This window comes from Thermocatellispora tengchongensis, from assembly GCF_014202315.1.
In the GTDB taxonomy this organism is placed as follows: Bacteria; Actinomycetota; Actinomycetes; order Streptosporangiales; family Streptosporangiaceae; genus Thermocatellispora; species Thermocatellispora tengchongensis.
Genome location: NZ_JACHGN010000008.1, coordinates 274,927 through 330,089, shown reverse-complemented (window position 1 = coordinate 330,089; position 55,163 = coordinate 274,927). Strand labels below are relative to the sequence as shown.

At 72.0% G+C, this 55,163-nt stretch carries 53 protein-coding genes, 2 tRNA genes and 1 pseudogene (2 of these 56 only partly in view); 26 read left to right on the top strand and 30 right to left on the bottom strand.

Translation table 11 applies throughout. The features are described 5' to 3' along the window. From HNP84_RS20850 to arfA (HNP84_RS20830), 6 genes are all read right to left on the bottom strand, one after another. A protein-coding gene (locus HNP84_RS20850; protein ID WP_312925352.1) for a TIGR04013 family B12-binding domain/radical SAM domain-containing protein crosses the window boundary here: on the bottom strand, window positions 1–826 show its 5' portion. It extends 458 nt beyond the left edge of the window; only the first 826 of its 1,284 coding nucleotides appear in the window; its start codon is at window positions 824–826; the stop codon falls past the left edge of the window. A gap of 63 nt (window positions 827–889) precedes the next feature. After that, window positions 890–2,107: a family 1 glycosylhydrolase gene (locus HNP84_RS20845; RefSeq protein ID WP_185051426.1), complete on the bottom strand. Its 1,218-nt coding sequence runs from the start codon at window positions 2,105–2,107 to the stop codon at window positions 890–892. Beyond that, window positions 2,108–2,944 (bottom strand): carbohydrate ABC transporter permease, encoded by an 837-nt coding sequence (locus HNP84_RS20840; RefSeq protein ID WP_185051425.1) that lies wholly within the window; start codon window positions 2,942–2,944, stop codon window positions 2,108–2,110. Then, window positions 2,944–3,870 (bottom strand): carbohydrate ABC transporter permease, encoded by a 927-nt coding sequence (locus tag HNP84_RS53215; RefSeq protein WP_221336509.1) that lies wholly within the window; start codon window positions 3,868–3,870, stop codon window positions 2,944–2,946. The genes HNP84_RS20840 and HNP84_RS53215 overlap by 1 nt, the downstream gene beginning before the upstream one ends. Before the next feature lie 16 nt (window positions 3,871–3,886). Continuing rightward, window positions 3,887–5,185, bottom strand: coding sequence for an ABC transporter substrate-binding protein (locus HNP84_RS51175; RefSeq protein WP_221336508.1), 1,299 nt, complete (start codon window positions 5,183–5,185; stop codon window positions 3,887–3,889). A 53-nt stretch (window positions 5,186–5,238) separates the two neighbouring features. Next, window positions 5,239–6,750: an arabinosylfuranosidase ArfA gene (gene arfA / locus HNP84_RS20830; RefSeq protein ID WP_312925350.1), complete on the bottom strand. Its 1,512-nt coding sequence runs from the start codon at window positions 6,748–6,750 to the stop codon at window positions 5,239–5,241. A gap of 112 nt (window positions 6,751–6,862) precedes the next feature. Here arfA (HNP84_RS20830) and HNP84_RS20825 point away from each other — a divergent pair, with 112 nt between their 5' ends. Next, window positions 6,863–7,933 carry a LacI family DNA-binding transcriptional regulator gene (locus tag HNP84_RS20825; RefSeq protein ID WP_185051423.1) on the top strand — a complete coding sequence of 357 codons (1,071 nt, stop codon included), beginning with the start codon at window positions 6,863–6,865 and terminating at the stop codon, window positions 7,931–7,933. 81 nt (window positions 7,934–8,014) lie between these two features. On the opposite strand, the gene HNP84_RS20820 is transcribed toward HNP84_RS20825, so the two are convergent. Further along, window positions 8,015–8,332, bottom strand: a complete 318-nt coding sequence (locus HNP84_RS20820; protein WP_185051422.1) for a hypothetical protein — start codon at window positions 8,330–8,332, stop codon at window positions 8,015–8,017. Window positions 8,333–8,545: 213 nt separating this feature from the next. Here HNP84_RS20820 and HNP84_RS20815 point away from each other — a divergent pair, with 213 nt between their 5' ends. Next, window positions 8,546–10,042: a peptide MFS transporter gene (locus tag HNP84_RS20815; RefSeq protein ID WP_185051421.1), complete on the top strand. Its 1,497-nt coding sequence runs from the start codon at window positions 8,546–8,548 to the stop codon at window positions 10,040–10,042. Between the two features lies 1 nt (window position 10,043). Here HNP84_RS20815 and HNP84_RS51170 read toward each other — a convergent pair whose 3' ends face one another. Beyond that, complete coding sequence (locus HNP84_RS51170) at window positions 10,044–10,931, bottom strand: GNAT family N-acetyltransferase (protein WP_221336507.1); 888 nt, start codon at window positions 10,929–10,931, stop codon at window positions 10,044–10,046. 109 nt (window positions 10,932–11,040) lie between these two features. Between HNP84_RS51170 and HNP84_RS20800 the strand changes: the two genes are divergently transcribed. Both HNP84_RS20800 and HNP84_RS20795 read left to right on the top strand, forming a co-directional pair. Further along, a complete protein-coding gene (locus HNP84_RS20800; RefSeq protein ID WP_185051420.1) occupies window positions 11,041–11,637 on the top strand; it encodes a hypothetical protein in 597 nt (198 codons plus the stop codon). Between the two features lie 178 nt (window positions 11,638–11,815). Then, window positions 11,816–13,954 (top strand): SpoIIE family protein phosphatase, encoded by a 2,139-nt coding sequence (locus HNP84_RS20795; protein ID WP_312925346.1) that lies wholly within the window; start codon window positions 11,816–11,818, stop codon window positions 13,952–13,954. Here the strand turns inward: HNP84_RS20795 and HNP84_RS20790 are convergent. Further along, a complete protein-coding gene (locus HNP84_RS20790) occupies window positions 13,932–15,851 on the bottom strand; it encodes a DUF2264 domain-containing protein (RefSeq protein ID WP_185051418.1) in 1,920 nt (639 codons plus the stop codon). The two genes, HNP84_RS20795 and HNP84_RS20790, sit on opposite strands and share 23 nt — an antisense overlap. A 110-nt stretch (window positions 15,852–15,961) precedes the next feature. Next, window positions 15,962–16,207: a substrate-binding domain-containing protein gene (locus HNP84_RS51165; RefSeq protein WP_221336506.1), complete on the bottom strand. Its 246-nt coding sequence runs from the start codon at window positions 16,205–16,207 to the stop codon at window positions 15,962–15,964. A gap of 438 nt (window positions 16,208–16,645) precedes the next feature. On the opposite strand from HNP84_RS51165, the gene HNP84_RS20780 reads away from it, so the two are divergent. Continuing rightward, window positions 16,646–16,963: a DUF2218 domain-containing protein gene (locus tag HNP84_RS20780; protein ID WP_185051416.1), complete on the top strand. Its 318-nt coding sequence runs from the start codon at window positions 16,646–16,648 to the stop codon at window positions 16,961–16,963. Window positions 16,964–16,979: 16 nt separating this feature from the next. On the opposite strand, the gene HNP84_RS20775 is transcribed toward HNP84_RS20780, so the two are convergent. Beyond that, window positions 16,980–17,159, bottom strand: a complete 180-nt coding sequence (locus tag HNP84_RS20775) for a hypothetical protein (protein ID WP_185051415.1) — start codon at window positions 17,157–17,159, stop codon at window positions 16,980–16,982. Window positions 17,160–17,276: 117 nt separating this feature from the next. On the opposite strand from HNP84_RS20775, the gene HNP84_RS20770 reads away from it, so the two are divergent. Then, on the top strand, window positions 17,277–17,750 hold the full coding sequence (locus tag HNP84_RS20770; protein ID WP_185051414.1) for a MarR family winged helix-turn-helix transcriptional regulator: 474 nt from the start codon (window positions 17,277–17,279) through the stop codon (window positions 17,748–17,750). A 44-nt stretch (window positions 17,751–17,794) separates the two neighbouring features. On the opposite strand, the gene HNP84_RS56125 is transcribed toward HNP84_RS20770, so the two are convergent. From HNP84_RS56125 to HNP84_RS20755, 3 genes are all read right to left on the bottom strand, one after another. Further along, entirely contained in the window at window positions 17,795–18,274 is a 480-nt protein-coding gene (locus tag HNP84_RS56125; RefSeq protein ID WP_185051413.1) for an STAS domain-containing protein, read from the bottom strand. A gap of 207 nt (window positions 18,275–18,481) precedes the next feature. Continuing rightward, window positions 18,482–19,243 (bottom strand): class I SAM-dependent methyltransferase, encoded by a 762-nt coding sequence (locus tag HNP84_RS20760; protein ID WP_185051412.1) that lies wholly within the window; start codon window positions 19,241–19,243, stop codon window positions 18,482–18,484. Between the two features lie 200 nt (window positions 19,244–19,443). Next, window positions 19,444–20,004 carry a CGNR zinc finger domain-containing protein gene (locus HNP84_RS20755; RefSeq protein WP_312925342.1) on the bottom strand — a complete coding sequence of 187 codons (561 nt, stop codon included), beginning with the start codon at window positions 20,002–20,004 and terminating at the stop codon, window positions 19,444–19,446. An 88-nt stretch (window positions 20,005–20,092) separates the two neighbouring features. Here HNP84_RS20755 and HNP84_RS20750 point away from each other — a divergent pair, with 88 nt between their 5' ends. The 7 genes from HNP84_RS20750 (at window position 20,093) to HNP84_RS20720 (ending at window position 26,714) form a co-directional block, all read left to right on the top strand. After that, entirely contained in the window at window positions 20,093–20,572 is a 480-nt protein-coding gene (locus HNP84_RS20750; RefSeq protein ID WP_185051411.1) for a mycothiol transferase, read from the top strand. Next, window positions 20,569–21,747 (top strand): MalY/PatB family protein, encoded by a 1,179-nt coding sequence (locus HNP84_RS20745; RefSeq protein ID WP_312925340.1) that lies wholly within the window; start codon window positions 20,569–20,571, stop codon window positions 21,745–21,747. Before HNP84_RS20750 ends, HNP84_RS20745 begins: the two co-directional genes overlap by 4 nt. 144 nt (window positions 21,748–21,891) lie before the next feature. Beyond that, the gene (locus HNP84_RS20740) at window positions 21,892–23,301 is read left to right on the top strand and encodes an MFS transporter (RefSeq protein ID WP_185051410.1); all 1,410 of its coding nucleotides are present in this window, start codon (window positions 21,892–21,894) and stop codon (window positions 23,299–23,301) included. A 107-nt stretch (window positions 23,302–23,408) separates the two neighbouring features. Then, window positions 23,409–24,458 carry a class I SAM-dependent methyltransferase gene (locus HNP84_RS20735; RefSeq protein ID WP_185051409.1) on the top strand — a complete coding sequence of 350 codons (1,050 nt, stop codon included), beginning with the start codon at window positions 23,409–23,411 and terminating at the stop codon, window positions 24,456–24,458. A 139-nt stretch (window positions 24,459–24,597) separates the two neighbouring features. Next, entirely contained in the window at window positions 24,598–26,238 is a 1,641-nt protein-coding gene (locus tag HNP84_RS20730; RefSeq protein WP_185051408.1) for an FAD-binding oxidoreductase, read from the top strand. A 310-nt stretch (window positions 26,239–26,548) separates the two neighbouring features. Beyond that, window positions 26,549–26,620: transfer RNA gene (locus HNP84_RS20725), tRNA-Ala, on the top strand. A gap of 23 nt (window positions 26,621–26,643) precedes the next feature. After that, window positions 26,644–26,714: transfer RNA gene (locus HNP84_RS20720), tRNA-Arg, on the top strand. A 33-nt stretch (window positions 26,715–26,747) separates the two neighbouring features. On the opposite strand, the gene HNP84_RS20715 is transcribed toward HNP84_RS20720, so the two are convergent. Further along, window positions 26,748–27,926: an acetamidase/formamidase family protein gene (locus HNP84_RS20715; protein ID WP_185051407.1), complete on the bottom strand. Its 1,179-nt coding sequence runs from the start codon at window positions 27,924–27,926 to the stop codon at window positions 26,748–26,750. A gap of 24 nt (window positions 27,927–27,950) precedes the next feature. Then, window positions 27,951–28,118 carry a hypothetical protein gene (locus HNP84_RS20710; RefSeq protein ID WP_185051406.1) on the bottom strand — a complete coding sequence of 56 codons (168 nt, stop codon included), beginning with the start codon at window positions 28,116–28,118 and terminating at the stop codon, window positions 27,951–27,953. A gap of 131 nt (window positions 28,119–28,249) precedes the next feature. Here HNP84_RS20710 and HNP84_RS20705 point away from each other — a divergent pair, with 131 nt between their 5' ends. After that, complete coding sequence (locus HNP84_RS20705) at window positions 28,250–29,467, top strand: PucR family transcriptional regulator (RefSeq protein ID WP_185051405.1); 1,218 nt, start codon at window positions 28,250–28,252, stop codon at window positions 29,465–29,467. 476 nt (window positions 29,468–29,943) lie between these two features. On the opposite strand, the gene HNP84_RS20700 is transcribed toward HNP84_RS20705, so the two are convergent. The 4 genes from HNP84_RS20700 to HNP84_RS56120 form a co-directional block, all read right to left on the bottom strand. After that, window positions 29,944–30,825, bottom strand: a complete 882-nt coding sequence (locus HNP84_RS20700; protein WP_185051404.1) for an NmrA family NAD(P)-binding protein — start codon at window positions 30,823–30,825, stop codon at window positions 29,944–29,946. A gap of 68 nt (window positions 30,826–30,893) precedes the next feature. Then, a complete protein-coding gene (locus tag HNP84_RS20695; protein WP_185051403.1) occupies window positions 30,894–31,751 on the bottom strand; it encodes a helix-turn-helix domain-containing protein in 858 nt (285 codons plus the stop codon). A gap of 139 nt (window positions 31,752–31,890) precedes the next feature. After that, window positions 31,891–32,835, bottom strand: coding sequence for an MBL fold metallo-hydrolase (locus HNP84_RS20690; protein ID WP_185051402.1), 945 nt, complete (start codon window positions 32,833–32,835; stop codon window positions 31,891–31,893). Between the two features lie 302 nt (window positions 32,836–33,137). After that, window positions 33,138–34,082, bottom strand: coding sequence for a CPBP family intramembrane glutamic endopeptidase (locus HNP84_RS56120; RefSeq protein WP_185051401.1), 945 nt, complete (start codon window positions 34,080–34,082; stop codon window positions 33,138–33,140). Window positions 34,083–34,342: 260 nt separating this feature from the next. Here HNP84_RS56120 and HNP84_RS56720 point away from each other — a divergent pair. The 4 genes and pseudogenes from HNP84_RS56720 to HNP84_RS20670 form a co-directional block, all read left to right on the top strand. Then, window positions 34,343–34,801 (top strand): annotated as a pseudogene (locus tag HNP84_RS56720) (sensor domain-containing protein); the annotation flags it as partial. A 55-nt stretch (window positions 34,802–34,856) separates the two neighbouring features. Beyond that, on the top strand, window positions 34,857–35,588 hold the full coding sequence (locus tag HNP84_RS20680; RefSeq protein WP_185051400.1) for a sensor histidine kinase: 732 nt from the start codon (window positions 34,857–34,859) through the stop codon (window positions 35,586–35,588). Beyond that, window positions 35,576–36,292, top strand: coding sequence for a LuxR C-terminal-related transcriptional regulator (locus HNP84_RS20675; protein ID WP_185051399.1), 717 nt, complete (start codon window positions 35,576–35,578; stop codon window positions 36,290–36,292). The genes HNP84_RS20680 and HNP84_RS20675 overlap by 13 nt, the downstream gene beginning before the upstream one ends. Before the next feature lie 67 nt (window positions 36,293–36,359). After that, a complete protein-coding gene (locus tag HNP84_RS20670; RefSeq protein WP_185051398.1) occupies window positions 36,360–37,277 on the top strand; it encodes an LLM class flavin-dependent oxidoreductase in 918 nt (305 codons plus the stop codon). 149 nt (window positions 37,278–37,426) lie between these two features. Here HNP84_RS20670 and HNP84_RS20665 read toward each other — a convergent pair whose 3' ends face one another. Beyond that, window positions 37,427–38,290 (bottom strand): LysR family transcriptional regulator, encoded by an 864-nt coding sequence (locus tag HNP84_RS20665; RefSeq protein WP_185051397.1) that lies wholly within the window; start codon window positions 38,288–38,290, stop codon window positions 37,427–37,429. Window positions 38,291–38,437: 147 nt separating this feature from the next. Between HNP84_RS20665 and HNP84_RS20660 the strand changes: the two genes are divergently transcribed. Beyond that, complete coding sequence (locus HNP84_RS20660) at window positions 38,438–39,235, top strand: SDR family NAD(P)-dependent oxidoreductase (RefSeq protein WP_185051396.1); 798 nt, start codon at window positions 38,438–38,440, stop codon at window positions 39,233–39,235. Between the two features lie 81 nt (window positions 39,236–39,316). Further along, on the top strand, window positions 39,317–40,060 hold the full coding sequence (locus HNP84_RS51160; RefSeq protein ID WP_221336505.1) for an ester cyclase: 744 nt from the start codon (window positions 39,317–39,319) through the stop codon (window positions 40,058–40,060). Between the two features lie 52 nt (window positions 40,061–40,112). Here the strand turns inward: HNP84_RS51160 and HNP84_RS20645 are convergent, their stop codons facing one another. Together HNP84_RS20645 and HNP84_RS20640 are read right to left on the bottom strand one after the other, a co-directional pair. Beyond that, window positions 40,113–40,799: a response regulator transcription factor gene (locus HNP84_RS20645; protein WP_185051395.1), complete on the bottom strand. Its 687-nt coding sequence runs from the start codon at window positions 40,797–40,799 to the stop codon at window positions 40,113–40,115. Further along, entirely contained in the window at window positions 40,796–41,959 is a 1,164-nt protein-coding gene (locus tag HNP84_RS20640) for a sensor histidine kinase (RefSeq protein WP_185051394.1), read from the bottom strand. Before HNP84_RS20640 ends, HNP84_RS20645 begins: the two co-directional genes overlap by 4 nt. A 111-nt stretch (window positions 41,960–42,070) precedes the next feature. Between HNP84_RS20640 and HNP84_RS20635 the strand changes: the two genes are divergently transcribed. Continuing rightward, entirely contained in the window at window positions 42,071–42,676 is a 606-nt protein-coding gene (locus HNP84_RS20635; protein ID WP_185051393.1) for a DUF4386 domain-containing protein, read from the top strand. Here the strand turns inward: HNP84_RS20635 and HNP84_RS20630 are convergent. Together HNP84_RS20630 and HNP84_RS20625 are read right to left on the bottom strand one after the other, a co-directional pair. Continuing rightward, on the bottom strand, window positions 42,673–43,299 hold the full coding sequence (locus HNP84_RS20630; protein ID WP_185051392.1) for a TetR/AcrR family transcriptional regulator: 627 nt from the start codon (window positions 43,297–43,299) through the stop codon (window positions 42,673–42,675). The genes HNP84_RS20635 and HNP84_RS20630 overlap by 4 nt on opposite strands. Next, window positions 43,286–44,716 carry an FAD-dependent monooxygenase gene (locus HNP84_RS20625; protein ID WP_185051391.1) on the bottom strand — a complete coding sequence of 477 codons (1,431 nt, stop codon included), beginning with the start codon at window positions 44,714–44,716 and terminating at the stop codon, window positions 43,286–43,288. Before HNP84_RS20625 ends, HNP84_RS20630 begins: the two co-directional genes overlap by 14 nt. Window positions 44,717–45,608: 892 nt before the next feature. Between HNP84_RS20625 and HNP84_RS20620 the strand changes: the two genes are divergently transcribed. Next, window positions 45,609–46,382 (top strand): TIGR03084 family metal-binding protein, encoded by a 774-nt coding sequence (locus HNP84_RS20620; protein WP_185051390.1) that lies wholly within the window; start codon window positions 45,609–45,611, stop codon window positions 46,380–46,382. 270 nt (window positions 46,383–46,652) lie between these two features. Here HNP84_RS20620 and HNP84_RS20615 read toward each other — a convergent pair whose 3' ends face one another. Further along, the gene (locus HNP84_RS20615) at window positions 46,653–47,225 is read right to left on the bottom strand and encodes an RICIN domain-containing protein (protein ID WP_185051389.1); all 573 of its coding nucleotides are present in this window, start codon (window positions 47,223–47,225) and stop codon (window positions 46,653–46,655) included. Between the two features lie 334 nt (window positions 47,226–47,559). Here HNP84_RS20615 and HNP84_RS20610 point away from each other — a divergent pair, with 334 nt between their 5' ends. The 3 genes from HNP84_RS20610 to HNP84_RS20600 are packed head-to-tail and all read left to right on the top strand — an operon-like array spanning window position 47,560 to window position 49,344. Beyond that, on the top strand, window positions 47,560–48,909 hold the full coding sequence (locus HNP84_RS20610; protein ID WP_185051388.1) for a S8 family serine peptidase: 1,350 nt from the start codon (window positions 47,560–47,562) through the stop codon (window positions 48,907–48,909). A 28-nt stretch (window positions 48,910–48,937) separates the two neighbouring features. Beyond that, window positions 48,938–49,198: a hypothetical protein gene (locus HNP84_RS20605; protein ID WP_185051387.1), complete on the top strand. Its 261-nt coding sequence runs from the start codon at window positions 48,938–48,940 to the stop codon at window positions 49,196–49,198. Between the two features lie 5 nt (window positions 49,199–49,203). Next, on the top strand, window positions 49,204–49,344 hold the full coding sequence (locus HNP84_RS20600) for a hypothetical protein (protein WP_185051386.1): 141 nt from the start codon (window positions 49,204–49,206) through the stop codon (window positions 49,342–49,344). A gap of 46 nt (window positions 49,345–49,390) precedes the next feature. On the opposite strand, the gene arfA (HNP84_RS20595) is transcribed toward HNP84_RS20600, so the two are convergent. After that, a complete protein-coding gene (arfA, locus tag HNP84_RS20595; RefSeq protein ID WP_185051385.1) occupies window positions 49,391–50,884 on the bottom strand; it encodes an arabinosylfuranosidase ArfA in 1,494 nt (497 codons plus the stop codon). A gap of 247 nt (window positions 50,885–51,131) precedes the next feature. Between arfA (HNP84_RS20595) and HNP84_RS20590 the strand changes: the two genes are divergently transcribed. After that, window positions 51,132–52,160 (top strand): LacI family DNA-binding transcriptional regulator, encoded by a 1,029-nt coding sequence (locus tag HNP84_RS20590; protein WP_185051384.1) that lies wholly within the window; start codon window positions 51,132–51,134, stop codon window positions 52,158–52,160. A gap of 21 nt (window positions 52,161–52,181) precedes the next feature. Here the strand turns inward: HNP84_RS20590 and HNP84_RS20585 are convergent, their stop codons facing one another. The 3 genes in view from HNP84_RS20585 to HNP84_RS20575 are tightly spaced (at most 13 nt apart) and all read right to left on the bottom strand, a layout consistent with a single transcriptional unit that may run on beyond the window. Further along, on the bottom strand, window positions 52,182–53,654 hold the full coding sequence (locus HNP84_RS20585) for an alpha-N-arabinofuranosidase (RefSeq protein WP_246518402.1): 1,473 nt from the start codon (window positions 53,652–53,654) through the stop codon (window positions 52,182–52,184). Window positions 53,655–53,667: 13 nt separating this feature from the next. Further along, on the bottom strand, window positions 53,668–54,501 hold the full coding sequence (locus HNP84_RS20580; protein ID WP_221336504.1) for a carbohydrate ABC transporter permease: 834 nt from the start codon (window positions 54,499–54,501) through the stop codon (window positions 53,668–53,670). Further along, window positions 54,498–55,163, bottom strand: partial view of a carbohydrate ABC transporter permease gene (locus HNP84_RS20575; protein ID WP_221336503.1) — the 3' portion only. Its footprint extends 261 nt past the window's final position; the window shows 666 of its 927 coding nt (coding positions 262–927); its start codon lies off the right edge, out of view; its stop codon occupies window positions 54,498–54,500. Before HNP84_RS20575 ends, HNP84_RS20580 begins: the two co-directional genes overlap by 4 nt.

Sequence of the window (55,163 nt, the reverse complement as noted above, 5' to 3'; positions counted from 1 at the left end):
GCCGCATGGCCTCGGGGGTGACGTGCTCCGGGCGCACCTCGGAGGGGAAGCTGCCGAAGAAGATCCGGCCGTTCGGCGGCAGCTCCTCCTTCACGCCCGCCAGCAGCTCCTCCACCGCGCCGAGATCGGGGTCGGGCCCCGGCGAGCCGTACGACAGCGAGGTGGGCGTGATGAACCGGACGTCGCGCAGGCCCCGGCCGGCCATGGCGCGCACGTGCTCGCGCACGCTGGCCACCGAGCGGTGGCGGAACTGGCCGCCGAACATGAACGGCGTCTGGCAGAAGCGGCACGTGTAGCGGCAGCCGCGGGTGATCTCGATCGGCCCGTTCCGGCCGGTGAAGGAGGGGAACGCGTCGAGGGGGAGCTGCGGCGCGGGCCCGGTGCGCAGCGCGACCCCGTCGGCGTCGCGGATCGCGAGGCCGGGGACCGAGGTGAGCGGCTCGTCGCGCTGGAGCGCCCGGACCAGGGAGATGATCGTGGACTCGCCCTCGCCGATCCCGGCGAGGTCCCAGCCGGCGTCGATGACCTGCTGCGGCTCGGCGGTGGCGTGCACGCCGCCCGCGATGTGCAGCCCCCGGCCGCCGCTGAGCGACCTGACCGTGGCCAGCTCGGCCGCCATGGCCTCGGCGTCGGGCGAGTAGAACGACCACAGCACCAGCACCCGGCCGGCGCCGGTGGCCAGGATGTGCTCCGCGGTCTCCTCCGGGGTGGTGCCGAGCCGCAGCTCGTGCTCCACCCCCGCGGTCTCCAGGGCGGCGAGCAGCGCGTGCACGCCGTACGTCACCGCCTTGCGGTACCGGACCACCACACATACTGCCTGCGCCACGTCCGGCAGCGTAGCCGAGGCGGCGGCATGCCGCATTCGGGCGCCGGGACGCCGGCCGTGCCCTCAGCCGCCGTCCGGGGCGCGCATGAGACGCCTGCACTCCTCGACGGCGGCGGTGGGGACGCGCCGCAGGACCCCGGCGCCGTCGGGTTCGAGGTCGTACAGGCCCATGGGCACCAGCCAGCGCCCGACCGGGTCGGTGCTCTCCCGGTACAGCCAGTCCACCAGGGCGAACAGCGGCCACCAGGTGTATCCGACGACCGGCACGCCCTCCCGGCGCAGGCGGTGGACCAGGGCGATGCCGTCGCGCAGCCACTCGGCGCGCTGCTCGGGGGTCCCGGCCCTGCTGGTCTCGGTGAGGAAGACCGGGCGGCCGTAGCGTGCGGCGAAGTCGCGCAGGACCTCCTCCAGGCCCGCGGTCCCCGCCTCCACCGGCACCGGCCTCGCCGAGCCCGGCTCGAAGCGCGCGGTGGTGAACGCCGGGTAGTAGTTCACCCCGACCACGTCGGGCGTCACGGCGTCCTCGCGCAGCGCGGCGAGCTGGGCGTCGTCCACGCCGTGCTCGCGCAGATAGCCGTGCAGCGGGTGCTCCTCGTCCACCCGCCCGGTGACCAGGTCCATGATCAGGTATCGGCGCTCCCGCATCAGGGCGAGGTCGAAGGGGAACCACTCGCCCTCGTACCGGAAGCTCGCCTCCACGTGCACGAAGGACGCCTCCGGCTGGACCTCGGCGATGCCGCGCTGGGTCGCCACGATGCCGCGGGCTATCGCCATGGCGAGCTTGACGAACCCGTCATGGCCGGTCAGGCCGGGCGGCCAGGTGCCGTTCTCGCCGCAGTAGACCGCGTTGATCGTCGGCTCGTTGAGCGGGGTCCACACGTGCAGCCGGCCCCGGTAGCGCTCGGCGACCCGGGTGGCGTACTCGGCCACGCGGTCCGGGTAGCCCGCGTTGAGGAACTGGTTGTCCAGCCAGGTCGGTGTGCCGTAGTGCATCAGATCGACGACGCAGGTCAGGCCCAGCTCCGCCAGGCGGTCCACCACGCGGTCCAGCCAGTCCCACCGGAAGCGGCCGGGCTCGGGTTCGAGGAGGTGCCAGGGGATGCCCCAGCGGATCATCTCCGCGCCGGTGGCGGCGGCCAGGCCGAGGTCCTCGTGCCACAGGTGGTAGTGCTGGGTCAGCTCGTACTCGTCCAGCCTGCGCCGGCCGGGGTACTCCTGCGGGATGAAGGTGTCCTCGATCCCGACGGCGAAGCGGAGCCGCCCGTCCTCGAACCATCGCATCTATCTGATCCCCGTCGTCGCGACGCCGGCCACGAACCGGCGCTGGATGATGATGAAGAAGACGACCACCGGCAGGAGTGTCAGGACCGACGCGGCCATCAGCGGGCCGTACTCCACCACGTGCTGTCCCATGAACAGCGCGAGGCCGGCGGGCAGGGTCTGCCGTGAGGTGTCCTGGCTGATGATCAGCGGCCACAGCAGGTCGTTCCAGTTGTACATGAAGTGGAACAGGCCCAGGGTGAGCAGGGCGGGCACGGCGAGCGGCATCACGATCCGCCAGTAGATGCGCCACTCCGAGGCGCCGTCCACCCGGGCCGCGTCCTCCAGGTCCCGCGGGATCGACAGCAGGAACTGGCGCAGGAAGAAGATGCCGAAGGCGTTGGTCAGCCTCGGCACGATGAGGCCCTGGAAGGTGTTGATCCACCCGAGGCCGGCCAGCAGGTCGTACAGCGGGATGAGCGTGACCTGGAAGGGCACCATGAGCAGCACCAGGACCAGGACGAAGACTGCCCCCTTGCCGCGGAAGCGCAGCCTGGCCAGCGCGTAGGCGGTCATGGAGTCGAGCAGCAGCGAGCACACGGTGACCGCGCCCGCGAAGACGACCGTGTTGAGGAACAGGCGGGTGAAGGGCAGGCGCTCCCACACGCCGATGTAGTTGTCCAGGGTGAAGGTCTCGGGCAGCAGCCGGGGCGGGAAGGAGACGATCTCCGGCTCGGGCTTGAAGGAGGTCGCCACCATCCACACCAGGGGGAACAGCATGGCCAGGGCTATCGCCAGTCCGGTGGCGGCGGTCAGCAGCCGCCAGGTCAGGCGCAGCGCGCGGTTGTCCTGCGGCATCAGTACGTCACCGACCGCTTCCTGAAGTAGGCGACCTGGAGCATGCTCAGCACGAAGATCAGCAGGACCAGCGCCCAGGAGATCGCGGCCGCGTAGCCGAACTGGAACTCCTTGAAGCCGATCCGGTAGGTCATCATCACCAGCGTCTCGGTCCTGAAGAACGGGCCGCCGTGGGTCATGACGAAGATCTGGTCGAATGCCTGCAGCGTGGCGATGGCGGCCAGGATCACGATGAGCATCGTCTGGTTGGCCAGCAGCGGCCAGGTGATGCGGCGGAACCGCGGCCAGGGGCCCGCGCCGTCGACGCGGGCCGCCTCGTACAGGGCCGTGGGGATCGACTGGAGGCCGGCGAGGTACATCACCATGTAGAAGCCGACGTTCTTCCAGATGCCCACGATCATCACCGCCGGCATGGCCAGCGACGGGTCGCGGAGCCAGCCCTGCTCGGACACGATGCCGATCTGCGACAGCCAGTGGCTGAGCAGCCCGATGTTGGGATCGAGCAGGAAGCTCCAGGCGATGGCCACGACGGCGAGGGAGATGACGACCGGGACGAACACCGCCGTCCGCACGAAGCCGCGCAGCGGCATCCGCCGGTTGAGCAGGAGCGCCAGCCCGAGGGCCAGCGCCACCGAGACCGGCGTGGTCACCGCCGCGTAGTAGAGCGTGTTGACCAGGGCGTTGCCGAAGGCGGGATCGGACAGCAGCGCGCGGTAGTTCTCCAGCCCGATCCACCGGGCCGGGGTGAACACCTCGTAGTCGGTGAACGACAGGTACAGCGCCTGGAGCATCGGCCAGACCACGAACACGCCCAGCACGGCCATCGTCGGCAGCATGAACAGCCACGCGGCCCTGGCCTGCCGCCGTCCGGCCGAGCCGGGCCGGCGGCGCGGCGCCCCGCCGGCCGCGGGTACGGAGGTCGTCACGGTTGCCCTCCCGGTGTCACTGGGCGTTGTCGAGCACGGCCTGGATCTCCTTGTCGGCCTGGCCGAAGACCTGCTCGATGTCGCCCTTGCCGTTGAGCACGCGCTGCAGGGCGGGCTCGAAGAGCGTTTCGTTGACCTTCTGGAACTCCTGCACGCCCGCCAGGTAGAACCGGGACTTGTCGGCGTCCTGGCCGAAGAGCGCCGAGTAGGGGTTGCCCTTGAGCTCATCGGCCGTCAGGTCGGTGCGGTTCGGCGGGAAGCCGGAGTTGGCCGACCAGTACGCCTGCGACTCCTTGCTGTTCCAGTAGGCGAAGAAGTCGCGCGCGGCCTGCTTCTTCTGGCCGGTGGCCCGGGAGCTGAGCGTGAAGGCCACGCTGGTGCCCAACGTCACCCGGGCCTTGGGGCCCGCGGGCGGCATGGCGATGCCGAAGTCGATGCCGGCCTGCTCGAAGCCGGTGGTCATCCACGGCCCGACGATCTCCATCGCCGCCTTCTTGCTCTGGAAGAGCTTGTCGGCGTCGGCGCCGCTCAGCCCCACCGGGGCGATCTTGTCCTTGGTGATCAGGCCGGCCCAGTGCCGGGCGGCCTCGATGGTGGCCGGGTCGTCCAGCATCGCCGTGCGCCCGTCCTCGGAGACCACGCCGCCGCCGTTCTGCCAGAACAGGATCGGCCACATCGCGATCGTGGCGTGGTCGGCGATGGCCAGGCCGTACTGCTCCGGCTTGCCGTCGCCGTCGGTGTCCTTGGTCAGCTTCCTGGCGTAGTCGCCGAACTCGTCCCAGTCGGCCGGGGGCTTGTCCGGGTCCAGGCCCGCCTCGCGGAACATGTCCTTGTTCCAGTAGAGCTTCAGCGTGGTGAAGTTCATCGGGACGCCGTACCTCTTGCCCTTGAAGACGGTGGCGTCCACGGCGGAGCGCACCAGCACGTTCTCGTCGATCCCCTGTGGGCCGTAGAGGTCGTCCAGCGGCTGGAAGACGTTGCGGGCGGCGTACTGCGGGATCTGCGCGGTGTCCATCGCCGCGATGTCGGGGCCGGTGCCGGAGCCCAGGCTGGGCAGCAGCTTGTCGAAGAACACGTCCCAGGGCATGATCTCCATCTCGATCTTCACCTTGTCCTGTGACGAGTTGAACTTCGACACGATGCCCTCGACCGCCGCCCGGTCGGGGCCGGTGAAGCCGTTCCAGAACTTCAGGGTGACCGGGCCGCCGGAGCCTCCGGCGTCGCCGCCGCCCTGGCCCTGGCCGGCGCATGCGGTCGACATCAGGGCGATGGCGGCGGTCATCGTGACGAGCCAGGTCCGGCTGCGCAACCTCATGACAATCTCCTCTCCCCCCCGACCTTTTCACCGGCCTCGTGGCCGGCCGTCTTTCACAGACCCCTGCTCGGCGCCAGCCGTACGACGTTGAACGAGACGGGCGGCAGGACCGCGGAGAGCCGGTCGCCGCGGACCGCGGCGCCCTCCAGCGTCCGCGGGACGACCCGGTTCGGGGCCTCCAGGCTGTTGCGCGCGCCCGCGTCGTCGTCGGCCACGGTCACGTGGCGGGCCACGGCGAGACCCGGCAGGCCGCGCAGATCGACGTCCAGCGGGAGTGGCCGCTCGCCGCGGTTGACCGCGAACACCGTCAGCTCCCCGGCGTCGTCGTGGGTCGCCGCGGCGACCAGCGCCGGCACCTCCCCGAACCGCTCGGTCGGGAACACCGGCGAGGCGGCCTCCACCCGCAGGACGCGCCCGCGCGCGTGCGCGGCGGTGAGCGCGAACGGGTGGAAGATCGTCTGGCGCCAGGACGGGCCGCCGGGTTCGGTGCGGATCGGCGCGATGACGTTGGCGAGCTGGGCCTGGCAGGCGATGCCGACCCGGTCGGCGTGGTTCAGCAGGGTGATCAGCAGGCTGCCCACCACCGCCGCCGCCGTGACGTCGTAGTCCTCCTCGATGATCCGCGGCGCCTCGGCCCACTCCAGGCCGGCCTCCCCGCCGAACAGGCTCTGCGACCACACGTTCCACTCGTCGAAGGAGAGCTTGAGCCGCCTGCGGCTGCCCAGCTTGGCGGCCACGTGGTCGGCGGTGGCCACCACCGCCTTGATGTGGGCGTCCATCTCCTCCGCCGCGGCCAGGTAGCTCGCCCGGTCGCCGGCGGCGGGGTCGTAGTAGGCGTGCAGGGAGATGTAGTCCACCTGCTCGTGGCAGTGCTCCAGCACCGTCGCCTCCCAGGAGGCGAACGTGGGCATGCGGCTGTTGGAGCTGCCGCAGGCCACCAGCTCCACGCGCGGGTCCACCCGCCTCATCGCCTTGGCGGTCTCGGCCGCGAGCCGGCCGTACTCCTCGGCGGTCTTGCCGCCGATCTGCCACGGGCCGTCCATCTCGTTGCCCAGGCACCACAGCCGCACGTCGTACGGATCGCGGCGGCCGTGCTTGATGCGCAGGTCGGACCAGCGGGTGCCCTGCGGGTGGTTGGCGTATTCGAGCAGGTCGCACGCCTCGCGTACGCCCCGGGTGCCGAGGTTGACCGCCAGCATCGGCTCGGCGGGCAGCTCGGCGGCCCAGGTCATGAACTCGTTCAGGCCGAACGCGTTGGTCTCGATCTGCCGCCAGGCGAGGTCGAGCCGGGTGGGCCGCTCGTCGGCGGGGCCGACGCCGTCCTCCCAGTCGTAGTTGGAGACGAAGTTCCCGCCGGGGTAGCGGACCACCGTCACGCCCATCTCGCGGGCCAGGTCGAGCACGTCGCGGCGCAGCCCGTACTCGTCGGCCCGCGGGTGGCCCGGCTCGTACACGCCGGTGTAGACCGACCGGCCCATGTGCTCGACAAAGGATCCGAACAGGCGCCGCTCGACCGGTGCGATCTCGAAGGCGGGGTCGAGGGTGAGCTTGGCGCGGTGATCCACGGGCCGTCCTCCCGGATTGTTTCGCGGTGGTTACGAGATATACATCGTTGTATATAACGTTGTAAAGAGGTCCTAGACTGATCTCCGTCCGCAGCGGAGGGAAAGGTCAGGCATGGGGGAACCCACAGCAGCCACGCCGCCGGAGCCGAGCCCCGACGACCGGCGCCGTGTCGGGCTGAAGGACGTGGCGCGGCTGGCCGGCGTGTCGGTGAAGACGGTCTCGAACGTGGTCAACGGCTACGTGCACGTCACGCCCAAGACCCGCGCCCGGGTCGAGCGGGCCATCAAGGAGCTCAACTACCGGCCGAACCTCTCCGCGCGCAACCTGCGCCGGGGCCGCTCCGGCATCATCGCCCTGGCCGTGCCCGAACTGGACATCCCCTACTTCGCCGAGCTGGCCCGGCTGATCGTCGCCGCCGCCGAGGAACACGGGCTGACCGTGCTCATCGACCAGACCGGCGGCAGCAGGCACCGCGAGCAGCAGGTCGCCGAGGGGATACGCGACCAGCTCATCGACGGCCTGATCTTCAGCCCCCTCGCGCTGACCGCCGACGACCTGAGCGCGCGCACCGACGACACCCCGATGGTCCTGCTGGGCGAGCGCATCCACAACGGCCCCGCCGACCACGTCGTCGTGCACAACGTCGCCGCCGCGAAGGAGGCGACCCTGCACCTGATCGCCCTGGGCCGCCGCCGCGTCGCCGCCATCGGCGCCCAGGACGACGCCGCCGGCGAGACGGCGCGGCTGCGCCTGGCCGGCTACCGCGCAGCCCTGGCCGAGGCCGGCCTCCCCTTCGACGAGGGCCTTGTCGCCCCCGTCGCCGCCTACCACCGCGCCGACGGCGCCGCCGCGATGGCCCGTCTGCTGGACCTCGCCGAGCCCCCCGACGCGGTCTTCTGCTTCAACGACCTGCTCGCCCTCGGCGCGCTCCGCACACTCCTGGAGCGCGGCCACGAGGTTCCGGCCGAGGTCGCCCTCGCCGGCTTCGACGACATCGAGGACGGCCGCTACGGTACCCCCACCCTGACCACCGTCTCCCCGGACAAGCGGGAGATCGCCCGCCAGGCCGTCGCCCTCCTCGTGGAGCGGATGTCGGGCACCGCGCGGCGCGGCACCCGGGAGATCTACGTGGACCACCGCCTGGTGATCCGCGAGAGCACCACCGGCCGGAAGATCCCTTAGCCGCGTCTTATCCGCGTCCTCGTATGGTGACCCCGAAGTGCGTTTCGGGAGCGGCCATGTCGTTTCGGGAGCGGTCATGTCTCAGCGAAAGGTGAAGCGCAGGCGCGCCGCACTGCGGCGCGAGGAGGCCAGGCGGCGGGAGCGCCGCAGACGCCTGGTGCGCAGGGTCGTGCTCACCACGGCCGCGGTCGTGGCGGTGGTCGCGGCCGTGACGGGGGTGCTGCTGTACACCTCGCTCGGCGGCACGTCCCAGCAGGCCGTGCCCACACCGTCGCCGCCCGCGACCACCTCGCCCACGCCATCGGCGGCCACGAGCGGGCCGGCCACGCCGTCGGCCACACCGTCGATCACGCCGTCGGCCGCGGCCTCGGTGTCGGCGAGCGCGTCACCTACCGGCACACGCTGAGAGCCGCCGCGCTCCGTCCCTGCGACGGACAGACCGGCGGCCTCCGCGGACAGTGCCGGCCGAAAACCGTAGTTGGCCGCATGCGCCAGTTCGGCATCACCTTTCACACTATTAGTCCTTTTTCTCCCCTTTGTACCCGAATGGGCAAAACGCAGCTAGCGCCGGGGTAACGTGCTACTGCACTGCGTAATTCGGGGGGAGAACGCATGACACACCCGCCCGCCCGGGAGAAATCCTTCTTCGGGCACCCACGTGGCCTGGCCACCCTGTTCGGCACCGAGATGTGGGAGCGCTTCAGCTACTACGGCATGCGCTCGATCCTGGTGCTCTTCCTGTCGGCCCCGGCCGTCCGGGGCGGGATGGGGCTGTCGGAGACCACCGCGGTGGGCGTGTACGGCGTCTACATCGGCTCGGTCTACCTGCTCGCGCTCGCCGGCGGCTGGATGGCCGACCGGCTGTTCGGGCCGCGCAAAACCGTCCTGTACGGCGCGATCGTGATCATGTGCGGGCACCTGAGCCTGTCGGCCCCCGCCGCGGGGGCGTTCGTGTGGCTGGGCCTCGTCCTGGTCGCCCTCGGCAGCGGCATGCTGAAGCCGAACATCGCGGCGATGGTCGGCGACCTGTACCCGCCGCGCGACGACGCCCGCCGCGACTCCGGGTACACCATCTTCTTCCTGGGCATCAACATCGGCGCGTTCGCCGGGATCATGGCCGTCCCGTGGCTGCAGGAGGGCGACCGCTGGCATCTCGCGTTCGGCGCCGCGGCGGCCGGCATGGCGATCGGCCTGGGCCAGTACGTCCTGCGTGGCCGGCATCTGGCCGGGATCGGCGAGGAGCCCGAGCACCGGCTGACGCCGCGCGAGCGCGCCCGTTTCCGGCTCACGCTCGGGATCGCGGTGCCCGGGGTGGCGCTGGCCCTGACCCTGTGGGCGCTGAGCGGCACGTTCACCATCGACCGGTTCACGCTGGTGCTCGCCCTCGCCACGGCGGCGGTCCCCCTGGCCTACTTCCTGTTCCTGTTCAACGGCTCGCACGAGATCACCCCCGAGGAGCGGACCCGGCTGCGCGCGTACGTGTGGCTGTTCCTCGGCGCCGCCGTGTTCTGGATGATCTACGACCAGGCCGGGGGCGCGCTCACCCTGTTCGCGCAGAACAACACCGACCTCGACGTCATGGGCTTCAGCGTGCCGCCGGGCTGGATCAACAACGTCAACTCCCTGGCGATCATCATCCTGGCGCCGGTGTTCGCCGACGTCTTCCTCAAGGCGGGCGACCGCGTCAGCGCCCCGGCCAAGTTCGCCGTGGCGCTGCTGCTGGTCGGGCTGAGCTTCGTGGTCATGTCGGTCGCCGCCGGCATCGCCTCCGGCGGGGTGCGGGTGTCGATCATGTGGCTGATCTCGGTCTACCTGATCCAGACGATCGGCGAGCTGTTCCTCAGCCCGGCCGGCCTGTCGGTGACCAACAAGCTGGCGCCCCGGGCGTTCGAGAACCAGATGATGGGCGTCTGGTACCTCGCGATCTCCCTGGGCGACGCGGTCGGCGGCCAGACCTACCGGCTGACCGCGGTGGTGCCGATGCCGGCGTACTACCTGGGCCTGGCCCTGGCCGCCGTCGCCGCCGGCGTCGCCATGATGATGTCCGCGCGCAGGCTCCGCGTCCTGATGGGCGACACGGCGGCCCGCCCGGCCGAGGTCAGGGCCTAGGTCAAGGCGCCGCGGGGCGGTCGATGCGGTAGAGGTAGTGGGCGCGGTCGTCGATGGGGTTGTCCGGCTCCAGCTCGCCCTCGGCGACGCGGCGCAGCCCGGCCTTCTCCAGCGCCCGCCACGACGCCCGGTTGGCCGCCGAGACCGGGATCAGGATCGCCGGGGCCGCGGGGTGGTCGCGCCAGGTCGCCTCGACGACGGCCCGGATCATCTGGGGGCCGAGGCCCCGGCCGACCTGCCCCGGGTCGCCGATCAGGTAGTCGAGGGACACCGTGTCGGCGGGGACGTCGAGGATGGCGGACAGCTCGGTCAGGTACTCGGGGAAGTCGCCCAGGCGGCACCGCTGGACCAGGCCGAGCGGCCGGCCGTCGAGGAAGGTCAGCAGGTCCTCCGAGGGGTCCTCGCCCCTGGCGGCGGGCCCGAAGTCGCGCGTCACCGCCTCGATCGAGGTCTCGTGGTGCCACCACCGGGCCACGTGCGGCCGTTCCAGCCATTCGCGCAGCAGCGGGAAGTCGCGCTCTTCGAGCCGGCGCCAGGTGATCACGGACCGCGCCGCCTCGTACGCGGCGAGCACCCGGCGCGGCGCGCGCAGCCGCCAGGAGTCGGTGAGCAGTTCCGTGAGCTCCTCGGCGTCGATCGCGTCGAAGCGGACCAGGACCACCGGATGACCGTCGTAGTGCGGCGTGGTCCAGAACGCCTCCGGATCGGCGGCGATCAGCTCGTGCTTCTCCTCCTCGCTGCCGCACCACACCACGAGCACGTCGCCCTCTTCGCGGATCCGGGCGAACCACTTGTCCTTCACCCGGAACGCCGGCGTGCCGTACGACGGCCGCTCGGTCGTCTCGGGCAGCGACAGCGCGATCCGGCGCACGTCGTCCTCGGTCACCATGGCGGCTGCACCTCCCGCCCCGGAGCCTAGCCAGATCAGGGGTGAACCGGATGAGAGTCAGGGTTTTCCCTGACGATATGTAGGCAGCCTACGCATAGACTGCCGTTCCATGAACCAGAGATTGCAGGGCGCGAGTCTGATCATCGCCCCACTTCTCGCGATGGCGGCGACATTCCTCTGGGTGGACGGCCGATACGGGGCCGCCGGTGGAACACTCCTGGCCCTTTCCGGGGTCTTCTGGGCCCACGGCTTCACCGGTCTGTTCGCGGTCATCGGCCGGCGAATGCCGGTTTACGGGTCGGCCGGCCTGCTGCTGGCCCTGTTCGGCTGCCTGGGCGCCATCGCCTTCGGCTTGCAGGGCTTCTTCGAAGAGGTGTTCAGGGTGTCGGGCCCGCAGTCGCTGGCCGCCTTGGCGCACTATCCCGTCCTGTCCAACCTGGTGCTGTGGCTGCCCGGGCCGTTGTTCCCGCTGACGGTCTTCGGCCTGGGGGTCGTGCTGACCTGGCGGCGATGGGCACCCGTCTGGATCGGACCGCTGCTGTGCCTCGCGGCTGCGGTCTTCCCGGCGAGCCGGATTCCCCGTATCGAGTGGGTCGCCACGGTGGCCGACGTGCTGCTGTTGCTGCCCTTCGCCTACCTGGGGTGGACTCTGATCCGTCAGCGCGACCTGACCGCCCGGCGGGCCCGGGGCGAGGCTCACGGGTGAGGCGCGGTGCACGCCGAGCCCGAGCCCGGAAGTCCCGGAAAATCCCATCTCATCCCCAACAACGACCCAGAATCGGGCAAGAGGTGCTTTCGCCTCCGACGGAACGGCCTAGCGTTGACGCATGTCCGGTGGTGAGTGGGCCGTACCGGCGTCAACGCAGGGTGGAGCAGGACGCACCGTGCGGCGTGGCGCCGGGACGGCTCCCCTGCCCGGCACAGCCGAGATCGACCGGGTGCTGTCCAGGGCGGTACGCGACACCGGAGCCCACATCGCGGTGATCTACCTGCTGGAGGACTCGGGCCGGCTGCTGCGGATGGAGGCGGCGATCGGGATGCCGGCCCAGATCGTCAAGCCGTGGACCCGGGTCAGGGCGAACGCCGACGTCCCGGTCGCCGCCGCCGTACGCGGCCGGGCGCTGGTGTGGGTGCCCGACCAGCAGGAACTGGCCCGCCGCTTCCCCGCGACCGCGGTGGTCGTGCCGGACCCGTTCGCCACCGCCGCCGCCCCCATCCAGAGCGGCGGCCGGGTGTGGGGCGCCTGGGCGCTGATCTGGCCGCCGTCGCGCCCGCCCCATCTCACCCCCCGCGAACTCGACGCCATCGAGATCGCCTCCCGGGACCTGGGCGAGGCGCTGCGCTGGGCGGCCGAGGCCGGCCGCCCGCCGAAGCCCGGCCGGCGGCCACGCCTCGTGCCCCCTCCCCCGCCCGGCGCGCCGGACAGGCAGCGCGCCCTGGCCGCCGGAGGCTATCTCGACCGGCTCCCCGACGGCTGCGCCGCCGTGGCCCCGGAGGGCCGCATCACCTTCGTCAACGCCGCGGCGGCCGAACTCCTCGGCGGCGACGGGCCGGACCTGCGGGGACGGCTGCTGTGGGAGGCGGTGGCGTGGCTGCGGGACCCGGTGTTCGAAGATCGCTACCGTGCCGCGCTGGTCACCCAGCAGGCCACCTCGTGCGACATCCGGCATCCGGACGGCCGCACCCTGGAGGTGCGGCTGCACCCGGACCCCACCGGCATCAGCCTGCGCATCACGCCCGCCACGCCACACCGTCCCCGGCGGGAGCACGGCGCCCCGCCGGCGCCCCGCGGCGGCTCCTTCCACGACTTCCTGCACATGGCGGCGGCGCTGACCCGGGCGCTCGACGTGCGCGAGGTCGTCGAACTGGTCACCGACCACGTCATGCCCGTGTGCGGCTCCCAGGCCATGGTGATCATGGTGGCCGAGACCGGGAGGATGCGGATCGTCGGCTCGCACGGCTACCGCCGCGATGTGCTCGACCGGTTCGACGGCCGGCCCCTCGCCTCCCCCGGCCCGGCCGCGCAGGTCATGCGGACGGGCGAGGCCGCGTTCTTCGGAAGCCGGGAGGAACTGCGCCGCGGATATCCGTCGGCGGCGAACATGGACGGCATGGCCGCCTGGGCGTTCCTGCCGCTCACCGTCTCCGACCGCGTGCTCGGCACCTGCGTGTTCGCCTTCGACCATCCGCGCCCGTTCACCACCGAGGAGCGCACCACCCTCACCACGCTCGCCGGGCTGCTGGCCCAGGCCCTCGACCGCGCCCTGCTCTACGAGGTCAAGGACCACCTGGCCCACAGCCTGCAGACCAGCCTGCTGCCCCGCGGCCTGCCCGAGATCGCGGGCCTGGAGACGGCCGCCCGGTACGTGCCCGCCACCCCCGGCGTCGGCATCGGCGGCGACTTCTACGACCTGATCCGCCTCGACGACACCGCCGCCGCGGCCGTCATCGGGGACGTCCAGGGCCACAACATGACGGCCGCCGCGCTCATGGGCCAGGTGCGCACCGCCATCCACGCCCACACCGCCGCCGGCGCCGGCCCCGGCGAGGTGCTCAAGCACACCAACCGCCTGCTCATCGACCTGCGTGCCGAGCTGTTCACCAGTTGCCTGCTCGTCCACACCGACCTGCGGCTGCGTACCTTCTGCGCCGCCAGCGCCGGCCACCCGCCGCCGCTGCTGTGCCCGCCGAACCGGCCCGCCGACCGCGTGGACGTGCCGGTCGGGCTGCTCCTCGGCATCGACCCCGACGCGGACTACCCCGTCCTCCAGGCCCCCTTCCCGCCGGGCGCCGTCCTCGCCCTCTACACCGACGGCCTGATCGAGACCCCCGGCATCGACCTCGACCACGCCATCGGCGCCCTCGCCGTCCACCTGACCCGCGCCGCGCACCAGCCGCTGCATCGGCTCACGGGCACGCTGCTCGGCCACGCGTCCTCCGTACGGCAGCGGGCCGACGACATGGCGCTGCTCCTGCTGAAGCACAGCCCCGGTGACGCGGTCAGGACGCGGGGCGGCAGGTGAAGGACCCGGCGGGTCCGGCATGGCCGCCGCCGGGGACGAGGACGGCGCACTCGGGCTCGCCGCCGAAACGGACCCGGATCGGCTCGCCGTCCGCCGGGGTCAGGGTCACCTCCTCGCCGCGCACCTCTACGCGCGGGGCGGGCGGCTCCGGTCCGGCGGCCGTGAGCAGGACCCGGCTGACGTAGACGGCGGTGCCGCCGGGATGGGCGTCGCAAATGACGTACGGCGTGGCGGAGTGCGAGCCGAAGGCGTTCACGCCCCGCGCCGCCGCCACGCCGGCGCCGGTGTAGCCGTGCAGCCCGCGCACCTCGCTGACCAGGCCGTCGGCGCGCCGGGCCCGCGCCCGCACTCCTGCGGACTCGGCCGCCGGCGGCTCCTGAGCGGCGAGCGCGTGACCGCCGTCGCGTACGCGGTGCCCGGCGGGCGCCGTGACCCGGTGGACGCGGATCTCGGCCGCGCCGTCGATCACGGAGGCGGTCACGACGCGGACGGGGCCGTCCCGGTAGGCCGAGGCCGCGAAGCGCTCCCCCACGCCGAGCGGTTCGATGCGGCGCCGCTGCGAGGCGGCCCCCTGCGGGGTGAGGACGGCGAGCTGGTTGTCCAGCGCCCCGGGGCCGATGTCGGGGCCGGTGTGGCTGGTGTAGCCGAACCTGAGGTAGTGCGGGTCGGGCGGCCCCGCGGGGTCCTGGACCCGGTCGCGGTCGCTGCCATGGTTGACCAGCCGGACGACGCCGTCGGCGCGGGTGGCGTGCAGCACCCAGCCGGGCGGGCGCATCGCCACCACCTGGTCGCCGAGGTCGATCGGCGCCGCCTCCTCGGGGTCGGTCCACACCGGGTGGCCGGGCGGGAGCAGCAGGCCGAGGAACGCCTTGCTCGCCCAGTACGGCGAGCCGGGGCCGGAGTACCCCTGGGTGCCGGGCGGGAAGGCGTCGTACCAGCCGCACGTGAGCAGGCCGCGGCCGTCGGGGACGCCCCGCTCGACGAAATGGCGTAGCACGCCGCTCGCGATCCGCCTGGTGCGTCCCGGGGGCAGCGGCGAGGCCCCGGTCAGGGCGCCCAGCCACAGCGGGGCGACCGTGGCGAACCGGTAGATCAGCGAGCGCCCCTGGTGGACGGGCCCGCCGTCCGCGGCGAACATGTGCTGGTACTGCTCCAGGAAGCGGCGCAGGCGGCCGGCGTAGAGCTGCCGGCGGCCGGTGTCGCCGGCCATCCTCGCCCACAGCGCCGTGTACTGGTGCATCGCCCAGCCGCAGTAGTAGTCGAAGTTCTTGCCCGTGCCGTCGGAGTACCAGCCGTCGCCGGCGTACCACTCCTCGGCGCGCTCCAGCCCGCCCGCGATCTCGGCCGGGTCGTGCGGGCCGCCCACCTCGGCCAGGAACTGCTCCACCACCACCTGGAACAGCACCCAGTTGTTCGCCGGGGTCCGCCGCCCCACGAACCCGGCCAGCCACGCCACCACCCGCTCCTGCTGCGCCGGGGACAGCCGGTCGTACAGCCAGGGACGCGTCTCGTGCAGCGCGAGCGCCACCGAGGCGGCCTCCACGAGCGGCTGCGCCATGTCCCGCAGAGGCGGCCAGGCGTACGGATGCCCGGGGTCGGTCCCGGCCACCAGCCCCGCGGCGTACCTCTCCAGCAGGGCGGCCGGCACGTCACCCCCGGCCCCGGCGATGCGGAAGGCCGCGAGCAGGAACGTACGGGCGAACCCCTCCAGGCCGTCGCTCACCACCCCCTGCCGGCTCGGCGCGCCCGGCAGCCGGAACTGGGCGAAGCCGTCGCTCGCGTACGGCACCACCGACTCCAGCAGGTGGTCCGCCACGCTCTCCCAGTGAGCGCGGGTCCAGCCGGTGTGACCGGACAGGTGGGGATCGGCAGGCGGCAGGCGGAGCGGGGAGGGCATAAAACGGATACTACAGCCGCGACATGGATTCGGTCTCGCCTGAGCCGCCATTGACAGAAAGCGTTTTAACGAGCGCGCTCTCCGGCCACCGGACCAGGGCGACGCCACGCCTAGGCCGGCGGCTCCGGCAGGAGGGGGCGGACGGAGTCGCGGACGATGATGTGGGTGCCCAGGAGCAGGTGCTCGGCGACGGGCGTCTCGTTCGACAAGGCCAGGCGTACGGCGGTGCGGCCCAGCTCCTCGTGCGGCACGTGCACGGTCGTGAGGCCGATGTCGGCGGCCGGCGGGAGATCGTCGAAGCCGGCCAGCGAGACGTCGCCCGCTCCGGATCGCCGCCGGTGGTGCCGACGATGCACAGCCTGCCCTCGCGTACGGCCTGGTCCTGGACCCCCTGCGCGACATGGGCGTAGTGCGGGGAGGTGACGGAGGTGACGACGATGGCCACACTCCTGGGCCGCACCCCCGGGAGCCCCCGGGCGTGGGCGTTGGCCACATAGTCGAGTTCGCGCACGGCGCGCATGACTTCGTACGCCGTTCGCCCCGTCAACCAGGCGGACGCGAGCCTTCAGCGCGGTGTGACGCGGAAACGCGTCCCGGCGAAGGCGCTGCGCGAGGGACGGATCGGCAGTTTCCCCCAGGTCATAGGCGCATCCCGTGCATGTAAGCGATTGCCCCGGGCCGTGCCTTGACGGTCTCCTCCCGGCCCTTTGGCCGGGCGCCGGCCGTCCCGTCACGGTTTGTACGCTGGTCGTGGATCGGGACCCGGCCCCGCACCTCGGGTGAAGGAGACCTCGATGAGCCACAGTGAAGCAGCGGTCAGCACCGACCGGCCCGCCCGCTACGGCAAGCAGCTCGTCGCCCACCTGGGCCGCCGCCACGGCGGCGAGTGGCTCGACGAGGAGCGGCGCGGCACGATCGACCTCGGCACCGGCCGCGCCGACGTGTCCTGCTCCCCCGACGCGCTGCTGATCCGGCTGGAGTGCCCGGCGGAGTCCGTCGCCCAGCTCGAAGACGTCGTGGGCCGTCACCTGGTCCGCTTCGGCGCCCGTGACGAGCTGGTCGTGCGGTGGGTCCGCGAAGGGGGCGAACCGGGCAGCGAGCAGCGGACCTGACCCCCGCGCGGCGCCGTCAGGGCGAGAAGTGCATCACGACGGCCAGCCCGACGACGTGCAGGAACACCACGATGGCGATCAGCGCGACGAACACGAACTTGGCCGGCCCGTGCTCGAAGTGCTTGCCCTCCTTCAAGGGCGGCAGCTTGGCCTGGCGCTCGGCGATGCGCTGCTCAAGCGGCTTGCGGTGGAACACGGTGCCGTCCTTCCCGGGCCGGCCCACGGACGTTTTGCGTCGCGGCTGTTTGTGGGCTATTAGTTTGTGCACAAAGTGATGTACTTCAATCTACCAGGGGCACTGGGAGGTGCGTGGATGGAGCCCGTGACAGAGGCGACAGACCCCCTGGCCCTGGACCGGCAGGTGTGCTTCGCCCTCAGCATCGCCTCGCGCAGCGTGATCGCCCTGTACCGGCCGCTGCTGCAGCCCCTGGGCCTGACCCACCCGCAGTACCTGGCGATGCTCGCCCTGTGGCAACACGAGCCCCTGTCGGTCAAGGAGCTGGGCGAGCTGCTCCAGCTCGACCCGGGCACGCTGTCTCCCCTGCTCAAGCGGCTCCAGGCCCTCGGCTACATCCACCGTGAGCGCAACAGCAAGGACGAGCGCGCCCTGGCCGTGACCCTCACCCCCGCGGGCCGGGCGCTGCGGGCGGAAGCGGAGAAGATCCCGCCCGCCATCGTGGCCCGTCTCGGCATGGAGCTCGACGAGCTGCAGGACCTGCACCGGGCACTGACGCGCGTGATCGCGGCGGCCCGAGGCACCGGCGCCCCCGAGCCGCAGGACGCCTGACGCGGCCACAAGCCGCCGCGGTTGGCCCCTCGAAGACGTTCCTGTTACGGCCGGGACGCCGCGGGGATCAGCTCCAGCAGGCGCAGCATGTGGGGCGGGACGTTCTCCATCTGGATCCAGCCCCCGCGGCACAGGCGGATCAGGGCGCGGACCCCGGCCACGTCCACGAAGGTCAGCCCGGACAGGTCCAGGGTGAGCGGCCCGGCGTCGCCGCGGGCGCCGGCCATGACCCCGCCCATGACCCCGCCCGTGACCTCGGCCAGCACCTCGGCGACGGCCGAAGCGTTGGAGGCGTCGATCTCGCCCAGGAACCGGACGCGGCGGCCGAGCGGCGCGGAGTCGCGGACGATCCGCAGGATGTGGTCGGCGTGCACGACCTCGCGATCCGGGGCGGCTGCGAGCGCGCCCGCGCCCGGATTCGGGGCGGCTGCGAGCGCGCTCGGGTTCCGTTCCGGATCGGCCGCGAGCGTGCCCGCGCCCCGGCCGGGGACGCCCTCGATGCCCGGCCTGCGTCCGCCGGGCACGGCCGCGAGCCCGCGCCCGCTGTCGCGGTGCCAGGTCGGAGCGGGGCGACGGGGAGGGACATGGCGTTCTCGCGGGGGCGAGGGCGCTCTGGGACCGTACCTGCCGCTCGTGCACGCGTTACTCCCGAAGCCGGTTACCTGAACGAATTTTCGCCATTATATCTTCGCACGTGATACCGGCCCTTGACCAGCCTTGCGCGCGGGGAGTCAGGCCGGCTTCCTGGCCTCGATGAGGAACCGGGAGGAGTGCGCGACGAACGGGCCGTCGCGCTGGATGCGTTCGTGCAGCTCGCGCAGCCGGTCGCGGTGGCGGTCCACGCCGAAGCCGGGCACAATCCAGATCACCTTGCGCAGGAAGTACACGACCGCGCCGATGTCGTGGAACTCCATCCGCAGCCGCTCCAGGCGCACATCGACGATCTCCAGCCCGGCGGCCCTGGCCTCGGCGCTCTCGTCGTCGGGGTGCCGCCTGCGGCGGACCTCCTCCGGCTGCGGGCCGAGGAAGTGCTCGGTCAGCTCGAAGACGCTGGCCGGGCCGACGTGCTGGGCGAAGTAGGTCCCGCCGGGACGGAGCACCCGGGCGATCTCGGTCCACCACGGGGTCACGGGGTGGCGGCTGACCACCAGGTCGAACGCCTCATCGGCGAACGGCAGCGGGGGCTCCTCCCCCGTCGCCACGACGACCACGCCGCGCGGGTGGAGCAGGCGGGTGGCCCTGGCGACGTTCGGCGGCCAGGACTCGGTGGCGGCCATGGCCGGCGGCAGCGTCGGCACACCCGCCAGCACCTCCCCGCCGCCGGTTTGGACGTCCAGCGCGGCGTTGACCGCGGCGAGCCGTTCGCCCAGCAGCCGCTGGTACCCCCACGACGGGCGCTGCTCGCTCGCCCGTCCCTCCAGCCAGGAGAAGTCCCACCCATCGACCGGCGCCGCCTCGGCCTCGGCGACCAGTTCCTCGAACGCGCGTCCCATACCCGCATCCTCACAGGCGGGCGCCGGGCGCGGAAACCGATTTTCCGGGGGCCGCGACTCCACGCCGAGCGGGTCGCGGCGGAAGTGGAGACCGGGACGGCGGGGGCGTGGGCCGGCGGGCGCCTCCGCCGACGGAGGCATCGGCCGGGCGGGGGCCTTAGGCGGGGGGCCTTAGGCGGGGGGCATCAGCCGGTGAGGCGTCAGCCGACGGGGGCGGCCGTGGCGGCCTTGCTCTTGCGGGAGCGGTAGTTGGCCGCCTTGACCCGGTTGCCGCACTCCTCCATGCCGCACCACTGGCGGTTGCCGCCACGGGAGCGGTCGATGAACACGCGTGTGCACTCGGGGAAGGCGCACTCGCGTACGCGCAACTCGCCCAGCTCGCTGAGGAGTTCGGCGGCGGAGCAGGCCACGCTGGAGGCGATGGCCCCCGCGTCGCCGACGCGCACCAGGCCGGCCGGGGTCAGCGTCACACGGGGCGGCGGGCCCGCCGCCTCCTCGTTGACGACGCGCAGGTCGTCCTCGGGCCAGGGACGGCCCGCCATCGCGCCGGTCACCAGCCGGTAGACGGCTTCGCGCAGCGTGCGCAGCCGCAGCAGGCCCGCGTCGTCCACGGCGGGCTCCCGCGTCGTCACCCCGGCCTCGACGGCCCATCGGGCCAGGTCGGCGGGGGTGACCAGCAGTTCCTCCGGCTCGCTGCGCCGCCACTTGAGCGTGCCCATGAAGTCGAGCGCGAGGTTGCCGCTGACGAAGACGAAACTCACGTCACCATCTTGACAGGTGACGCACCCGTGGCGCAATGTTGCCGTCACCTACTAAGCCGGTGACGGACACCGCGTACAGGAGCCACGTGTGATCACCGATGACGACTACCTCTACTACGCCGGCCGCGCCCTGGACGGCATGGCCGCGATCGTCGCCGGCCTCGGCGATGACCTCGCCAACGTACGGCCGCCCCTCCCCGGCGCGAACTCGCCGTACGCCCTGCTCACGCACTGCCTGGGCGTGGTGTCCTACTGGGCGGGACATCTCGTGGCGGGACGCGGGATCGCCCGCGACCGCGACGCCGAGTTCACCGCCGCCGGCCCCGTCGGCCCGCTGCTTGAGGAGGTGGCGGCGGCGCGCGCCCGGCTCGCCGAGGACGTGCGCGCGGCCGACCCCGCCGCGAGGCTCCGCGGCACGCCCTCCCCGGCCTTCCTCGGCCCCGACCGCGAGCTGACCCAGGGATCGGCGCTGATGCACGTCTACGAGGAACTGGCGCAGCACCACGGCCAGATGGAGATCCTGCGGGACGCCATCCTCGCCGGGCAGCGCGCGGAGGCGACGCCGTGACTGGCCCGCAGGCAGGCCCGTTCGAGACCATCGACACCGGACGCCTGCGCTCCGGCCACGGCGTCAAGTGGGGCTCGCTCTCGCCGGACACCATCGGCGCCTGGGTCGCCGACATGGACTTCGGGGTCCCGCCCGCCGTGCGCGACGGCATCGTGCGGGTGACCGAGCGGGGGGACTTCGGCTACCCGTACTGGCCCGGCGAGGACCCCGTGATCGCGGCCTTCGAGGAGTGGATGGCCGCCCGCCACGGGTGGCGCCCCGAGCCCGGCCGGACGCGGGTGTTCACCGACCTGCTCCAGATCCTCCAGATCGTGATCGAGTACACCACCGCGCCGGGCGACGGCGTCGCGATCCACGTGCCGGCGTACCCGCCGTTCCTGGCGAGCATCGCCCGCGCGGGCCGCCGGATCGTGCCGCTGCCGATGGAACGGGACGAGACGGGATGGGGCTTCGACACCGCAGGGCTGGCCGAGCGGCTGCACGGCTGCCGCCTGCTCGTGCTCGTCAACCCGCACAACCCCACGGGCCGCGTCTTCACCCCCGCCGAGCTGGCGCCGCTCGCCGAGGCCGCCGGGGAGCTGGACCTGGTGGTGCTGGCCGACGAGATCCACGCCGACCTGGTGTTCGCCCCGCACCGCCACGTGCCGTTCGCCTCGCTCGGCGAGACCGCCGCCCGCACGGTCACCACCACCTCGGCGACCAAGGCGTTCAACATCGCCGGGCTGCGCTGCGCCGTCGCGCACATCGGCCCCGGCCCGCTTCGCGACGCCCTGGCCGCCGCCCCGCTCGACTTCTTCGGCCAGCCGAGCATCCTCAGCCGGGTCGCCACCGTGGCCGCGTGGCGCGACTCCCACGCCTGGCTGGCGGACCTGATGCGCACTCTGGAGCGCAACCGGTGCCTGATCGGGAAGTGGGCGGCCGACCTGCCGTGGGACGCCCGCTACCACTCCCCCCAGGGCACCTACCTGAGCTGGCTCGACTTCACCGGCAGCCCGATCGGCGCCGCCGCGCCCGCCGGGAGCCTGGAACGCCTGGCGAGGGTCAAGCTCAGCGACGGGGCCGAGTTCTCGCAGCACACCCCGATCGACACGGCCGCGTTCGCCCGGCTCAACTTCGCCACCAGCACCTCCAACCTCCAGCGGATCCTCGACCGCGTCTCGGCCGCCCTGGCCTGAGGCTCCACGAGGCTTCACCCGGCCTCCCCCAGCGGACTCGACCCTGCGGACTCGCCCCCCCGGACTCGCCCCCGCGCGCTCGACCCTGCGCGCTCGACCCTGCGCGCTCGACCCCGCGAGCGCGCCCCTGTGAAAGGGAACACCATGCCCGACGCCCGTCCCGTCCCGCCCGAGCACCCCACCCCGGCCCCGCCGTCCCCGGGAGCCGCCGACGCGACCACCCCCGCCGCCGTCTCGGCCCGCCTGGAGCGCCTGCCGTGGAGCCGCTTCCAGCGCCGCCTCTTCCTCGTCGTGGCCACCGCCTGGCTGTTCGACTCGATCGACCTGGCCGCGATCACCTTCCTGCTGGCGCCCATCAGCGCGCACTTCGGCCTCACCGCCGCCGAGGCGGGACTGCTGGGCAGCGCCGGATTCGCGGGCATGCTCGCGGGCGCGGTCTCGGCGGGCGCGCTCGCCGACCGGTTCGGCCGCCGCCGGGTCTTCCAGTACAGCATCGTCGTCTGGGGCGTGGCCAGCCTGGGCCTGGTCTTCGCCCCGGACCTGCCCACCCTGCTGGCGTGCCGCTTCGTGCTGGGCATCGGGATGGGCGCGGAGTTCCCCGTCGCCGCCGCCCTGCTCGCCGAGTTCATGCCCGCGTCGCGGCGCGGACGCTACGCCGCGCTGCTGGAGGGCGCCTGGCCGGTCGGGTTCGTGCTCGCCGGGGCGCTGGCGTACGTGATCGTGCCGGCCGCCGGCTGGCGCGCCTTCTTCGCGCTGCAGGCGTGCCTGGCCCTGTGGGCGCTGGTGATCCGGCGCGGCGTGCCCGAGTCGCCCCGCTGGCTCGCCTCCCGCGGCCTCACCGATCAGGCCGGCGCGGTCATGGCCGCCATCGAGCACAAGGTCACCATGCTGACCGGGCGGGCGCTCCCCGAACCGGTGATCACGCCGGTGACGGACGCGGGCGGCCCCGGGGGCCTGCGCGCCCTGTTCGTCCGGGGCCGCCGGCGGCGCACGCTGATGGTGTGGCTGACCTGGTTCGCCATCCTGTTCGGCTACTACGGCCTGACGACCTGGATGGGCAAGCTGCTGGCCGACAACGGCTCCGACATCGCGGGCAGCATCGGCTTCATCGTGCTGATGGCCCTGTGGGGCGTGCCGGGCTTCCTGTCCGCCGCCTACCTGATCGAGGTCGTGGGCCGCCGTACCTGCCTGGCGGGCTACACCGTCGCCTCGGCCGTGGCCGCCTTCCTGTACGGTCAGGCGTCCGGCCTGCCGGAGCTGATCGGCTACGGCTCGGTGCTGCAGTTCATGTTCTTCGGGATGTGGTCCTCCCTGTACGCCTTCACCCCCGAGCTGTTCCCGACCCGTATCCGCGGCACCGGGGTGGGCACCGCCACCGCGGCGGGTCGGCTCGGCGCCCTCCTCGGGCCTGTCGTCGTGCCCGCCCTGCTGGCCGCGGGCGGCGCCCCGCTGGTCTTCACCGCCAGCGCGGGCCTGTTCGTCCTGGCCGCCGTCGTCGTCGTGGCGTTCCTGCCGGAGACCAGGCGCGCCGTCCTGGAGGACATCGCCCCCTGAAACGCCCCGCCCCCTGGTGCGTGCCGTGACGAGGCCGTGACGGACACCAGGACGAGTCTTTCCGTGACGGCCGGCATGCGGCCGGCTCGACCAGGAAGGGGACGGGGATGGACGACGAGAAGGTGAACGAGTTCCTGGGCCGCTTCGTGACCGACCTCGCGGCCACCGAGGCCGCGGGCTCGATCGTCGTCGGGCACCGGCTGGGCCTGTACCGCGCGCTCGCGGAGGGAGGCCCCGCGACGCCGGAGGAGTTCGCCGAACGCACCGGATGTCACCCGCGCTACCTCACCGAGTGGCTGCGCGGCCAGGCCGCCGGCGGGTACGCCGAATACGATCCGGAGACCGGCCGGTTCCGGCTGAGCGAGGAGCAGGCGTTCTGCCTGGCCGACCCGAACGGCCCCAACGTGCCGGCGGCGTTCCTGGTCGCCGTGGGGATGCTGCGCGCCGAGCCCCGGATCACCGAGGCGTTCCGCACCGGCGCCGGGGTCGGCTGGCACGAGCACTCCGAGGACGTCTTCGTCGGGTGCGACGCGTTCTTCCGGCCCGGTTACGCGGCCGAGCTGGTCCCTCACTGGATCCCGGCGCTGGACGGGGTCGAGGCCAAGCTGGCCGCCGGCGCCAGGGTGGCCGACGTCGGCTGCGGCCTCGGCTCGTCGTCGATGCTCCTCGCCGAGGCGTACCCGCGGGCCAGGGTCGTGGGCTCCGACTACCACGCCGACTCGATCGCGCTGGCCCGCAAGCGGGCCGCGGAGTCGGGGCTCGCCGACCGGGTGAGCTTCGAGGTGGCCTCCGCGCAGACCTTCACCGGGACGGGCTACGACCTGGTGACGATGTTCGACTGCCTGCACGACATGGGCGACCCGCTCGGGGCCGCCCGGCGGGTGCGGGAGGCGCTGGATCCGGACGGCACGTGGCTGCTGGTGGAGCCGATCGCCTCCGACAAGGTCGAGGAGAACTTCAACCCGGTCGGCCGGCTGTACTACAGCGCCTCCACCTTCCTGTGCGTGCCCAACAGCCTGTCCCAGCCGGTCGGCCGCGCGCTGGGGGCGCAGGCAGGCGACGCGGCGATCCGGGAGGTGGCCACGGAGGCCGGCTTCACCCGGTTCCGCCGGGCCGCGGAGACGACCTTCAACGCGATCTACGAGATCCGCCCGTAGCGCCTCGGGCGCGCCGATGTGCACCTAACCCCACCCCCGGTGTGCGGCTGGGCGCATTACCCCGCCCTCGCCACGCTCCTAGCGTCGATCACATACCGGGTTGCGGTCCCGGCCGAGGACGCGAAGGGGTTGATCGAACGTGGGTGAGGTGACGCGCCGCGGGTTCATCGGCGGCACGGCGGCGTTGGGGGGAGCGGTTTCGGCGGTGCTGGCGTCGGCGGGACCGGCGGCGGCCGGTCTCCTCCACGGGAACGGGGACGACGGGCCGCAGCTCGGCCCGGTGACCGTGCGGCCGTCCGATCCGCGCTATGAGGACCTGGCGGTCCGGCGTACGAACCAGCGCTTCCGGCACGAGCCGGAGTACTTCGTCGTCGCGAGCTCGACCGAGCAGGTCGTCAGGGCGGTCGGCGAGGCCGTGCGCGCCGGCAAGCGGGTCACCGTGCGCAGCGGCGGGCACTGCTACGAGAACTTCGTCGGCGACGGGGCGCAGGTCGTGATCGACCTGTGCGAGATGTCGCGGGTGTACTTCGACGAGGAGCGCGGCGCGTTCGCCGTCGAGGCGGGCACGACGCTCATGTCGGCGTACCGCAGGCTCTACCTCGGCTGGGGCGTGACGTTCCCCGGCGGCCAGTGCGGGGGCGTGGCCGCCGGGGGGCACATCGCGGGCGGCGGCTACGGGCCGCTGTCGCGGCGCGACGGCCTCACGGTCGACTATCTGCACGCGGTGGAGGTCGTGGTGGTGGACCGCTCGGGCCGGGCCCGCGCGGTGGTGGCCACCCGCGACCCGGCCGACCCGAACCACGACCTGTGGTGGGCGCACACCGGTGGCGGCGGCGGGAGCTTCGGCATCGTGACCCGCTACTGGCTGCGCGACCCGAAGGTGCGGGGGAACGACCCGTCCCGGCTGCTCCCCCGGCCGCCCGCGACCGTACTGTCCGGCGTCGCCATCTGGTCCTGGGAGGGCATGACCAGGGAGTCCTTCCGCAGGCTGCTGCGCAACCACGGCGAGTGGCACGAGCGCAACAGCGCGCCGGACTCGCCGTACGCGAGCCTGTGGGCCGCGCTGCTGATCCCCGGCCGCCAGTCCGGCGCCGATCCGGGCGCGATCATCCTGCCCACGCAGATCGACGCGGACGTCCCGGACGCCGAGCGCCTGCTGCGCGACTTCTTCGCCCACGTGGGGCGGGGTGTCACGCCGGAGGTCTTCGTCACGCCCCTCCGGCGGGACCCCTGGTTCCAGGCGGTGCGCACGCTCTCGCTCGGCGCGGACGCGGAATCCGGCCGATTCAAGGCGAAGTCCGGCTACCTGCGGCGGGCCTTGACGAACCGGCAGGCGGACGCCGCCTACGACCGCCTCAGCGTCGCCGGCGAGGTCTCCTCCCAGGGCGTCGTGTGGCTGATCTCGTACGGCGGCCGGGTCAACACCGTCGATCCCGCCGCCACCGCGACGGTCGAGCGGCAGTCCATCATGAAGGTGCTGCACCTGGTCACCTGGGAGGAGGGCCAGGACGCCGCCCCCCGCCTGGACTGGGTCCGCGACTTCCACCGGGAGACGTACGCGGACACCGGAGGAGTGCCGGTCCCGGGCGGCGCCTGCGGCGGCGCGTACATCAACTATCCCGACACCGACCACGCCGACCCGAAGTGGAACACCTCCGGCATCCCCTGGTTCACCATCTACTACGGTGCCAACTACCCCCGCCTGCAGAAGGTCAAGCAGCGCTGGGACCCCCGCGACGTCTTCCACCACGCCCTGTCGATCCGTCCCCCCGGCCGCTGACGCCCACCCTGGAATCGCCCGGCGGGTGCCGGAATAAATGCGTTGCCCGCGGGTTCTCCGCCCCCTTACCGTGATTACACGCTCGCACGAGGAAAAGCGGAGGGAGGCGGGCATGGAAATCCGACGGATTCGAAACGACCGGCCCGCCGGGCCCGCGGCGGCGATGCGATTCCACGGCGCCCCGGCCGCCGCCCGACCCCACGCCGCCCTCCGCCGACCGGCTGCCGGATAGGCCGCACGACCTGCGCGGCAGCCGCCCCGGCAACGCGGGAGCGAACAGCGAATAGGCCCTGTACCGAAAGGGCCGAATGGGCCGATGGTGTAACGGGAACACACCTCCCTTGCAAGGAGGCAGATGCGGGTTCGAATCCCGCTTGGTCCACGAGTCGATGGAAATGCGACCACGCCCGTGTCGCCAATGGACAGGCAACCGGACTACGAATCCGGCGGTGCAGGTTCGAGTCCTGCCACGGGTACGACCAGAACTGCTGGAGACGTCCGGCGACGGGTCAGCGGGGCAGGATGTCGCGGTCGAAGATGTCGATCGGCAGGTAGAGCGTCACCGTGGGATTCGGGATGGTGACGATGCAGCTTATGCGGATCTCGACGGGCGCGACACTGAGGATCACGTACGCCTGCTCGCCGCTGTAGCCCACCCCCATCAGGAAGTCCACGGCCCGGCGCATCGCCTCACGAGCGGCGAAGCTCGCGTCCTGGTAGCCCTGCTCCTGGTCGTCGAAGCAGAAGCCGTTGAAGCCGAGATAACGGCCGGCGCCGAAGTGGGCGGCCAACGGCGTGGGGCGGACGACGGGCGTGGTGATCCGGTGGCGGGCCATGCCGTCCTTGATGACGCGCAGCCGCAGCCAGGTGCGGCCGTCCATCTCCATGGCGTTGAAGCTGCACTCGCCGTCCCCGGCCGACAGGTGGTGGTCGCCGAGGGACAGCAGCCCGCCCTCGACGAAGACCGGGAAGTAGACCATGGCCCCAGGGCCGAGCTTGTTGATGTCCATGTTGCCGCCGTTCTCCCGGGGCGGCTGGGTACGGGCCGCCACCTGCGCGGCGTCCTGTCCCAGGCCGCGAAGCAGTGCGTTGCGCGGGTCGGGGGCGAAGGCGCGCCCGTCGGCGTACAGCGGTCTCTCGCGCTCATCCCAGCGGCGCATCAGCTCCGGAGACGGCGCGACCCCTATGGTCCCGACGTGCGGCTGGGCGGGGATTCTGACGCCGGGCACCTCGGGTGACTCGGCGATACCGCCGCGGGCGTACCAGGTCGAACGGTAGCCGTCGGGGAAGATCTGGCCGAGCAGGCCCGGGGTGCCGGGCAGGATGTTGGAGAAGGCGACGCCGCTCAGGGGCTCGACGCCGAGCACCTCCGCGACGAGCACGTCGCCGGGCTCGGCGCCGTTGACGCGAACCGGCCCGGTCAGCGGATGCATGCGCGACAGGTCGGCGCGCCGCAGTTCGTCCAGGCTGCCGTTGTCGTGGATCTGGTAGTCGTCGTAGGCGGCCGACTCCAGGATCACCTCCTCGCCGGGGTCCACCGTCACGGCCGGTGGAATGTCCGGATGCCAGCGGTTGTGCCCGATCTCGGGCTGGGCCGCGAGCGGAACCCCGATCCGGCAGGCGAGCCGGGGCACGTCCAGGTAGCGGTCGCTGAAGCGGGACAGCGGCTCGAACACCTCGCGCTGCATGATGCTCCTCACGAGTCATGGGTGTCAGAGGGTGGCGGTGAAGCGGACCTCGGTGAAGCCGCCGGCGTCGAAGTTGGCGGTCAGCCCCGGGTAGGCGATGGCGTCGAGGCGTCCGGCCAGGGCGTCCACCACCTCACGGGTCAGGCGCTCGGAGGCGGGTGAGATCCACGGGCGGGGAAAGCGGGCACGCATCACGGTGTCATCTCCGGAGGTCGGGCTCGTGCGGTTCGACGGTAGGCGGCGGCCACCGGCCTGCGCATCGGACCGATGACGAGATCGCGCGCCGCAGATTTCTACATTCGTCGCAAGGAAAGGAGTCGCGCATGGACCTGCCGGGTGTGGACCTCCAGGAGGTGCTGGAAGGACTCGCCGAGCGGCTCGGCCGCGGGGTGTTCGCCGACTCGGTGGACGGGCGGCTGATCGCCTACAGCAGGCAGGACGCCCGCGCCGACCAGGCACGCATCGCCTCGATCCTGGCGCGCCGGGTCGCGCCGGAGCTCCGCGCCTGGCAGAACCGGCACGGCATCACCACCGCCACCGGCGCCGTCCGCCTGCCCGCGAACGCGACGCTGGGCATCCAGGCTCGCCTGTGCGTCCCCATCAGGCACGGCGGGCGATGCCTGGGCTACCTGTGGGTGCCTGAGGACGGCGAGCCGCTCGACGGCACTGCGCTGAAGGCGACCGCGGACGCCGCCGCCGTGCTGGCCCGTCTTCTCGGCGAGCCGGCGGACGCGCCGGGAGAGCGCGACGACCTGGTGCGCCGCCTGCTCGAACCGGACCAGCCGGGAGCGAGCGCGCGCGACCGGCTGACCGGCCTGGACCCGTCACTTATCGATGCGCAGGTGCTCGTCTGCGCCGCCGTGCCGACCGTCCGTGGCCGTGATCGCGTCCGCGCCATGTCCGCCACCGAGTTCCAGAGCCTCGGCGCGGCCTTACCACGGGCGTTGCGAACAGATCCCGCGTACGTCGGCTGCTTCGTCACCACCGGGCACGTGACCGCCCTGTCCCGCCACTCCTCCCACGGCCCCTCCGTCCTGGACCGGGCGCTGCGCAGGGCGGCCCGCCGCCCGTTCGCGATCGGCGTCAGCGACCCCACGCCCTTGGAGGTCCCGGCGGTGCGCGAGGCGTACCGGCAGGCCAGGGTCGCGGCCGGGGCGGCGGCCCTGGACCCGGCGCTGCCACGCATCCTGCCCTGGCCGGACGCCGGGCCGTACCGCATCCTGATGCGCACGACGCCACCCGGGCCGCCCGACCCCGTGCTCGCCTCGCTGGAGCGCGCCGGCGACTCGGCCGCCATGCTCCGGACCCTGGAGACGTACCTCGACCTGGGCTGCGATGTCCAGCGCACCGCGGCGACGCTGCACCTGCACCGGACCACGGTGTACTACCGCCTCGGCCGGATCGCCGAAATCCTCGGCAAGGACCTGCGCGACGGGCTGGTGCGCTCGCACCTCCACCTGGCCTTGAAGGCCCGCCGCCTGAACCGCGCCGGAATCGACCTTCGGGCCGTCACGCAGGCAGGGTCGGCGGTATCGCTGTAGACGAGCACATGAACATCCCCGAGTTGCTGGGCGCTGCAGCCGATGTTGTCCCGGCATACACGCGCGGTACCGCAGCGGTGTCGCGGCCCGGGGGACCGGCCTGCCGGGGGCCGCGGCCGGGGCGTTCAACGCCACGCTCAAGCCCCCTCATCTCGGTGACCTGGGGTCATCCCACCCGTTGGGCCGCCCGTCTCGCCGGGCACTCGCTCCGGCTTGGGCGGGCCAGACGGGATGGCGGTGGGCACGCCGGGCGTGTGGATCATCACGGCGGCATGGGCAACACCCGCGACGTCGCCGCCCCATGCACGCGTCGCGGCCGACATCCGCATCTACGGCGGCGGGGAGTCCGAGTTCGGCGTGCGGATCGCCGCGGTAGGTCTGCCGCATCCGCGTACGCCGTGCGGACTCGCTCGGCAGGCGGCCTCGGCGAACCCGAGCCGGGCCCGGGATCGGTGGTCGTGGCGTGTTGTGGGCGTTCAGTTGATGACGCGGGCGAGGAACTCCTCGAAGGTCGTGGGTGTCGCGGTTTCGGCGTTGCGCGGTTGGATCATGGCGATCCGGCGTTCGGCGACGTCAAGGGTCATGGCGGTGGTGCCGCCTGCCATGTGCGGGGAGAAGCCCGCGGCCAGAAGGCTGGCGCGCATGGTGGCGGAGTCGATCCGTTCGTAGCGAGCCCCGCGCCGGCCGAGGGCCTTGCCGATCGCGGCGGTGACCTCGGTGAGAGTGATGTCTCGGGGGCCTTGCAGTTCGAGCGTGCGGGTGCCGGCCTTGCGTCGCCCGGTAAGAAGGTCGGCAGCAACGGCGCCGATGTCGGCCGTGGCGATGGCCGGGAGGGGAAGGTCGGCGGGAATGAGTCCGTGGGCGGTGCCGGTGGCGCGCACCTCGTCGATCATCGGCAGGGCGTTCTCCATGAACCACCCGGGACGCAGGTGGGTCACTTCCACACCGGTCAGGGTGTCCAGCGCTTCCTCCAGCGGGCGTAGCCCCCACACCGGGCCACGGGCCCCGTCATAATTCGCGGCCCAGCCGCTCAGACTGACGATCCGGGTGAGGTCATCGAGCCCGTCGAGCGCTGTGCGGTAAGCGCTGATCACGCGTCGCTGGTGGGCGGGGAAGTCATCACTGCCGGGGATGATCCCGGGCGCGATCATGACGAAAGCGGCGCGGGCGTCGGCGAAGGCTTCGCGGAGGCTGCCGGGGTCGTCGGTGCGGACTTCGGCCGCTTCGGCGCCGCGGTCCACGTACCGCTGGAGGCGGTCGCGGCTGCGGCCCAGCACCCGAACCTGTTCACCAGTGGCGAGAAGCGCTTCAGCGACGGCGGAACCGGTGTTGCTGGTGGCGGATGAGACGACGATCATGAGTGTTCCTTGTATGGAAACGTGTGCCATGTGGTGCGTTGACGACCGGCCGTGTGCCGGCCGGTCGGTCAGGCGGCCGTGAGGGCCGCGAGAAGAGCGAGCCGGTCGGCCGAGTGGGTGCCGGCCTTGGCCGCGCTGATGATCAGACGCTGTCCCGGATCGTCGGGCAGGCGAAGGATCTCCTCGTTCAGCTCCAGCTCTCCGACCACAGGATGGCGGTAGCGGCGAACGGTGTGCAGGCAATCACGTACCGGGTGGTCGCGCCACAGGCGCGCGAAGTCGTCGCTGCCGGTGGCCAGTTCGGAGACGAGCTGGTGGAGGGCGAGGTCATCGGGCCGTTCCGCGGTGGCCAGCCGCAGGTAGGACGCGAGATCTTCGGCCTGCCGCTCCCAGTCGGCGAACAGCTCCCGAGAACGCGGGTCGAGGAAGACCCGCCGCGCCTGGTTCGGCGCCTGCGGTGTCCCGATGGCGGCGATCTCGTCGGTCGTCAGGCTCCACAGCGCGTATCCGAGTGGGTTGCCCGCGAGGATGTCGGTGCGCCGTCCGACGAGCACGACGGCGCTCAGGCTGCTGTCAATGAGGTCGCGGATGGGAGCGCGGACGTGGTCCTCGTGACCGGTGCCCCGCACCGGCGGGAGAGCCCGGGCCAGCCGGTAGAGGTGCGCGCGCTCGTCAGGTGACAGCTTCAGTGCCCGTGCGATGGCGTCCAGGACCGCATCCGAGACCTGATGGCTCTCGCCCTGCTCCAAGCGCGTGTAGTACGTCGTGCTGAGCCCGGCCAGCGCCGCGAGCTCCTCGCGCCTGAGGCCGGGCACCCGGCGCCGGTCCCCGTAGGAGGGCTGGATGCCGAGCTCCTGCGGGGTCACCGCGGCACGACGTGCCCGGAGGAACTCACCCAGTTCCTCCGACGACGACTTGCGGGCCATCACCCCTCCATCATCCCTCGTCGCCCACGGGCCCCGCCTGGTCGCGCCGGGACAGGGGTGTCCGGGACGGGTGAGCGGGCCGTCCATCGGTTCACAGGAACCCGCTGAGCGTGCCGCTGGGCTGAGGCAGTGCAGGTGATCATGCGGACTCCACGGGACGGTACGGCGCGGGCACCCACCGGGCCTCACCGTCGCGGAAACCGATCCGTCCGATGCCGGGGAAGGGAAGATGCGCGCCGCCGACCATCCACGCCCGCGTCCGGATCTCCTCCAAGACGCGCTTGCGGGCGGCGCGGGCACCCGGCCGATCACTGTCGATGGCCGTCGCGACATGCGGGGCGCGCATCTGAACCGTGTGGTTGTGCATGGTGTCCCCCCACAACAGCAGGTGTTCCCCTTCAGCGTCCAGCAAGTAGCCGCTGTGGCCCGGGGTGTGCCCGTGGAGATCGACCGCGGTCATCCCCTCTACCGGCTGCTCACCGAAGGCGAAGGTCGACAGGCGGCCGCCGGCGCGATAGGGCGCCAGCGCCTGGGCGGCCCACCGGTGGATCTGCGCTTGCACGCCCTCAGCGCTCGCAGCGACGGCGTCGTCCAGCCAGTGTCGCGCCTCAAGTGCCGCCACGTGCACGGTCGCCGAGGGGAAGGCCGCGTCCCCGTCCGCCGTCACCAGGCCGAAGGCATGATCGGGGTGCAGGTGCGTGATGAGGACGTCATCGACCTGTTCCGGCACGAGCCCGGCGGCGCGGAGGTTGTCCAGCAGATGGCCGGTGCCTGGCCCCAGGGAGGTGCCGGCGCCGGCATCGACCAGCACGGTGCGTCCGCCGGACCGGAAGAGGAAGGTGTTCACGGCCGTCATAAGGTCGCCCTCGGGAGGGAGGAACCCGTCCGCCAGCAGCACGGTGATCCGCTCCGGCGACTCGCCGTGCATGTCGGCGGCGAAGATGGGCAGCGCTCCGTCGTAGACGGTGGTCACCGTGATGGCGCCGACGCTGGTGCGTGCGAATCCCGGCGCCTGAGCCGAGGTTGTCGCGGTCGTACTCATGGTCTCAGTATTCGAGGGCTCGGCCGTCGCGTGCCTGCCCATGGCGTGGATAGGCACGCGACGGCGGCATGGCGCGGATAGGGCGTGAATGCGCTGGATGTGCTGGGCGAAGTGTGGCGGTGGCGTGGCCGCCCGGTGTGAGCTTGATCGATCCGCTGACCCGCAGGTCGCATGAACCGCACCTCGTCGAGTGTGACGTCCTGGCCGAAGGTGACCTGGCCGCCGCGCAGCCCCGGCGCGTGCCGCACTCTCGTACAGACGGTGCTGTTGGGATTGCGGCGGGGCGGTGGCGTCCGACGCGGTGGCGAAGGTGGCCGCGAGCACCCGCTGCTGGGCGGTGCGGGTTACCGGAGCGGCCGGAAGCGGCCGGTCACGATGAGCACGATGACGAGGACGGCCTTCAGGATCCAGCTCACCCAGCCGCCGAGCGACTCGACCGCGAACTCGTCATAGGGCCGGTCCGCGTCGGCCAGCCAGGCGGCGAGCACGGGGACGGGAAAGCCGGAGATCGCGGCGTGTCCCAGCACCGCGGGCCAGATCGTCCGGGTACGCAGTCGCAGCCAGCACAGCAGCGCGCCGATGAGCGTGCAGTCGATGACGTAGGCGGGCAGCCAGACGGCGGGGTCGCGGCCGGCGACGAACGCCGCCGGCAGGTGCCAGATGCCCCAGACGAACCCGCTGATGGCGACCATCGGCACGATGCCGAGCGGCTGCAGCCGTGGTTCCAGGTAGCCGCGCCAGCCCCACTCCTCACCGAACATCAGCGGCAGGCCGGGAAGGAACATCAGCAGCGCGGTGGCCAGCGCCGGTCCGGCCACCGGGGCGTCGGGACCGAGCTGCAGGGCCGTACGCATCCCTGACAGTCCGGTCAGGTCGAAGTGGTAGCGGCCCAGCATCGATCCGAGCACCAGTGTCAACACGCCCAGGGCCGGGAACATCACCAGCGCCAGCAGGCAGTGGCCGATGAGCCGGCCACGCGGGCCCAGCGGCGCCAGGCCGGTCGAGAGCGGGATGCTGACCGGCCGGCGGACCCACCGGACCACCGTGAGCACGGCGATGGACGGGGCCAGCATGGAGCCGGCCGCCACCGCGAGCGCGACGGGTCCGGCGTCCGTGCCCGCCAGGCCGGTTCCGGGGGCGATCCAGCCGAACACGATCGGAGCCCACAGCACCCAGGAGGCGCCGAAGGCGATGGCCAGGTAGACCATGATCTCCCGCCACGGCACTTCGGCCGGGACGGCGGGGTCCGCCGGCGCCATCGGACCGGCGACCGGGACGGCGGGGTCCACCGGCGCCATCGGACCGACGGCGGGGGCCGCCTGTGCCTTCGAATCTTCGGCTGGCACGGGCGCGGAGTGCGTCTCTGGTTGGCGCATCGGACAAGTGCCCTTCTCTACGGGTCAGGTGTCGCCGGGAAAGTTACGGCGGCCGGCGGAGAGGGGACACCGCGCAGGCGCCCGTCGCAAAGGTGCAGTTGGCCGCACTGCGCAGGCGTACGGTCGCGGGGCAGACTGGCGCCTGGAGCTGCCGGCGATCGTGAGGGACATCGATGGTGGGATGGTTATGGCGACGAGGGGCGCCAAGGTGGCGGGAACTGGGGTACCTGCTTTGGGCGCTCCCATCGGTCGTGCTGAGCTTCCTGCTGCTGTGGGCGGTGGTGCTGGCCGGGATGAGCACGGTGGTGGCCGGTTTGGGGCTGCTGGTTCTGCCGTGGACCCTGCTGGTGTTGCGGCGATGGGCAGATGTGCATCGGCGGTTGGCCGGGGGCATCCTGGCCGTACCGGTCCCCGCCCGTTACCGGCCGTTGCGCGGCGGCGTCGGGGCTCGGTTGCGGCAGGTGCTCAGCGACCCGATGACCTGGCGCGAGCTGGCGTGGACCGTCACTCACATCGTCATCGGCCTGCCGATGGCGGCCCTGGCCGTGACCGTGGTGGCCGGCCCGGCGGTCACGGTCTGGTCGATGTTCTTCTGGTGGGCTTCCGACCGTCCGCTGCACCTGCTGATCGGGGTCCCGCTGACCAGCTGGGGCAGCGATCGGGCTGGGATCGCTCAACCTGGTGCTGATGCTGGTGCTGGCGTTGGTGGGGGTCCGGCCGCTGGCCCGGGGCCACGCGCGCCTGACGCGGGCTCTGCTGGGCTCCTCGGCCGTCGAGCAGCTTGCCGAGCGGGTCGAGGTGCTCGCCCAGACCCGGGCCGGCGCTCTCGACGCCCACGGTGCCGAGCTCGCCCGGATCGAACGGGACCTGCATGACGGCACCCAGGCGCGGTTGGTGGCCATCGCCGTGCGCCTGGGCATCGTCAAACAGGAACTGGCCGGCGACCAGGGCAGCGTCGCCCGGCTCATCCGGGAGGCCCACGACGGCGCCGAGGCGGCCATGCGGGAGCTGCGGGCAATCATCCGCACCATGTATCCGCCGGTTTTGACCGATTTGGGGTTGGCCGGCGCGATACACGCGCTGGCCGCGCAGTCGCCCGTGCCCACCCGGATCGAACTGGGCGAGCTGGGCACGCCGCCGGCCGCCGTGGAGGCCGCCGCCTATTTCGCCATCTCCGAGGCGCTGGCCAATGTCGCCAGGCACAGCCAGGCGGGCGCCGCCACGGTCTCGGTCTGGCAGAGCGACGGCTGGTTGCGCGCGATCATCACCGATGACGGGTGCGGAGGAGCCGACCGGTCCCGTGGCAGCGGCCTGACCGGCATCCAGCAGCGGGTGGCGGCGCTGGACGGGACAGTCCACATCGACAGCCCACCGGGTGGGCCGACCTCGATCACCGTGGAGCTGCCATGCGGGTCGTGATCGCCGAGGACAACGTGCTACTGGCCGAGGGGTTGCAACTGCTCTTGACCCGGGCCGGTCTGGAGGTGGCGGCCACGGTGGCCGACGAGGACGGGTTCCTCCACGCGGTGGATCGGCACCGTCCCGACGTCACGATCGTGGACGTGCGGCTGCCGCCGTCGTTCCGCCACGAGGGCATCCGCGCCGCCCTCGCCGCCCGGCAGACCCGTCCTGACCTGCCGGTTCTGGTGCTGTCGCAGTATGTGGAGATGTTGTACGCGAGCAAGCTGCTGTCGGATGGCCAGGGCGGGGTGGGCTACCTGCTGAAGGACCGCATCAGCCGGGTGGAGGAGTTCCTGGACGCACTGCACCGCGTGGCCGCCGGCGGTACCGTCATGGACCCAGAGGTGGTCGCCCAGTTGCTCACCCACCGCCGTGACGACCCGATCGACACGCTCAGCCCCCGGGAGCGGGAGGTGCTGGCGTTGATGGCCGAGGGCTGCGACAACGCCGCCATCGCCAAGCGGCTGTTCATCGTGGAGAGCTCGGTGCACAAGCACGTCGGCAGCATCTTCGCCAAGCTCGGCCTGTCCGCGACGGACACCGGTACGCACCGGCGGGTACTTGCCGTGCTGGCCTACCTGAACAATCAGCGGCTCCTTCCGGCGGCGCCATCGCGCCGGACGCCTCCGCGCACGGCTCCAAGCGGGTATTCCACCGGCTAGGCAGAGCTCCGCCTGCCCGAGTCACACCTCTTGACATGAACCTTAGTTGAGGTATCAGGGTGGGAGCATGTCCGAACTCAAGATCGGCACTGGACTGCCCATGGCCATGGACGAGCTCGAAGACCCCCGGCGCATGCCGGTCCCCACGGCCGCGCGCCTCATCGAAGAGCTGGGGTTCGAGTCCCTCTGGGTCCCAGACCTGATCATCGGGGACGGGACGCCCGCCTTGGAGGCCGCCCTCACGCTGGCCGCCGCCGCGGCAAGCACCGAGCGCGTCCGCCTGGGGTTCAGCGTCCTCACCCTCCCGCTGCGCTCCCCCGCCTGGGTGGCCACCCAGATCGCGACACTTCACGTGCTGTCGGAGGGTCGGCTGCTTCTCGGAGTCGGCTCCGGCGGGTTCCCCGACTCACCGTTCTGGCACGCGGTCGGGGTGCCGGGCAGGGAGCGAGGCGCCAGAACCGACGCCACCCTGCGGATGCTGCCCCATCTGCTGTCCGGAAAGCCGACCGAGATCGTCCCCGGCTCGCCACCGCTGACGCTCGCCCCGGCGGCGCCGATGCCGCCCGTCCTGGTCGGCGGCAACTCCCCGGTCGCGATGCGGCGGGCGGTGGAGTACGGCGGATGGTTCCCCTCCCTCATCTCCCCCGACGACCTACGCCCGGCCGTCGCGAGGCTGCGCGAGCTGGCCGAGGAGCGCGCCGTGCCCGCGCCGAGCGTCACCGTGGGCGCGCACCTCATCGTGGGAGACGACGAGTCGGCCCGCGCTGTCAGGGACTCCTTCGTACGCGACCTCATCCGAACACACAAGATGCCGCCGGAGACGGCGGCGAAGGTCCCCATGGTGGCATCATCTCCGGCGGAGCTCGCCGAGATCTTCGCCGCCTACGAGGCCGCGGGCGCCGACCGCATCGTCACCGGGCCGGACAACGGCGACTACAGGAGCGGGCTTGAGATGATAATGGAGGCCCGCAGCTTGCTGGGGTGAGGAAATCTCGGCTCAGGACTGGCTTGGCGGCTCATCGCACAGTTCTTGCCGGCACTCCGATGAGCCGCCCGTATGGCCCGGGCGCGTTGACCGGCAGGCCCCCGCAGGCACGCGCACGCCAAGGGCCCTGACCGGCCGAGCGCGGCCCCCTACGAACGTGCCGCCTCAAGGACGATCTCGACGTACTCGCGGATGAGCGGGCTGCGCCGGGAGGCGTCCCAGGCGAGGCAGACGCGGCTGGGCGCGATGTCGTGGACGGGCACGTGGGTGATGTCAGGGCGGGTGTAGAAGGCCGCGACGGACTTCGGGAGTACCACGACACCGTTGCCGGCGGCGATGTGTTCGAGCTTTTCCTCCACGGTCCGCAGCGGCGGGGCCGCCTGCCCCGGTTCCTGCGGTTCGAGGGCGACATCGCGCCATTCGGGCACGTCGTCGGGATCCTGGAGCAGGTGCTCGGCGGCGAGGTCGGCGACCGTGACCGCCTCCTTGCCGGCGAGCCGGTGGTCGGCCGGGAGCATGACCACGCGCGGCTCACTGAGCAGCGGCTCGACGGCCAGGCCATGCCGGTCGGCGGGCAGCCGCAGATAACCGACGTCCACCCGGCCCTCCCGGATGGCGTCGCTCTGGTCGAGCCAGTCGGTCCGCGACATCTCCACCGACAGGTCCGGGTGGCGGCGGGAGAGCTCGCGGACGGCGGGTGTGATGATCAGGCCGGGCGCGAACCCGATGGTGAAGGTGCGCCGACCGGCGGCCACGTCACGGACCCGGCGGCGTGCCGCGTCCGCGGCCTGCAGCAGGGGACGCGCGTCCTCCAGCAGTGCCTCGCCGGCCGGCGTGAGCCGCGTGCCCCGGTTGTCGCGGTCGAACAGCCGCGCCTTCAGTTCGTGCTCCAGCGCGCGGATCTGGCGCGACAGTACGGGCTGCGCGATGTGCAGTGCCTCGGCGGCGCGGCTGAAGTTCCGGTGCTCGGCGACGGCGACGAAATAGCGCACCTTCCTCAGGTCCAACTCCACGGCCGGCCCCCACTTCCTCCTGCGGTGATGCCCTAAGGGTATGGCAGGCGGAACGAAGGGTCTTGGACGAGCCGTCCCGTCCGCCCGCATCGTGGCAACGGGCGGGGAACCGATCGTCCCGGCCGGATCGACGAACCAAGGAGTTCCATGGCACGTATCCTCATAACCGGGTCGGCCGACGGGCTCGGCCTGATGACCGCGCGGCTGCTCATCGAGCAGCGACACGAGGTCGTCCTGCACGCCAGGAACCGGGAGCGGGCGGCCGATGCCCGCGCCGCCGCCCCCGGCGCCGCCGGCGCGCTCACCGGCGACCTGTCCAGCATCGAGCAGGTGCGGTCGGTGGCGCGGCAGGCGAACGACCACGGCCGCTTCGACGCGGTGATCCACAACGCGGGGGTCGGCTACCGCGAGCCCCGCAAGGTGCGGACCGCCGACGGGCTCAGCCATGTGTTCGCGATCAACGTGCTGGCCCCGTACCTGCTGACGGCGCTGATCGCCCCGCCGCGGCGGCTGGTGTATCTGAGCTCCGGCATGCACCTGAGCGGCAACCCGGACCTGTCCGACCTGCAATGGGAGCGACGGCCCTGGAACCCGGCCCAGGCGTATGCGGACTCCAAGCTGTTGGACGTCGTCCTGGCGTTCGCGGTGGCCCGGCGCTGGCCGCGGGTGCTGTCCAACGCGGTGGGACCGGGCTGGGTCCCGACGAAGATGGGCGGGCCCGGTGCGCCCGACGACCTCGCCCAAGGTCACCTGACCCAGGCATGGCTGGCCGTGGACGACGAGCCCGCCGCGATGGTGAGCGGCGCGTTCTTCTACCACAAGGCCCGGATCGACACCCATCCCGCCGCCACCCGCACCGACCTTCAGGAGGACCTGCTCGCGGAGTGCGCCCGGCTGACCGGGACACCGCTGCCGCCGGCGGACCTGCCCGCTTTCCAACGCTGACCATTTCCAACGCTGACCATTCCAACGCTGACCATTCCAACGCCGGCCATTTCCAACGCCGGCCAGAAGGGAGTTCCACACATGTCCGCTGCCGGTTCCCACCGCGCGTACAGCATCACAGAGGTCGAGATCCTGGACGAGGAGGGAGCACGGCGCTATGCCGAACTGGCCGATGCCGCCGTCGCCCAGTACGGCGGCCGCTTCCTCGTCCTCGCGGCCGAGCCCACGGTCGCCGAGGGCGAGGCGCCGCCCCGGCAGCGCCTTGTCGTCATCGAGTTCCCCGGCATGAAGCACCTGGAGGCCTGGTACGACTCGCCGGAGTACGCGCCGGCACGTGCCGTGGCCAGTACGGCTCTACGGCGTCGGCTGCGCTTCGTGGAGGGCGTGGACCTGATGGAGGAGCGGAGCGACACAGCCGCCGAGACGACGGTGCGGCGTTTCTACGAGGCGATGAGCACCGGTGACACGAGTCGGATCGGCGAGGTGCTGACGCCCGACTGGGAGGACATCCCGCTGCCGCCGGGAACCGACCGCGGGCCCGCCGGGTACGAGCAGACCGTCGCCTACCTGCGCGGCGTGTTCCCGGACCTGGACGTCACCATCGAAGACGTCGTCGTCTCCGGCGACCGGGTGGCGGTGCGTTCGGTCGCCCGCGGCACCCACAGTGGCGACATCCTGGGCGTTCCCGCGACAGGCCGGGAAGTCGAGTTCCGTGCGTTCGACTTCCACCGGCTCGAAGAAGGCCGGATCGCCCAGTCCTGGCACCTGGAGGACTTCTACGGGCTCCTCGGCCAGTTCGGAGCCACGTACACCACGCGGCCGTGACACGTTCCCGCGCGGCCCGGATGCCGGCGGCCTGCCACAGTGCCGGCCGTCATCAGCCGGTCAGTTCGGCGTCGTGGGCGAGCAGCGCGATCTGGGTCCGGTTGTTGAGGTCCAGCTTGGTCAGCATGTTGGACACGTGCGCTTTCACGGTCGCCACGCTCAGGAACAGCTCCTCGCCGATCTCGGCGTTGGACTTGCCCTGACCGAGCGCGACCGCCACCGCCTGTTCCCGTTCGGTGAGCCTGCTCAGCAGGCTGCGGGCGTACTGCCGGCGCCCGCCGGCACCAGTGTCGCCGACGTGGGTGATGACCTGGCGCAGCACCGCCGGTGAGAGGAACGGCTCGCCGGCCGCCACCCGGGTGACCGCGCGCAGGATCTCGGCCGGTGGCGTGTCCTTGAGCAGGAAGCCGCTGGCCCCGGCGCGGAGGGCGCGCAGCACGTACTCATCGGCGTGGAACGCGGTCAGCAGGATGATCTCGGGTGCGGCCGGGTGGCGGCGGAGCAGTTCGGCCGCGCTCAGCCCATCGAGTCCGGGCATCCGGATGTCCATCAGCACCACGTGCGGCGCGTGGGTCTCGACCGCCGCCGGCACCTGCGAGCCGTCGGCCGCCTCGCCGACCACCTGTAGCGCCGGCGGATCGTCGAGGATGATCCGGAGTCCGGCCCGGACCAGCGGGTCGTCGTCGACCAGCAGGACCCGCACGCCAGCGGTCTTGTCCAAGGCGTCACCACCGGTCATGACGGCCACGGCAGCCAGGCGCGCAGCCGGAACCCGCCGGCGGTACGGCCGTGTTCGAGGTGCCCGCCGGCGATGGCCGCCCGTTCGGCGAGTCCGATCAGGCCGGTGCCACCGCCCGGGATGGCGGGCGGGACGCCATCGGCCGCTACCGGATTGCGCAGTTCGACGGTCAGGCCCTCACCGGCCGCGCCACGCACGGTCACGGTGACCGGCTGCCCGGGTGCGTGTTTGCGCGCGTTGGTGAGCCCTTCCTGCACGATTCGGTACGCCCCGCGCCCGATCGTGGCCGGCAGTGCGGCCGGGTCGGCGACACCGCAGTCAAGCGTCACCTGGCAGCCGGCGCGGCGGGACTCCTCGACCAGCGTGCGCAGGTCGCCCAGGCCCGGCTGCGGGCGTTCCGGGAGCCGGTCGGGCCGGTCCGCCCGCAGGACGCCGATCACCTCCCGCAGGTCCTCCAGCACCTGGTGCCCGCATTCCCGGATCACGGCGGCCGCGCCGGCGATGGTCTCCGGTGACGCGTTCGGCCGCAGCTCCAGCGCCCCGGCGTGCAGGCTGAGCAGCGATATGCGGTGCGCCAGCACGTCGTGCATCTCCCGGGCGATCCTGGTGCGCTCCAGGTGGCGGGCCTGCGCGATGCGAAGCTCCTGCTCGGCCTCCGCGCGGTGGGCCCGCTCGCGGAGCGAGGCCAGGAGCTGGTGGCGGGCCCGTACGTACATGCCCCATGCCGGAACGGCGGTCACGCAGATGATCCCGAGCACCACATCGGCGTCGTGGGCCGCCGCCAGATCCGGCCTGACCACGGCGGTGAGCGGCGAGAGCAGCGCGTAGCCGGCCACCACAGGGGCGACGACGGCGAAACGCCGGTGGGCGGCCACCGTGAACAGCGCGATGAACGACACGAGGGAGGCGCTCAGGGCGTACACGCTGAAAACGCTCACGATCACGGCGAAACCGACGGGCCGGCGTCGGCGCAGCAGGATGCCGGCGCAACTGAGCACGCCGAGGACGGCGTCGATGGCGAGAGGTACCGGGGCGAGGTGCCGCTCGATCCCGTCGAACACGGCAGCGGCGGTGAACGCGGCGCCGAGCAACACCAGCACGAGGTCGACCAGCCAGGCGGGCACCAGGCCGCGCTGGAGGGGAAGGACCTCGGCAGTCATGCCGAAAATGATAGGGAGGCCCGGTCCGCACCGGTATCCGACCAAAGTCGGTGCGATGGTGTCGACTTCGGACCGAAGCGTCCCCCCGGATACAACCGCCACGCTCTGCCCATGGAAACCAATCATCGAGCCGCGCGGTTCATCGGCGCACTGTTCCTGCTGGCCTTGCTCAGCAACGGGATCGGGAGCGAGCTGGCCGAATCCTCGACGGACCGTACCGTCATCCTGGTCGGGGAACTGTTGGAGTTGGTCTGCGGCGCGGCGGTCATCGGCGTCGGGGTGGCGACCTACGCCGTGTTCCGCGACCTCAGTCCCGGCCTGTCCGCAGGCTACCTCGGCGTCCGGATCACCGAGGCGGCCGTCAACGCGATGATCGTGGTGAGCACGCTGACGGCGCTCAACCTGGGCGACGCCCACCGTGAACTGCTGCTGGAACAGCGCTACCAGGCCCAACTGGTGTACATCTACGTGTTCACCGCCGGCGCGGTCGTCTGGTACGCCCTCCTGCACCGGCTACGGCTGGTCCCCCGGTTCATCACGATCTGGGGCCTGGCCGGCGTCGCGATCCTGCTCGCGGGATCGCTGTTCGATCTGTTCGGCGGCGACCTGGACATGCTCGTCTACGGTCTGCCGCTGGGGCTCAACGAGTTCTTCCTCGGCGGCTGGCTGATCGCACGCGGGTTCCGCACACCGGTCACGGCCGATGCGCGCGTCTAGCCGGTCGTCGTACGGGCTTGTGTTCGGGTGGCGCGGGCGTCGTGGCGGCGGGCACCCGATTGGTGGTGGGCCAGGAGAGCCCGTACGGCGGTGCGGATCGGCTCGCTCGGAGACTCGGGCACGCCGGTGGTGAGAGCGGTGAAGAGGATGCCCAGCACGCTCATCTCCAGGAGCATGGCGTCGTCCTGACTTATGTCGATTCCGGCGGCGCGGCACTGGCGGATGATGAGATCGCTTCGGCCGTGCAGGGCCTCGGTCAGCGTGTGCCGCAGACGGGGGTTTCTGGTGCTCTCCAGGTGCAGCTCGAACAGGGCCAGCGGATCGTGCTGGTCGTCGGTCAGCATCGTGGTCAGGACGGCGACCAGCGCTTCCTCCAGATCGGCGGGCGAGATCGACCGGATGGTGTAGGCGTCCACGCGTTCGCGGAGCCGGTGGGTGATCCGCTCGATGACCCCGTTGAGCAGCGCGTCGCGGGTGCGGAAGTAGCGCGAGGTGGTGCCGGCCGGTACGGCGGCGGCGGCATCGACGGCTCTGTGGGTCAGCCCGCGTGACCCCTGCTCGGCCAGCACCGTGATGGCCGCGTCCGCCAGGTGGTCGCGGCGTTGTGGGTTAGGCGGTGGCACGATTTCCTTCCCTGTCGGTGTGGTCGGCCGGGCCACACCATTTCACCAGAGCCGCTTCGATACCGGTGTGGTCCCCGGCCCAGGCCACGTAGCCGTCCGGGCGGATCAGTGTCGCCTCGGGCCTGGTGCTGCCAAGGGGCCTGGCGTGCCGAACGCGATTACGCCAGGGGGTCGGCACGCCCTTGCCGGAGAGCAGGACGAAGGTGCCTGCGCGCAGTACCTCGTACAGACGGCCCGCGTCCGTCGGGGCGTCGGCGGCGCGGCGCCCGGCCGGCGGGTGGGCGTCCGGCCCGACGGGCGGGTAGGCGAACTCCAGCCCGGGCAGCCTGCCGAGGATACGGCGGCGGCCGGGAGCGGTGTGGAGCAGGGTCGCCATGATGCGCCGGTTGATCTCCAGGCGCACCCGTGAACCGCTGAGCACCAGCCTGGTGAGGTGGTCGGTCATGGCCAGGACGGCGGAGCCGACAGGGTGCCGCTCGGCGTGGTAGGTGTCGAGCAGCCAGGGCGGCGCCCAGCCCTGCACAGTCGCGACGAGTTTCCAGCCCAGGTTGATGGCGTCCTGGATGCCGGTGTTCATGCCCTGGCCGCCGATGGGCGAGTTCACATGGGCGGCGTCCCCGGCCAGGAAGACCCGCCCCGATCGGTAACTGCGGGCCTGGCGGCGTTCGGCGGTGAAGCGGGAGAACCAGCGCGGCTCGCTCATGTCATAGTCGGTCCCGGCGATCTGGCGGAAGGCCTCGCGGATCTGGGCGAAGTCCGCGTTCTGCTGCTCTTCGCGCAGCCATGCGCCGACCCGGAACCAGCCGTCGCCGAACGGGAGGGTCACCACCACGCCCTGCGTGCCGACCTGGGTGATGGGCGGCGGCTCGGAGGTGGGAATGCGGACATCGGCCAGCAGCATGGGCAGGCTGTAGGCCGCGCCGGCGAAGCCCACGTCGACCAGGTCGCGGACGGTGCTGTGGGCGCCGTCGGCACCGATGACATACCTGGCCTCCAGCTCGCCTCCGTCCTCAAGCCTCAGCCGTACGGACTCGGCGTCCTGGGTCAGGCCGACCACATCGGCGTTGCGGCGGATCTGTACTCCGAGGTCGGCGGCGCGCTGCTGAAGGAGCTTCTCGGTGCCGTTCTGGGGCACGAGCAGCAGCATCGGGTACCGCGTGTCGAGCCGCCCGAAATCGACCCGTGAGGCGTAGGCGGGATGCACCATCCTGAGCGGGTTGCCCCGCGCGACCAGTTCATCGCCCATGCCTCGGGCGTCGAGGAGCTCCAGGGCCCGGGCGTGCAGACCGAAAGCCCGCGTGACGTTGGACTCGCCGCCGCGCTTGTCCACGATCGTGCATGGAACGCCCGCCAGCGCCAGCTCGCAGGCGGCCATCAGCCCGGTGGGACCGGCTCCCACGATGACCACGTCGTACATGTCACTCTCCCATTCGCTACATCTGTATCGCTACATTTATAGCGCATGGAGGGCCGGCGACGCCCGCCGCATTCGTCAAGAGCCCTCCCGTCGCTTTCCGCGCGGTGCGCTGATGCGCGGTGTCGCGCGACGGCATGGGGGGCGCTCCTGGGGCCACCGGCCGCCGGGCGCGTGCTCGCGCCGGACCGCCTCCAGGTCGGCATGGGCCTGAGGGCGTGGCGCGCTCCGCGGCAGCCGCGGCGCGCTCCACGGTGGCGGCGGCGGTGGCGGGCGGCGGTGGCCGTGACGGTGGCGGTGGTGGCCGTGGCGGTGGTGGCGGTGGCCGTGACGGTGGTGGCCGTGGCGGTGGTGGCGGTGGCCAGTTGGGCGGGCAGGGTGGCGGCCTACTCGCGGGCGAGCCTCGGCTCTTCCCGGACCTGCTCTCGCTCGCCGCGGGTGCGCCCTGGGCGATCCGCAGCGCGGTCGCCGACGGCTGCGGGGATGAGACCTGGGCTGCCCAGGGCTGGTGCAGCCGGCCCGATGGCGCCCTCCCCTAGGTCCAGACAGCGCCCATGCGTTCTCGGCATGCTCCCGGAACCCCGTGTGGACAAGGATCGCCCATGGGTGGACGTGCCAGGCGGGCCGTCGTCCTGCGCGCGCGATGCCTGCATGTACATGAGACGGCGCCGAGACGATCGGGGTGGCGGTCATCGGCTGGCTGACCTGGCGCTTGGCGTCCGGCTGCCCACGGTTCCCGGCCTGTCAGGGACGGTGTCGGCGACACGTGAACCAGAACGAGTTCGGCTTGCCGAAATCAACCTCGGTAGCCTGACCACCTAGATCATCTTCGCCCGTCCGAACGCGGGACAAGCCCGTTGCCGTCGATGCCCGTCAATGCGTGGGGGTGACACCGATGTTGAACTACGGCCTTGACATGTCCGGTGTAGAGCTCGACCGTGCTCTGCCCGACCTGGTGGCCGAGGGGGATGAGCTTGACGCGCTGGTGTCAGCGGAGACCGACTGGTCGAAGCCTACGCCGGCGGTGGGATGGACGATCGCCCACCAGATCGCTCATCTTGCCGCAGCCGATGCGAACGTTCTCATCGCCATACGGACCCCGGAGGCGTTCGACGCCGTGCTGAAGCAGGCGGAAGCCGCAGGCAGCCAATACGCCGATCTCGACGCCGCCGCGGGAGCGGCCAAACCGCGATCGGTACTGCTGGAACAATGGCGCGCCGGCCGAACCGAGGTGGCGGCGGAGCTACGTGACCTTCCGCCGGACCATGGGTTTCCGTGGTACGGCTCGCAGTTGAGCGCAGCGCTCATGGTGCCGCTTCGGCTGATGGAAACGTGGGCTCACGGGCAGGACGTATTCGACACGCTGGGTGTCTCCCGTCGTCCGACGAGCCGGCTCCGGCATGTGGCCGCGTTGGGAGTGGTGGGGCGAGAGCTGTCGTTCTATGCCGCCCAATTGCCTCCTCCGGCAGAGCCGTTCCGGGTCGAGCTGACCGGTCCCGACGGCCAGACCTGGGCATGGGGCCCAGAAGACGCCGAGCAACGGGTCCAGGGCAGTGCTCTCGACTTCTGCCTTCGAGTCACCCAACGCAGGTCCCGCGCCCAGACCGACCTCACGGCAGTCGGCGAGGACGCGCAGAAGTGGCTTGAGATCGCTCGCGTTTTCCTCTGATCGCTGCTTGCCTCATCCAGGGCCTCCACGGCTGCGCCACACCTACGCCTGTCCGGCGGCGCCGGAACCGTCGGCCGGGCCTCCGCTCGGGCGCATCGCTCCGGTCGATGACCGGCCTGGCGGTGTCGGTGCACGCCCCCGCCGGGCCGCCCACACCCGCTCACGCAATGGTGCCGCCGAGCCCCGGGCGCGGTCTCGCAGCGTGGTGACGCGCGGGAGAGAGCGGCCCCACCCCCTGGAGGGGGCGAGGAGGTGGGACCGCCGAACGGGTCACTGGGGCCGGAGCACCCAGTGGGTGAGGTCGGTGCCGGGGTTGGTCATGAAGACCCACTGGTCCACGTTCAGCGGGGTCCAGGGCTGGAATGCGTCCTCCGAGGCCCGGTTGATGATCTGCACCCGCTGAGGGCTGGAGATGGACCGCTCCACACGCCAGTACTGGTAGGAGTCGGCGGTGTCGCACGTCTCCTGAATGACGAGAGTGCGGTTTCCGACCGCGAACGGGGCGGGCCGGATGCACTTCTTGGTGGTCGAGTTGCGAATCTGATAGTACGCCCACCCGTCGAGGTCACGCCGTTCACGGAAGTTCCAGCCGTTGCCCAGATCTGAGACCACCGCGTATATGGGGATGTCATTCGAATTGGAACCCCATCCCTCCGGCACCAGGTGCCCGCCGGTGACGACATTGTCGATTTTGTACGTCGGCCTTTCGTCTACGACGCCCAAAACGATGGCGCTGGAGGCGGGGGTCGCGGCCGAGGCGGGAGCGGCCGCGCCGGCGACGGCGATCGCGGCGGCGGCCGTGACGGCGAGGGCGAACCCGCGCTGCTGGGGGCTGTGTGGCATCGTTCCCTCTCGGGGGAAGGGGGCGCGTGGCCCGTGCGGACAGACGGAGGCCGCCGGGCCCTGCCACCCCGGAGGCAGTTACCGAACGTGCCAGAGATGATTACGTTCTGTAAATGGCCGCGCGGGTGACGCGCCAGTGACATTGACCTTTCCCGGCGCGCGGTCGCTCCGCATGCATCCCTTTTGTCGTCGCACCGGAATGGAAAAGGCCGGCGACACTGCGCCCCCATACGAGCATAAAAGGGTTACGCCATCCTTTGGCCGGGTGGACGCCGCCGATCGCGTGCGGGAATCTGGAGGAGCTGAATTCCTCCTATTGACGATGGTGAGAATCATGCGGGTTCTGATCCAGCTCCGCCCCGCCCCCGACGTCGTCGCCGCGGTGATCGAGCCCGGCGTCAGGGCCACGGCCGCCGACGTCGCGGGCCGCCTGCCCGGTGTCGTGCTGGACCAGGCGTTCGCCCCCGTCGCGGTGCCGCGTCCGGTGCCGGCCTCGGCGTACGGCGACCCTCTGTCGCTGAACCAGCGGGTGGAGTTCTCCTACGCCCCCCAGGACGCCGCCGTGCTGGTGCGCGGCGAGATCGCCGACGACGAGCTGTCCACCAGGTCGGTGCTGCTGCCTTCGGCGCGGCGGGATGTCGCCGGGGTGTTCGCCGACCCGGTCATCCACAGCACCCCGACCTGCGGCGGCGACGGCCCCGTGGGGCATTGGCAGGACGTCGCCAGGCTGCTGGGCGCCCCCGAGATGACGGTGGAGGGACACGACGGCAGCGGTGTCACGCTGGCGATCGTGGACAGCGGGATCAACGCCGCCCACGTCCAGGCCCACCTGGGCCGCGAGGTGATCATCGACACCGAGCGGAGCTGGAGCCCGCCGGGCGTCGGCGGCACTCCGGGCGAGTACCCCGTCGCGCACGGCACCATGTGCGCCTTCGACGCGCTGATCGCCGCGCCGCGCGCGACCCTGCTCGACATCCCCGTCCTGCTGTCGCCGCACAACGTCGCCGGGCTGCTGTCCGACGCGGTGGCCGCCTACGCCCACCTGCGCACGGTGCTGGAGGCCATGCCCGCCGGCTCCCGGTCCCTGGTGATCAGCAACAGCTGGGGGCTGTTCTCCCCCGGCCAGGACTTCCCTCCCGGGCATCCCGGTAACTACTCCGACAATCTCGCCCACCCGTTCAACCTGATCGTCGCCAGCCTGGACCAGGCGGGCGCCGACATCGTCTTCTCCGCGGGCAACTGCGGCCGTGAGTGCCCCGACCGCAGGTGCGGCTTCCCCGATCGCCCCATCACCGGCGCCAACTCCCACCCGCGGGTCCTGTCGGTCGGCGGCGTCGACACCGGCCTGGAACGCGTCGGCTACTCCTCCCAGGGCCCCGGCCGGCTCTCGGACCGCAAGCCCGACATCTGCGCCTACACCCACTTCGCCGGCTCCGAGGCGAACGGGCCCGGCACCCCCGACACCGGCACCTCCGCCGCGTGCCCCGTGGCCGCCGGCGCGGTCGCCGCGATCCGCACCCGCCACCCCGCCACCGAGATCTCGCCCGCCCAGCTCCGCACCCTGCTGCACCGTACCGCCGAGGACCGCAGCACCCTGGGCTTCGACCACGACTACGGCTACGGCGTCATCAACCCGCCCGCCGTCCTGGAGAGCCTGGGCAGGCACACCCGGCACGCGGCCTGACGGGGCGCGCCGGGTAACGTGAGAAGCCATGGTCCTGCTCACGGTACGGCTCCCGCCGGGCGCGACTCTCGCCGACGCGCTGGCGAGGCTGGAGCTGGCCGAGGAGGACGTCGATACGGCGTTCGGCCTGGTCCCCATCGACCCCGGCACCGGCCTGTACGCCGTGCGCGTCGCCGAGGAGGCGAGCCACCGCGCGGCCAACACCGCCGGCGGCCCCTTCTCCGACCCCCCGATCGCCCCCCATGGCTCTCAGGACCCCCACGACCGCCACGCTCCTCCGTCCGGCTGAGCCCTGTGCGGCGCCCGTGCGCCGTCCTGGTGTTCGTGGAGGACCGCGTCGCGTGCTGGACGCGGCGGGTGGCCTCGGCCATGCCGCGCCGGCCCTCTGTCGGCGACCTCGGCGCGGCCGGGGCCACCATCTGCCCGGCCGCCTGACCGGGCCCGGCGGCGCGGCACGGCCGGCAGGGGGCGTGCGGCGGGGTCAGGCCAGTCTGATCATGTTCCAGGAGACCGGCGGGAGCAGCACGGTCAGGGGGTCGTGCTGGACGTCGGGGTTGGGGCGGGGGGTGATGCGGTCGGGGTCGTCGGCGGTGTTGCGGGCGTAGACGTCGGGGTCGGTCAGGGTGGTGGCCTCGACCACGCGTACGCCGCCGAGGGCGCGGGCGTCGATCTCCAGCGCGAGCGGGCGGTCGGTGGCGCGGTTGATGGCGAAGACCGTGGTGCCCTGCCGCTCGTCGTGGGTGGCCACGGCGTGCAGCAGCGGCACCTCGCCGTACTCGGCGGTGTCGTACGACGGTGAGACCGGCTCCACGCGGAGCACCTGGCCGGCGGCGTGGCGGGCGGCCTGGGAGAAGGGGTGGAAGGTGGTCTGCTTCCAGGCCCGGCCGCCCGGCTCGGTCATGATGGGCGCGATCACGTTGACCAGTTGGGCCAGGCAGGCGGCGGTGACCCGGTCGCTGTTGCGCAGCAGCGTGATGAGCAGGCCGCCGACGGCCACGGCGTCGGCCAGGTGGTAGTGGTCCTCCAGCAGCGGCGGGGCCACCGGCCAGTCGGCGGGCGGCTCGGCGGCCTGGAAGCGCGACAGGTACCAGACGTTCCACTCGTCGAAGGACAGGTTGATCTTCTTGCGGGAGCGCAGCCTGGCCCCCACGTGGTCGGCGGTGGCCACGACCGAGGCGATGAAGCGTTCCATGTCGGTGGCGCAGGCCAGGAAGCCGCCCAGGTCGCCGTCCTTCTCCTCGTAGTAGGCGTGGCAGGAGATGAAGTCGACCAGGTCGTAGGTCTCCTCCAGCACGGTGGCCTCCCACGCGCCGAAGGTCGGCATGGAGGAGCTGGAACTGCCGCAGGCCACCAGCTCCAGCCCGGGATCGGCCATGCGCATGGCGCGGGCGGTCTCGGCGGCCAGCCTGCCGTACTCGCGGGCCGATTTGTGGCCGATCTGCCAGGGGCCGTCCATCTCGTTGCCCAGGCACCACATCCGGATGCCGTACGGCTCCTTGGCGCCGTTGGCGACGCGCAGGTCGGACAGGGTGGTGCCGGAGTGGTGGTTGCAGTATTCGAGCAGGTCCAGCGCCTCCTGCACGCCGCGGGTGCCGAGGTTGACGGCCATCATCGGTTCCAGGCCGGCCTTGCCGCACCAGGCCATGAACTCCTCGACGCCGACCTCGTTGGTCTCGGTGCTGTGCCAGGCGAGGTCCAGCCGCCGGGGCCGACGCTCGCGCGGGCCGACGCCGTCCTCCCATCGGTAGCCGGACACGAAGTTGCCGCCCGGGTAGCGGACGGTGGTGACCCCCAGTTCCCGGGTCAGCTCCAGCACGTCGCGGCGGAAGCCGTCCTCGTCGGCGCTGGGGTGGCCGGGCTCGTAGATGCCGGTGTAGACGCAGCGGCCGAGGTGTTCGACGAAGGTGCCGAAGGTGCGCCGCCGCACCGGGGCGACGGTGAAGGCGGGATCGATCGTGAGGCGTGCGTTGTGCACCGTGGGACTCCAGGGGTCGGCGGGGGATCCAAAGAAATGTTAACGTTATCAACCAGCACGTCAAGTGCTTCGCGTGCGGTTCGGAACGGACCGGCCGGAGCGCGTGGCGCCCGGCTTGGCAGACCCGGCCAGGACGGCCTCCCGTACGCGGCGCCGCCGGGCGGGCCTGCCCTGATGGCGGGGCGGGCCGGGGCCTGGATGATCGCTGATATCGTTATCACGCAACCGGTCTGGAGGAGTTGGGTCGATGACAGGAGGGCGGCGGGGCGCACGGCCCGCGGTGATCGGTGACGTCGCGCGGCTGGCGGGTGTGTCGAACCAGACGGTGTCGCGGGTGCTCAACGAGCGCCCGAACGTGCGCCCCGAGACGCGCGAGCGGGTCCTGGACGCGATCCGCAGGCTCGACTACCGCCCCAACCTGATGGCACGCGGCCTGGTGCGCCGGCAGGCCCACGCGATCGGCGTGATCAGCTTCGACTCGGTGCTGTTCGGGCCCGCCTCCACCCTGCTGGGGATCGGCCGGGCGGCCCGCGGCGCCGGGTATGGCGTCACCATCGCCACGCCCGAGAGCTTCGATCGGGGCAGCATCGTCGAGGCCGTGGCCGATCTGACGAGCCACACGGTCGCCGGCGTGATCACGGTCTTCGCCGCCCGCGCCGCGGCCACCAGCGCCCTGCTCAGCCTTCCGGCGGGCCTGCCCGCCGTCGCGGTGGAGGCGGCTCCCGACGACTCGGTCCCGGCCGTGCGCATCGACCAGGCCGAGGGCGTGCGGATGGCCGTGGAGCACCTGCTGCGCCTGGGCCACTCGACGGTGTGGCACGTGTCCGGGCCGCGCGATCGCATGGACGCCCAGGCCCGCATCGAGGCGTGGCGCACCACTTTGGAGGAGGCCGGGCGCGTCGTCCCCCGCGTGGTGCCCGGCGACTGGAGCGCCGAGTCGGGCTACCAGGCCGGGCTGGAACTGGCCGAACGCCCTGGTGTGACGGCGGTCTTCGCCGCCAACGACCACATGGCGCTCGGCCTGCTGCGTGCCTTCCACGAGCGCGGCATCCGGGTGCCCGGCGACGTCAGCGTGGTGGGGTTCGACGACATCCCCGAGGCCGGATACCTGATCCCGCCGCTGACCACGGTCAGGCCGGACCACGAGGAGGTGGGCCGCCGCGCCGTCGAGGTGCTGCTGCGCCTGATCGACGGCGGTGACGGCGGCCCCGTCGAGGCGCCGCACGTGGTCCCGGCGCTGGTACGGCGGGCCAGCACCGCCCCGGCGCCGGGCTGAGTCCACTACTCGCCATGTTTCTCAGTCCTTTCGCTGGGCGTGCAGCGCTGTCCATGACTCGGCGGGCAGGTGCAGGACGGTGACCCCGTCGTCGGCGGCCACGTGCCGGGTGAAGGGCTTCGGGACGGGCGTGCCGGACGCGGTCAGCGTCCACGCGTCGTGGATCTTCAGCGTTCCGGGGCCCGCGTGGCGCAGCCGTATCTCCGCAGGCTCCGCGCTCCGGTTGGTGACGAACAGGGCCACCTCCCCGGTGTCCTCGTCGTGGGTCGCGGCGGCGGCGACGGCGGGCACGTCGCCGTGCCGTACGGTGGCGACCTCCGGGCCGGCGACCACCGTGTGGAGGCTGTGGCCGCGGGCCATCCGGGCGGCCAGCGCGAACGGGTAGAAGATCGTCTGCTTGCGTGCCGGGCCGCCCGCCTCGGTGAGGATCGGCGCGCTCACGTTGACCAGCAGCGACAGGCAGCCGATGCGGACGCGGTCGGCGTGGTTGAGCAGCGCGACCAGCAGGTCGCCGGTCACCACCGCGTCCAGCGGGGTGTACTCGTGCTCGGTGAGCGGCAGGGCCACGTCCGGCTCGCGGGCGGTCAGGTCCACGTAGGGGTCGCGGGTCCACACGTTCCACTCGTCGCAGGACAGGTTGATCCGCTTGCCACGGCCCAGCCGCGCGCCCACGGCGTCGGCGGTGGCGATCACGTCGCCGATGAACGCGTCCAGCGCCGCGCCGGAGCCGAGGTATCCGGCGCGCTCCCCGTCGTTGAGGTAGTAGGCGTGCAGGGACAGGTAGTCGGCCACGTCGTAGGTCTGCTCCAGGACCTCGGCCTCCCAGTAGCCGAAGGTCGGCATGTGCCGGTGGCTGCTGCCGCAGACCACCAGCTCGATGCCGGGATCGACGAGCTTCATGGCCTTGCCCGCCTCGCGCGCCAGCACGCCGTACTCGCGGGCGCCGGTGTGGCCGATCTGCCAGGGGCCGTCCATCTCGTTGCCCAGGCACCACAGCGGCACCCGGTACGGCTCGGCGGTCCCGTTGGCGCGGCGCAGGTCCGACCAGCGGGTGCCGCCGGGCGCGTTGCAGTACTCGACCAGGTCGGCGGCCTCCTGGATGCCGCGGGTGCCCAGGTTCACCGCCATCATCGGGGTCAGGCCGCCGCGCGCGGCCCAGCCGAGGAACTCGTCGGTGCCGACCTCGTTCGGCTCGATCCCGCGCCAGGCCAGGTCGAACGTGCGGGGCCGGGACTCCCGCGGGCCGACGCCGTCCTCCCAGCGGTAGCCGGAGACGAAGTTGCCGCCCGGGTAGCGGACCAGCGTGACGCCCAGTTCGCGGACCAGGTCGGCCACGTCGGCGCGGAAGCCGTGCTCGTCGGCCGCCGGATGGCCGGGCTCGTAGATGCCGGTGTACACGCACCGGCCCATGTGCTCCACGAACGACCCGAACAGGCGGCGGTCCACGGGACCGCGATGGAAGTAGGTGCTGAGCGTGATGTCAGCGGTGAGCAACGACGACTCCTGTCTATTTGCCGCTGCCTGCCAGCAGGCCCTTGATGAAGTGGCGCTGCACCAGCAGGAAGACGATGACGGTGGGAACGGTGGCGATGGTGCAGGCGGCCATGAGCTGGCCCCACAGGTCGAAGCCGCTGGCGGTCTGGGCGCCGGTCACGTTGGTGGCGAGGTTGGCCAGCAGCACCGAGACGGTCTGCCTGCTCTCGTCGTTGACCGCCACGATCGGCCAGACCAGGTCGTTGTAGACGTTGAAGAAGGTGAGCACGGCCAGCGCCGCCAGGCCGGGACGGATCACGGGCACCACGACCGACCAGAACGTCCGCAGCACCGAGGCGCCGTCGATGGCGGCGGCGTCCAGCAGCTCGTCCGGCACCTGACTGATCACCTGGCGCATGTAGAACACGCTGAAGGCGTCCACCGCGCCGGGCAGGATCAGCGCCTGGTAGGTGTTGACCCAGCCGAGCTGCTTCATCTCCAGCAGCAGCGGGATGACCAGGGCCAGGGTGGGCAGCATCAGCGTCAGCAGCACCACCCCGAACAGGGCCTCCTTGAACCGGAAGTGGTACTTCGCGAAGCCGTACCCGGCCAGCGGGCAGAACACCATCGTCAGCGCGCTCTTGGCGGCCACGACCACGGCGGTGTTGCCCAGCGCCTGGCCGATCGGGACCTGTTCGAGCATGGCGCGGAAGTTGTCCAGCGTGAACGGCCCGGCGCCCAGCGGGTCGTTCAGGATGCTCGCCCCCGGCTTGAACGCCGAGACGACCATCCACCAGATGGGGTACAGGAACGCCACGACGGCCGCCGCGAGGAGCAGGTAGCCGCCGCCGCGGCGCAGCGCGGTCACTTCGACTCCCGGAACAGCCGCACCGCGGCCAGCGACAGCGCCAGCACCATGGCCACCAGCAGGAAGGTGTTGGCCGCGCCGGTGCCCAGGTCGGAGGCGCCGATGTGCTGGAACAGGTACAGCCCGCTGGTCGTGCTGCTGTTGTACGGCCCGCCGTCGGTCAGCACGTACGGCTCCAGGAACATCTGGGAGATGCCCAGTGTGGAGATGACCACGAAGAACGCGATGGCGTGGCGCATCAGCGGCACGGTGATCCTCCAGAAGGTGGTGAGGGGACCTGCCCCGTCCAGCGCCGCCGCCTCGTAGACCTCCTGCGGGATGCCCTGGATGGCGGCCAGCATGACGATGAGCGCGAACCCGCTGGTCTTCCACAGCACCAGCAGCGCGATCGTCACCTTGGACCACTCCGTCGAGGTCAGCCACTCGACGTGCGGCAGGCCGGCCAGGCCGAGCAGGTGGTTGACCACCCCGTAGTCCCGGTCGAAGATCAGGATGAACGCCTGGGCCATGGCCGCCAGCGGCGTCACGTACGGGATGATCACCGCGGTGCGGAGCAGGCGCGTGAACCGGAGCCTGGCCCGCGACAGGGCGCCCGCCGCCGCGATGGCGCCGATCGTCTGCAGCGGCACGATCAGCAGCCAGATGAGCGCGGTGTTGCCCAG

What these genes read in the sequence shown, in the direction of transcription:
- HNP84_RS20845 (WP_185051426.1), bottom strand. Translation starts at nt 2,107, where the DNA reads ATGCGATGGTTCGAGGACGGGCGGCTCCGCTTCGCCGTCGGGATCGAG.
- HNP84_RS20840 (WP_185051425.1), bottom strand. Translation starts at nt 2,944, where the DNA reads ATGCCGCAGGACAACCGCGCGCTGCGCCTGACCTGGCGGCTGCTGACC.
- HNP84_RS51175 (WP_221336508.1), bottom strand. Translation starts at nt 5,185, where the DNA reads ATGAGGTTGCGCAGCCGGACCTGGCTCGTCACGATGACCGCCGCCATC.
- HNP84_RS20825 (WP_185051423.1), top strand. Translation starts at nt 6,863, where the DNA reads ATGGGGGAACCCACAGCAGCCACGCCGCCGGAGCCGAGCCCCGACGAC.
- HNP84_RS20815 (WP_185051421.1), top strand. Translation starts at nt 8,546, where the DNA reads ATGACACACCCGCCCGCCCGGGAGAAATCCTTCTTCGGGCACCCACGT.
- HNP84_RS51170 (WP_221336507.1), bottom strand. Translation starts at nt 10,931, where the DNA reads ATGGTGACCGAGGACGACGTGCGCCGGATCGCGCTGTCGCTGCCCGAG.
- HNP84_RS20800 (WP_185051420.1), top strand. Translation starts at nt 11,041, where the DNA reads ATGAACCAGAGATTGCAGGGCGCGAGTCTGATCATCGCCCCACTTCTC.
- HNP84_RS20790 (WP_185051418.1), bottom strand. Translation starts at nt 15,851, where the DNA reads ATGCCCTCCCCGCTCCGCCTGCCGCCTGCCGATCCCCACCTGTCCGGT.
- HNP84_RS20780 (WP_185051416.1), top strand. Translation starts at nt 16,646, where the DNA reads ATGAGCCACAGTGAAGCAGCGGTCAGCACCGACCGGCCCGCCCGCTAC.
- HNP84_RS20770 (WP_185051414.1), top strand. Translation starts at nt 17,277, where the DNA reads ATGGAGCCCGTGACAGAGGCGACAGACCCCCTGGCCCTGGACCGGCAG.
- HNP84_RS20760 (WP_185051412.1), bottom strand. Translation starts at nt 19,243, where the DNA reads ATGGGACGCGCGTTCGAGGAACTGGTCGCCGAGGCCGAGGCGGCGCCG.
- HNP84_RS20740 (WP_185051410.1), top strand. Translation starts at nt 21,892, where the DNA reads ATGCCCGACGCCCGTCCCGTCCCGCCCGAGCACCCCACCCCGGCCCCG.
- HNP84_RS20735 (WP_185051409.1), top strand. Translation starts at nt 23,409, where the DNA reads ATGGACGACGAGAAGGTGAACGAGTTCCTGGGCCGCTTCGTGACCGAC.
- HNP84_RS20715 (WP_185051407.1), bottom strand. Translation starts at nt 27,926, where the DNA reads ATGCAGCGCGAGGTGTTCGAGCCGCTGTCCCGCTTCAGCGACCGCTAC.
- HNP84_RS20710 (WP_185051406.1), bottom strand. Translation starts at nt 28,118, where the DNA reads ATGCGTGCCCGCTTTCCCCGCCCGTGGATCTCACCCGCCTCCGAGCGC.
- HNP84_RS20705 (WP_185051405.1), top strand. Translation starts at nt 28,250, where the DNA reads ATGGACCTGCCGGGTGTGGACCTCCAGGAGGTGCTGGAAGGACTCGCC.
- HNP84_RS20700 (WP_185051404.1), bottom strand. Translation starts at nt 30,825, where the DNA reads ATGATCGTCGTCTCATCCGCCACCAGCAACACCGGTTCCGCCGTCGCT.
- HNP84_RS20695 (WP_185051403.1), bottom strand. Translation starts at nt 31,751, where the DNA reads ATGGCCCGCAAGTCGTCGTCGGAGGAACTGGGTGAGTTCCTCCGGGCA.
- HNP84_RS20690 (WP_185051402.1), bottom strand. Translation starts at nt 32,835, where the DNA reads ATGGGCAGGCACGCGACGGCCGAGCCCTCGAATACTGAGACCATGAGT.
- HNP84_RS20680 (WP_185051400.1), top strand. Translation starts at nt 34,857, where the DNA reads ATGCTGGTGCTGGCGTTGGTGGGGGTCCGGCCGCTGGCCCGGGGCCAC.
- HNP84_RS20675 (WP_185051399.1), top strand. Translation starts at nt 35,576, where the DNA reads ATGCGGGTCGTGATCGCCGAGGACAACGTGCTACTGGCCGAGGGGTTG.
- HNP84_RS20670 (WP_185051398.1), top strand. Translation starts at nt 36,360, where the DNA reads ATGTCCGAACTCAAGATCGGCACTGGACTGCCCATGGCCATGGACGAG.
- HNP84_RS20660 (WP_185051396.1), top strand. Translation starts at nt 38,438, where the DNA reads ATGGCACGTATCCTCATAACCGGGTCGGCCGACGGGCTCGGCCTGATG.
- HNP84_RS51160 (WP_221336505.1), top strand. Translation starts at nt 39,317, where the DNA reads ATGTCCGCTGCCGGTTCCCACCGCGCGTACAGCATCACAGAGGTCGAG.
- HNP84_RS20645 (WP_185051395.1), bottom strand. Translation starts at nt 40,799, where the DNA reads ATGACCGGTGGTGACGCCTTGGACAAGACCGCTGGCGTGCGGGTCCTG.
- HNP84_RS20640 (WP_185051394.1), bottom strand. Translation starts at nt 41,959, where the DNA reads ATGACTGCCGAGGTCCTTCCCCTCCAGCGCGGCCTGGTGCCCGCCTGG.
- HNP84_RS20635 (WP_185051393.1), top strand. Translation starts at nt 42,071, where the DNA reads ATGGAAACCAATCATCGAGCCGCGCGGTTCATCGGCGCACTGTTCCTG.
- HNP84_RS20625 (WP_185051391.1), bottom strand. Translation starts at nt 44,716, where the DNA reads ATGTACGACGTGGTCATCGTGGGAGCCGGTCCCACCGGGCTGATGGCC.
- HNP84_RS20620 (WP_185051390.1), top strand. Translation starts at nt 45,609, where the DNA reads ATGTTGAACTACGGCCTTGACATGTCCGGTGTAGAGCTCGACCGTGCT.
- HNP84_RS20615 (WP_185051389.1), bottom strand. Translation starts at nt 47,225, where the DNA reads ATGCCACACAGCCCCCAGCAGCGCGGGTTCGCCCTCGCCGTCACGGCC.
- HNP84_RS20610 (WP_185051388.1), top strand. Translation starts at nt 47,560, where the DNA reads ATGCGGGTTCTGATCCAGCTCCGCCCCGCCCCCGACGTCGTCGCCGCG.
- HNP84_RS20605 (WP_185051387.1), top strand. Translation starts at nt 48,938, where the DNA reads ATGGTCCTGCTCACGGTACGGCTCCCGCCGGGCGCGACTCTCGCCGAC.
- HNP84_RS20590 (WP_185051384.1), top strand. Translation starts at nt 51,132, where the DNA reads ATGACAGGAGGGCGGCGGGGCGCACGGCCCGCGGTGATCGGTGACGTC.